This is a genomic window from Micromonospora sp. NPDC049366 (assembly GCF_044466625.1).
In the GTDB taxonomy this organism is placed as follows: Bacteria; Actinomycetota; Actinomycetes; order Mycobacteriales; family Micromonosporaceae; genus Micromonospora.
The window spans coordinates 303,157-359,822 of sequence record NZ_JBITMV010000003.1 but is presented as its reverse complement, the minus strand read 5'-3'; the positions used below and the strand labels follow the sequence as shown (position 1 = coordinate 359,822).

Genomic DNA, 56,666 nt, shown 5'->3' with positions numbered 1-56,666 from the left:
AGGCCCTGGCGGTTCGGCGCGAACTGGCCGGAGATGTTGAGCAGCCGCCGGATGTCCGCCGGGTCGCGGCCCGCCTCCCGGGCCGCCTCGTCAATGATCTTGTTGCCGGTGCGCAGGTCGGCGGGCTCGATCGAACCGAGCGTGGGCAGCCAGCCGTCGGCCTTGGCGCCGACGAGCCGCAGCATCCGCGGCCGGTAGCCGCCGAGCCAGATCGGGATGTGGTGGGCCGGCAGCGGGCCGGGCTGGGCGCCGTCGAGCCGGTGGTGTTCACCGGCGTAGCGCAGCGGCGTGGGGTCGCCGGCGTCGAGCATGGCGCGGATGACGTCGATCGCCTCGTCCAGCGCATCGACCGACTCGCCCGGGCTCAGCCGCCGACCGCCCATCGCCTCGATCGCCGTCCAGAACGCGCCGGCGCCGAGCGCGAGGTCCAGCCGCCCGCCGGAGAGCAGGTCGAGGCTGGCGGCGCTGCGGGCCAGCACCGCCGGGGACCGCAGCGGCACGTTGAGCACGTTCGCGGCGAGGTGGATCCGTTCGGTCTTCCCGGCGACCCAGGACAGCAGAGTCCAGGTGTCCAGGAACGCCGGCTGGTACGGGTGGTCCTGGAAGGTGACCAGGTCGTAGCCGAGTTCCTCGCTGAGTCGGGCGAGCGCCACGGGCACGTCCGGCGTCGCGTTCGTCGGCGTGACGAACGTGCCGAACTCCAGGCGGTGACGGTAGGTACCTGACACGACTCCCCCAAAGGTTGATGCGTCAACCAGTGTACGACCACCTCCCGGAACCGCCACTGTGAGGCCCGTCATCGGCGCCGGGATCTCGCCGAGCCGCCGGCCCGGGGACCGCGAACTACGCTGGTCGGATGGGTGATTCCGGGAACTGGCTCGACGACCGCGAGCAGCAGGTCTGGCGCACCTTCCACCGGCTGCGCAATCAGCTCACGCTGGCCCTCGGGCAGAGCCTCCAACAGGATTCGGGCATCTCCGAGGCCGACTTCGAGGTGCTCGCCGCGCTCGCCGCCGCCCCGGACCAGACGATGCGCGCCCGCACCCTCCGCGCCGAACTCCAGTGGGAGAAGAGCCGCCTCGCGCACCAGATCCGCCGGATGGAACAGCGCGGCCTGGTCGCCCGCGAGGAGTGCGTGGAGGACGGCCGGGCCCCCCTGGTCCGGCTCACCGAGGCCGGTCGGACCACCATCCGGTCCGCGGCGCCCGCGCACGCCGCCCGGGTGCGGGAGCTGTTCTTCGCCGGGCTCACGCCCGCGCAGGTGGAGGCCCTGCACGAGGCCGCCGACGTGGTCCTGTCGCGGCTGCACGGCAACTGCCCGGCGGAGGCGCCGTGACCTCGACCGACATAGACTGCCGCCATGGGGAAGCGGGCGTGACCAGGCACGCGGGGAGTTCGGCGCCGAACGGCCATCTCTGCTGGGTCTACGACGACCCGACGACCTTCGCCAGCGATGCGCGGGACTTCCTGCTCGACGGGCTGCACGCCGGCGAGCGACTCTGGTATGTCTGCGCCGGGCCGTCCGAGCCGGTCCTCGCGCGCCTCTCCGCCGTCCCCGCGCTGCGCGACGCGCTGGCCCGCGGAGCGGCCGAGGTGGTGCCGCTGAACGGGGCGTACCGCTCCGGGGCGGTCGTCGACGGACCGGCCCAGGTGCACGCGTACGCGGAGGCCACCGACGCCGCGCTCGCCGCCGGCTACCGCGGGCTGCGGGTGGTCGCCGAGGCCACCCCGCTGGTCCGCACCCCCGCCCAGTTGGACGCGTTCGCCCGCTACGAACACCTGGTCGACCGCTACATGCGGGCGCGGCCGTTCGCCGCGATGTGCGCCTACGACCGGCGGGAGCTGGACGCCCGGACGATCGCCGAGCTGGCCTGCCTGCACCCGCACACCAACGCGGCCGAGGCACCGTTCCAGCTGTACGCGACCGGGCCGCTGGGCGACCGGGCCGGGCTCGCCGGCGAGCTGGACCCGACGGGCCACGACCTGTTCGCCACCGCGCTGGAGCGGGCCGACCTGCGTCCCGTCGACGGCCGGCTGGTGCTGGACGCACCGCAGCTGCGCTTCGTCGACCACCGCACACTCCTGCTGCTGCGGGACTACGGCCGGCGTCGCGCCGCCACCGTCGCGCTGCGCTCCGCGAACACCGCCGCCGCGCGGCTGGCGACCCTGCTCGGCCTCCCCGGCCTCGAGGTGGAGGCGGCTCGATGAGGACGGGGGCGGCCGCCGGCCACCGGGGCTACTACCACGAGGCGGTCTGCTACGACTCCGACGACGAACTGCTGGCGGTCGCGCTGCCGTTCCTGTGCGGCGGGGTCGAGGCCGGCGAACCCACCTTCGTCGCGCTCGGCGAGCGCACCGCCGGGCTGGTCCGGGCCGCGTTGCCCGCCGGGACCGAGGTGGAGTTCCTGCCGGGCGGGGACGTCTACGCCCGCCCCACCGCCGCGATCCGCTCCTACCGGAAACTGTTGGCCGCTCAGGTCGCCGCCGGGGCCGGCCAGATCCGGATCATCGGTGAGCTGCCGCAGGTCGCGTTCGGGGCGACGTTCGACTGGTGGGCGCGCTACGAGTCGGCGATCAACCACGCGTACGACGACTTCCCACTGTGGAGCATGTGCGCGTACGACGCCCGGACCACGCCGCCGCACCTGCTCGACGAGGTGGGGCGTACGCACCCCCGGTTCGCCACCGCGGACGGCCGCCACGTGCCCAGCCCGACCTACACCGACCCGCCGACGTACCTGCGCGAGCAGCGGCCCGCGCCGCCCGACCCGTTGCAGGCCCGTCCGCCGCTGATCGAGCTGACCGACCCGACGGCGGCGGACGCGCGAGCCGCGGTGCACGCGGCCGACCGGGGCGTCCTGCCCGCGGACGACGTGGACGACCTGGTCGTCGCCGTCAGCGAGACGGTCACCAACGCGCTGCGGCACGGCGTGCCCCCGGTGCGGCTGCGCGTCTGGGCCGGCACCGACCGGATCGTGGTCACCGTGACCGACGGCGGCGACGGCCCGAAGGACCCGTACGCGGGGCTGCTCCCGGCCGGCAACGGCGCGACCGGTGGCCTCGGCCTGTGGATCACCTACCAGTCCTGCAACCACGTGTGCCTGCACCGCCACGCGCACGGCTTCACGTTGCGGCTCACGGCCGGCAACCCGCACTGAGCGCGGCCGCGGGTTGCCGGCCCGCCGGCCGGGCACCGACCGGTCGGGTGACGGCCCCCTTTCACCGCCTCCAACCCGCCCTCCGGCCGCCTTTCCTAGTGACCGGCGGCGGCACGACGGACCAGCCGGCGCGCCTCGTCCGGTGGCACGCCGGTGGCACGCAGCAGGTCGTTGGCCGCGGTCCGCAGCTGGGAGACGACGATGGCCCCGGAGAAGCCCACCTCCTGGCGGCAGGCGGCCCCCGCGTGCCGGACGGCCGCCAGCACCCGCTCCCGGGTGTCCACCGGCTCCTCCGCGGCGAGGAACTCCCGGTGCAGCAACCGGACCGCGTCGCCGAACCGGTCGACGGCCGCCGGCAGGTCGGCGGGCACCGGCTCGTTGTCCCGCAACGTCGTGCCGATCCGGCGAACCATGGTCCGGCTGTTGCGATACGCCCGGTCCAGGTGTTCGGCCCCATGCCGGTAGGCGTCGAGGACCCGGCGGCGGCGCCAGCGGACCGGGGAGAGCCGCACCACCTCGTGGGCGGCGTTGACCGCCTCGCCGAGCCGGTCGAGCTGCGACTCGCCGGCGCGCATCCGGCGCAGCACCTGATCCGCGCGGCTCGCATCGCCCGCGGCCAGCGCCCCCGCCGATTCGGTGAGCTCCCGGGCGAACCGGTCCAACGTCGGATCCGCCACCCGCCGGACCGTCCGCATCGGGTTCAGCGGAGCCAGCACCAGCACCACGAACAGACCCACCACGGCCCCGATCAGCGCGTTGACCGTCCGGGGCAGCTCCAGGTCCGGCGTCGTGGGGGTCAGCGTGGCGACCAGCACCGCCGTACCGCCGGCCTGGGTCATCAACGCGCCGGTGCCCCGGACGGCCGCAGCGGCGGCGATCGCGAGGAAGACGATCGTGCCAGTCTGCCAGGGGCCGGTACCGAGCGCGAGGATGAGCAGGTCACCCACGGTGATTCCGAGGAGCACCCCGATCACCAGCTCGACGGATCGCCGGGCCCGGCCGCCGAGTGCGGCGACGATCACCGTGACCGCGGCGGCCGGGGCGAACGTCGGTTCCGTGTTACCCACCAACCGCCGGGCCACCACCCAGGCCAACGCCGCCGCCATTCCGGCCTGCACCGCCAGGATCAGGTACGTGCGCAGCCGGCGGTAGCTGCCCCGACCGGCATCGGCCACCGGCCCGGGGACCCGCGCCCGCACGCTCTCGCTGGACGGCATGGGCGCGCATACCCGCACCGCACGGCAGGGAACCTAACCCGGCGCCGGGTAGGCCATCGTGCCGGTCAGCGCCACCACGCCGGGCAGCCGGGTGTCCTGGCGGAGGAACTGGGCCACCACCGGCACCGTGGAGCGCAGCAAGCAGCCGTACGGCCGGTCGAGCACGACCGCCTCCGGATCGATCAGGTCGTTGATCCGGACGTGTCGGATCCGCCGGGCGGCGACCGTGATCCGGTACGGCCCGACCGGCTCGGCGTCGCAGTAGTAGAGGTCGAGACTCAGCGCCGCATCCGTGTCGGTGGCGTTGAGCACGCACAGCTGGTCGAAGCTGGTGAGGTCGGGCTCCCGGCCGTTGCTGGGGAACGGGACGTGCCCACCCGGCACGACCCACACCCGCGCACCGATCTCCGGCATCACGCCTCCTCCAGCAGCCGGGCCAGATCGGGGGCGAGGAAGACGCCGTCCGGGTCGAGCCGCCGTCGCAGCTCCTGGAAGTCGTCCCAGCGCGGGTAGAGCGGGCGCAGCTCCCGGGCGGTCAGCCAGTGCTTCTTGCCCCAGTGCGGGCGCCCGCCGTACTGCCGGAAGACCGCCTCCACGTCCCGGAAGTACTCCTCGTACGGCAGGCTGGTGTTCTGGAGGCAGGCGATGGTGACCGTCGGCCGCCCGTACGCGTTGCTCAGCCAGATGTCGTCGGCCGCGATGGTCCGCACCAGCACCCGCCAGCCCGCGACCCTCCGGTGCCGCTCCCGGACGCGGCGCCGGACCTCGGCGAAACAGGCGGCGAACGCCTCCGCCGGAAGCATGTACTCGATCTCCTCGAACCGCAGGTCCCGGGCCTGCGGGATGGTGCGGTGCGTCGGACCCGCCTTGATCTCCCTCGGCGCCCGCCACGGGTCCGACCCCGGCACCCGGCCCATCGACCACGTCCGCTCGCCCGGCGCCTCGTCCGTCCTGTTCATCGTGCGGATCTGGGTGAGGTCGCTGCGCGGATACCAGTAGAAGTCGGCGTTGCGATTGGTGTGCACGAGCTCGGCCAGGTGGTCGAGGGTCCAGTCGACGTGCGCGCACCACGCCCGGCGTCGCAGCTCGTAGCGCGGCTGCACGTCGAGGGTGACCCGGGTGACCACCCCCAGCGCGCCCAGCGAGAGCCGGACCGCCGGCAGCAGCTCCGGGTTCCGCTCGGCCGACACGTCCAGCAGCTCACCCGTTCCGGTGACCAGGCGTACGCCCGTGACCTGCGTGCTCAGGTTGCCGAAGCCGAATCCGGTGCCGTGGGTGCCGGTGGCGGTAGCCCCCGCGATCGACTGGTAGTCGACGTCGCCCAGGTTGTCCATGGCGAGCCCCGCGTCATAGAGCCCCTCGCCCAGGGCGGCCAGCTTCGTGCCGCCCCAGACGGTGGCCCGGTCCCCGCCGTCGGCGATCACGCCGGCCATCCGGTCGAGGCCGAGAAGCACCCCGTCGGTACGGACCAGCGGGCTCGACGAGTGGCCCGAACCGACCGGCCGGATCGTGGTGGCGTCCTCCCGGGCGCGCAGGACCAGCCGCCGCACCTCGTCCTCGTCGCCCGGCTGCGCGTACTCGCCGGGCGTGAACCTGAGGCTTCCGGACCAGTTGACGAACGGCTCCGCCACGACGCTCCCTCCGGCCCGCCGACTACCCGCCGCGGTGCCGGGTAGTCCCGGGTTCGGCCCCGGACACGATGTGCACAGGAGGAGACGTGTCGACCTTCGGCTTCCACGCCTCCCACGAGCAGTTCCCGCCGAGCACGCTGCTTCGCCTGGTGGAGGCGGCGCAGGACGCCGGGTTCACCAGGGCGATGTGCTCGGACCACTTCGCGCCGTTCGCGACCGAGCAGGGGCAGTCCGGCTTCGCCTGGTCCTGGCTCGGTGCGGCGCTGTCCCGCACCGACCTGCCACTCGGCGTCGTCAACGCACCCGGCCAGCGCTACCACCCGGCGATCGTGGCGCAGGCCGCCGCGACCCTGGCCGAGATGTTCCCCGGCCGGTTCTGGCTCGCGGTCGGCAGCGGACAGGCCCTCAACGAGCACATCACCGGTGACCGGTGGCCCACCAAGCCGGAGCGCAACGCCCGGCTGCGCGAGTGCGTCGACGTGATCCGGGCGCTGTTCGCCGGGGAGTGCGTCGACCACCGAGGGCTGGTCACCGTCGACCGGGCGATGCTGTGGTCCCGGCCCGACCCACCGCCGCCGGTGTACGCCGCGGCGGTCACCCCGGAGACCGCGCGCTGGGCGGCGCGCTGGGCGGACGGCATGATCACCATCAACCAGCAGGTCGACGGGGTGCGACGGGTGGTCGAGGCGTACCGCGAGGGTGGCGGCGCGGGGCCGGTGCTGCTCCAGGTGCACCTGTCCTGGGCCGCCGACGAGCAGACCGCCCTCGGCAACGCCTACGACCAGTGGCGGACCGCGATCCTCGGCAGCGACCTCGGCTGGGACCTGGCCACCCCGGCCGACCTCGCGGAGGCCACCGCGTACGTCCGGCCGGAGGACATGCGCGAGCACGTACTGGTCTCCAGTGAACCGGGCCGGCACGCGGACTGGCTGCAGGCGTACGCCGACCTGGGGGTCGACGAGATGTACCTGCACCAGGTCGGGCTCGACCAAGACGGGTTCCTCGACGTGTTCGGCGCCCGGATCCTGCCGGAGTTGACATGACCGAGCCGCCCATCGACTCGTACGCCTTCCTGTCCGACACCCACACGACGGCGCTGGTCGGCCCGGACGGCGCGGTGGAGTGGTTCTGCGCGCCCCACGCGGAGGGTGACGCCGTGTTCGCCCGCCTGCTCGACCGCGGCCGGGGTGGTGCGTTCACCCTCTCCGTGGCCGGCTGCCCGACCCCGGTCCGCCGGTACCTGCCCGACTCGTTGGCGCTGGAGAGCCGGTACACCGCGCCCACCGGCAGAGCTGTGGGCCAGGACTTCCTCGCGGTCCGTGCCGGCGACGCCACCCGGCCGTTCCTCGCCGAGCGGCTGCTGGTCCGCCGGGTCACGGCCGAGCAGGGCCCGGTACGGCTGGCGGTCCGGGTACAGCCGCGCCCCGGCTACGGCGCCGAGGCCACCGGCTGGACGCGGACCGACGGCCACTGGCGGGCGCCGGGCATCCCCCTCGACGTGTGGTCCACCCTGCCGCTCACCGACGACGGCGGCGCCCTGTGCGGCGCGGTCGAGCTGGCCGAGGGCGCGACGGCGACCGTGCTCGTCGGCTACGGGGAGGTGCCCCCGGCAGCACCGGCCGAGGAGCTGCTCGACCGCACGCTGCGCACCTGGCGGGAGTGGTCGGCCCGCAGCGACTACGCCGGCTTCGGGTCGGACGCCGTCCGGCACAGCGCGTTGGTCCTGCGCGGCCTCTCCTACGACGAGACGGGCGCGCTGCTCGCCGCGCCGACCACCTCGCTGCCGGAGGAGCTCGGCGGCGTCCGCAACTGGGACTACCGCTTCACCTGGCACCGGGACGCCGCGCTGCTGCTGCTCGCGCTGTTCCGGTTGGGACACGCCGAGGAGGGGCGGCGCTACCTGCGCTTCCTGCTGGACGTCTGCGCCGGCGCCGGCGAGACGCTGACGCCGCTGGTGGGCATCCACGGTGTGACCAGCGAGGAACGGGAGCTTCCCCACCTGTCCGGGTACGCGGGCTCGACACCGGTGCGGATCGGCAACGAGGCGGCCGAACAGGTGCAGTTCGACACGTACGGGCACGTCCTGGACGCCGCGCTCGCGTACCAGGAGCTGACCGGGGAGCTGACCCTCGACCAGTGGCGGCTGCTGTGCCGCCACGTCGACACCATGGCGGACCGCTGGCGGGAGCCGGACCACGGGGTCTGGGAGATCCGCGGCCCGCGACGGCACTATGTCAACAGCAAGGTGATGACCTGGGTCTGCCTCGACCGAGGCATCCGCCTCGCCGACCTGGTGGCCGACCGGGGCGCGCCGGTCCGGCGGTGGCGGGACGCCCGTGACGCGCTGCACGCCGAGGTCTGCGAGCGGGGCTACGACCCGGAGCAGCGCAGTTTCGTCATGACGTACGGGTCCTCCGACCTGGACGCCTCCCTGCTGCGCATCCCCGTGGTCGGCTTCCTGCCCGGCGACGACCCGAGGGTGGTCGGCACCGTCGACCGGATCCGGGAACGACTCGGCGTCGGACCCGCGCTGGTACGCCGCTACGCCACGGACGACGGGCTGCCGGGTGAGGAGGGCGCGTTCCTGCTGTGCTGCTTCGAGCTGGTGTCCGCGCTGGTCCTCGGCGGCCGGCGGGACGAGGCGCGGCGGATCTTCGATCGGCTCCGCGGTCACGCCGGCCCGCTCGGGCTCTATTCCGAGCAGGTCGCCGCCGACGGCACCGCCCTCGGCAACCATCCGCAGGCGTTCACCCATCTGGCGCTGATCGAGGCGGCGCTCAACCTGGACGCCGCGTCGGACCGGGACGCCCTGCACGCCTGGGCCGCCCGACAGGCCCGGCCGCTCGCCGCCGAAGCCGGGTAGCCGTCAACAGCGCGTCAAGATTGCCGGGGCCGCCGTCAAATCGCCGTATCGGCACGGGCTCCACCGCCACCGGCTCGCCACGATGGCGACATGACGTCACGACGGTTGCGGCCGCGGGATCGCGAGCCGGTTCCGGCGGACGCCGGGCGGCGGTCCGCCCGACGCCCGGCTGGTCCGGTCGGCCCGTCGGCCGTGTCCCCGACCCTGTCCGACGAACCGGAGCGGCGGCACGAGGCGCTGGTCGGCGTCCGGTTGACCGCCGCCACGCCCGGCAGCCACCTCCTGGACTACCTGCGGACCGAGCCCTGCGCCGTGGAGGCGTGGTGGATCGCCGCCGACATCGACGCCGTGGTCCGCCTCTCCGCGACCAGCCTGAGCGTGCTGCACCGCGCCGTGGAGGACCTGCGACGGCGGGGCGGCGCGGAGGTCGTCGCCACGCACAGCATCCTCCGCCCGCTGGACCTCCCGGCCCCCACCGACACCCCGGCCGCCACCGTCCCGGTGCGCGTGCCGGCACGGGCATGAGCCGCCCCACCACCGCCGGCCGGATCGTGGTCGGGGTGGACCGCTCGTACGCCGGGCTGGCCGCACTGCGCGCGGCGGTGCGGCTGGCCCGCCGTGCCGGCGCCCCGCTCTACGCGGTGCGGGCGTGGACGTTCGTGCCGCTCTGGCGCCCCGGGACCATGCCGTGGCTCTGGCAGGAGGAGTTCGCCCGGGCGGCCCGCGCATACGTGCGGGACGCCTTCGAGACGGGCCTCGGCGGCCAGCCGCGGGACGTGACCGTGCGCGTCGTCGCCGAGCAGGGCTACGCCGGCCAGGTGCTGGTCGACGAGGCCTGGCGGGAGACGGACGTGCTGGTGGTCGGCAGTCCCCGCCGGGGCCGCTTCGGGTCGAAGGGCGGGCACGTCACCCGCTACTGCGTGAGCCGGGCGAGCGTGCCGGTGGTGACGGTTCCCGCGCCGGACTGGGCGCGGGCCGAGGCGATCCGCCGCTTCGGCCGTGATCTCGAACGATTTCCCCGCTGACCGGGCGCGCCCGCCGGTCGGTAAGCCGAAGTGAGAAGGAAGGCAACACGATGGACGAGGTTCCGGATACCTGGGCCGTCCCGGTGCGTACCGTGCCCGGACGGCAGGCGCTGGCGGTGCGTACCGCCCGGCTTCCGCAGGGAGAGCGGGTGGGTCTGGCCTTCAGCAGCCCGGAGCGGCTCGCCAGCGCCATGGGCGCGGACCAGCCGTGGACCCCGCTCTGCGAGTCGGCGCTGCGGAGCATGTTGAGGCCGTTGGGCGTCCACCGCATCCAGCTGGACCCGCTGCTGGTCGCGCCGCCGGTCGCGCCCGACGAGGCGCGTGTCGGCACGGTGCCGCAGCAGACCGGTCCGACTCGCGCCACTACCGTGCCGCAGCAGGCCGCGCCGGCCCGTCCCGTCGCCGCGCTCGCCGGCACCCGTCCGGTTTGAGCTGACCCGTCCAGTCTGCGTCAACCGTCCGATCTGAGTCGACGCGTCCGGTCTGCGCCCGCTACCGGCCTCAGGGCCGGTAGCGGTAGCCCATCCCCGGCTCGGTGATCAGATGCCGGGGACGGGCCGGGTCGTCCTCCAACTTGCGGCGCAACTGAGCGAGATACTGCCGCAGGTAATTGCTCTCGTTCTGGTACTCCGGCCCCCACACGTCGTGCAGCAGCTGTCGCTGGCTGACCAGCTTGCCGGGGTTGCGCAGCAGCTTCTCCAGCACCGCCCACTGGATGGGGGTCAGCTTCACCTCGGTGCCGTCGTCGTGGGTGACCGTACGGTCGGCGAGGTCGACGGTGTGCCGGCCCACCCGCAGGGTGGCGGTGGCGTCGGTCGGTGCGCCGAGCCGCCGGGCGACCGCCCGGATGCGCGCCAGCAGCTCCTCCACGCCGAACGGCTTGGTCACGTAGTCGTCCGCGCCCGCGTCCAACGCCTCGACCTTGTCCTCGCTGCCGGCCCGGCCGGAGAGCACGATGATCGGCACGGTGGTCCAGCCCCGCAGGCCCCGGATCACGTCGATGCCGTCCATGTCCGGCAGGCCCAGGTCGAGGACCACCAGGTCGGGCGGGTGACCGGCGGCCGCCTTGAGCGCCCCGGCGCCGGTGTCGGCGACCTCGACGTCGTACCGGCGGGCGCGCAGGTTGATCCGCAGGGCGCGCAGGATCTGCGGCTCGTCGTCGACGACCAGGATGCGGGTCATTCCTGTGGTCCCTCCGCCAGGCTGTGAGTCACGGCGGGCAGCCGCAGCACCATGGTCAGTCCACCACCCGGAGTGGTCTCCGGGGTCAGGCTCCCCCCCATCGCCTCGGCGAGACCCCGGGAGAGCGCGAGGCCGAGGCCCACGCCGGTCTGGTTGTCCCGGTCGCCGAGGCGCTGGAACGGCAGGAACACGTGCTCCCACATGTCCTCGGGGATGCCCGGCCCGGTGTCGATGACCCGCAGCTCGACCTGACCGGCGTGCGCGCTGGCGGTGATCGTGGGCGGCTGGCCGGGCGGACTGTAGCGCAGGGCGTTGGCGATGATGTTGACCAGGACCCGCTCCAGCAGCCCGGGGTCGGCGGTGGCGGCGGGCAGGTCGGCCGGGATGTCGGTGGTGACGTCGGCGGCCGGGGGGCCGAGCTCGTCCAGGGCCAGGGGCACCGCGTCCTCCAGGCCGATGGTGGTCGGGGTGAGACCGAGCACGCCGGCCTGGAGCCGGCTCATGTCGAGCAGGTTGGCGACCAGCCGGGCGAGCCGGTCCAGCGACTCCTCGGCGGTGGCGAGCAGCTCCGCCCGGTCCTCCTCGTCGAAGTCGATGTCGGGGCTGCGCAGGCTGGTCACCGCCGCCTTCGCGGACGCCAGCGGCGTACGCAGGTCGTGGCTGACCGCGGCGAGCAGCGCGGTCCGCATCCGGTCGGCCGCGGCGAGCGGTCGGGCGGTGGCGGCCTCCTCGGCCAGCCGCTCCTGGCGCAGTGCGACGGCCGCCTGGGCGGCGAACGCCTCGACGAGGCGCCGGTCGGCGGCCTCCAGCCGGCGACCGCAGAGGACCACGGTGATCCGGTCGTCGACCGGCACGGTCGTCTCGCCGCTGTCGGGCGTGGTGGCGGCGTGGTCGCCGACGCTGGCCACCACGCACCAGGCCTGCTCGTCCCGGGCCCGGCTCGGGCGGCTGGTGGCATCCTCGGCGAGTTCCAGCACGCTGACCGCGCGCAGCCCGAACGTCTCCCGGAGCTGGTCCAGCAGCGCGATCAGGGGCCGCCCGCCACGCAGCACCCCGCCGGCGACGGCCGCGAGGGTCTGCGCGTCGGCGGCGGCGCGGGCCGCCTCCCGGGTGCGCCGGGCGGCGACGTCCACGATCCAGCTGACCGCGAGCGCCACCCCGACGAAGACGACCAGGGCGAGCAGGTTGTCCGGCTCGGCGATGGTCAGCGTGTGGAAGGGTGGGGTGAAGTACCAGTTGATCATCAACGTCCCGCCGAGCGCGGCGACCAGCGCGGGCCAGAGCCCGCCGACCAGCGCGACCGCCACGACACCGGCGAGGAACAGCAGGATGTCGCTGGCCAGGGTCAGGTCCGGCAGCACCGTCAGCACCAGGGTCAGCAGCGGCATGCCGATCGCGGCGAGGCCGAAGCCGAGCAGCCGTCGGCGCCGGGACAGCGCGGCGGGCAGGGCGACCGTCGGCCGGCCACGGCCCGCCTCGGTGTGGGTCACCAGGTGCACGTCGATGGCGTCGGAGTGCGCGATGGTGGTCACGCCGACACCGCGGGAGAGGATCTGGGCGAACCGGCCCCGACGGCTCGCCCCGAGCACCAGCTGGGTGGCGTTGACCCCGCGCGCGAAGTCGAGCAGCGCGTCCGGCACGTCGGCGCCCAGGACCTGGTGGTAGGTGCCGCCGAGGCTCTCCACCAGCACCCGCTGTCGGGCCAGCTGCGCCGGGTCGGCCCCGGCCAGGCCGTCGCTGCGGGCCACGTGCACGGCGAGCAGGTCGGCGCCCTTGCTGCGGGCGGCGATGCGGGCGGCCCGGCGGATCAGGGTCTCGCCCTCAGGCCCACCGGTGAGCGCGACGACCACCCGCTCGCGCGCCTCCCAGGTCTCGGCGATGCCCTGCTGGCTGCGGTAGTGGCCGAGCTGCTCGTCGACCTTGTCGGCGAGCCACAGCAGGGCCAGCTCGCGCAGCGCGGTGAGGTTGCCGACCCGGAAGTAGTTGCCCAGCGCCGCGTCGATCTTGTCGGGTCGGTAGATGTTGCCGTGGGCCATCCGCCGGCGCAGCGCCTCCGGCGTCATGTCGACCAGCTCGACCTGCTCGGCCGCGCGGACCACCTCGTCCGGCACGGTCTCCCGCTGGACGGTGCCGGTGATCTGCGTGACCACGTCGTTGATCGATTCGAGGTGCTGCACGTTCACCGTGGTGAGCACGTCGATGCCGGCGTCGAGCAGCTCCTGCACGTCCTGCCAGCGCTTGCCGTTGCGAGAGCCGGGCACGTTGGTGTGCGCGAGCTCGTCGACGACGGCGACCTCGGGCCGGCGGTCGAGGACGGCGTCGAGGTCCATCTCGGTGAAGTCCGCGCCGCGGTACGTCAGGCTGCGGCGGGGCACCTGCTCCAGGTCGCCGATCATCGCCGCGGTGTGCTTACGGCCGTGCGTCTCGACCAGGCCGATCACCACGTCGGTGCCCCGCTCGGCGCGCCGGTGGGCCTCCTCCAGCATCGCGTACGTCTTCCCGACGCCGGGTGCGGCGCCCAGGTAGATGCGGAGTTCTCCTCGTGGCACGGGTCCATCCTCTCCGGTGCCGCCCCGGGGCGGGGCGGGGTGGCGGTTCCGCCCGGCCCACGGGCCGGCGTCCCCGTCGGTGGGCGGTGACGGCGCGGGGCGAGACCACCCGGTCAGGTGGCCTCGCCCCGCGCGTTCGGTGGGTCAGCGGGCCGGGAACTCCCGGTCCAGGGCCAGGTTGAGCTCCAGGACGTTCACCCCGGGCTCCCCCATGAACCCGAGGGACCGCCCGGTGGTGTTCGCCTCGACCAGGCGACGGACCGCCGCCGGGTCGGCACCGCGCTCGCGCGCGACCCGGTTGACCTGCAGCTCGGCGTACGCCGGGCTGATGTGCGGGTCGAGGCCGCTGCCGCTGGCGGTGACCGCGTCGGCGGGCACCGCCGGCTCGGCGGGTGCGTCGCCGCGGATCGGGGTGATGATCCCGCCCTCGGCCACGTAGTCCTGCCCCGGCTGGGCCAGCTCCACGGTCACGCCCTGGTAGCTGCTGACGAACGGGGTCGCCGGGGCGGTCTGGTTGACGCTGACCACCCGGGTCACCGGGCCGGTGAGGCCGTCGGCCCGGAACACGGCGAGCACCGCGCCGACCCCCTCCGGGGTGCAGTACGGCCGGCTGCCGTCCACGCCGTTGAGCTCGCCGACCGCCTTGCTGCGCTCGCAGACCTGGGTGAGCAGGCTCTGCGAGGACTCCTCGGGGTCGGTGGCGATGGTGTCCACCACGCTCTCCGGGCCGAGGTTGCTGGCCGAGGTGCTGGTGGGGTCGTAACCGTCGCCGGCGGCGGACGGGCGGCTCTGGAAGTAGCGCGTGACCGGGTTGCCGTCACCGTCGGTGAAGGACTGGCCGATCAGGCTGCTGCCCACGGTCCGACCATCGACCGTGATCATCGAGCCGTCCGCCTTGTGGGCGAGGCCGGGGATCTGACCGACGGCGACCAGGGCGAGCGGGTAGGCCAGGCCGAGCAGGACGGTGAAGACGAGCAGGGCCCGTAGGGCAGCGAGGTGCTGGGCGAGCCAGGTGGGTAGGCGCATCACGAGATCCCTGGGATGAACTGGATGAGCAGGTCGATGAGCTTGATGCCGACGAACGGCACGACGAGGCCGCCGAGGCCGTACAGCCAGAGGTTGCGGCTGAGCAGCTTCGACGCGCTCGCCGGCCGGTACCGCACGCCGCGCAGGGCGAGCGGGATCAGCGCGATGATGATGATCGCGTTGAAGATGACCGCGGAGAGGATCGCCGACTCCGGGCTGGCGAGCCGCATGATGTTCAGCGCGTCCAGGCTCGGGTAGAGGCCGGCGAACATGGCCGGGATGATCGCGAAGTACTTCGCGACGTCGTTGGCGATCGAGAAGGTGGTCAGCGAGCCGCGGGTGATCAGCAACTGCTTGCCGATCTCCACGATCTCGATGAGCTTGGTCGGGTCGGAGTCGAGGTCGACCATGTTGCCGGCCTCCTTGGCGGCCGACGTGCCGGTGTTCATGGCCACGCCGACGTCGGCCTGCGCGAGGGCCGGCGCGTCGTTGGTGCCGTCACCGGTCATCGCGACCAGCCGGCCGCCCTCCTGCTCCTTCTTGATCAGGGCGAGCTTGTCCTCCGGCGTGGCCTCGGCGAGGAAGTCGTCGACGCCGGCCTCCTCCGCGATGGCCTTCGCCGTACGCGGGTTGTCACCGGTGATCATCACGGTTCGGATGCCCATCCGGCGCATCTCGTCGAACCGCTCGCGCATGCCGGACTTGACGACGTCCTTCAGGTGGATGACACCGAGCGCGCGCGCCGGCTCACCGTCAACGTGCTCAGCCACCACCAGCGGGGTGCCGCCGGTGCCGCTGATCGCGTCGACCAGGCCGCCGACCTGGGCGGTGGGGTGGCCGCCGTTCTCCCGGACCCACTTCATCACCGCCGCGGCGGCGCCCTTGCGGATCCGTCGTACGCCCCCGTCGACGCCCTCCGCGCCGAGGTCGACGCCGCTCATCCGGGTCTCGGCGGTGAACGGCACGAACGTGGCGTTCGGCATGACGCCGGCCTCGCGCTCACGCAGCCCGTACTCGTTCTTGGCGAGCACCACCACCGAGCGTCCCTCCGGGGTCTCGTCGGCGAGGCTGGAGAGCTGGGCGGCGTCGGCCATCTCCGCGTCCGACACCCCGTCGATCGGGATGAACTCGGAGGCCTGCCGGTTGCCCAGGGTGATCGTGCCGGTCTTGTCCAGCAGCAGCGTGTTCACGTCGCCGGCCGCCTCGACGGCCCGACCGCTCACCGCGAGGACGTTGCGCTGCACGAGGCGGTCCATGCCGGCGATGCCGATGGCCGACAGCAGCGCCCCGATGGTGGTGGGGATCAGGCAGACCAGCAGGGACACCAGCACGATGCCGCTGACACCGGCGTCGGTGATCGCGCCGCTGTCCGCCGCGGCCGCCTGGTAGCCCTTCGAGAAGATCGCCAGCGGCTGGAGGGTGACCACCGCGAGCAGGAAGATGATCGTGAGCGCGGCGAGCAGGATGTTCAGCGCGATCTCGTTCGGCGTCTTCTGCCGGTTGGCGCCCTCGACCAGGGCGATCATCCGGTCGATGAAGCTCTCTCCCGGCTTCTGAGTGATCTTGACGACGATCCGGTCGGAGAGCACCTTGGTGCCGCCGGTGACCGCGCTGCGGTCACCGCCGGACTCCCGGATCACCGGGGCGGACTCGCCGGTGATCGCCGACTCGTCAACGCTGGCGATGCCCTCGACGACGTCGCCGTCGCCCGGGATGGTGCCGCCGGCCTCGACCAGGACGATGTCGCCCTGCTTCAACTCCGGGGCGGGCACCGCCTCGTCCCGGTACCGGTTCGCCGGCGTGCCCGGCGCCCAGCCGATCAGGCGGGTGGCGATGGTGTCCCGCTTCGCCTGGCGCAGGCTGGCCGCCTGGGCCTTGCCCCGGCCCTCCGCGACGGCCTCGGCCAGGTTGGCGAAGAGGACGGTGAGCCAGAGCCAGACGGTGATGGCCCAGGCGAACACGGACGGCTCGGTGATCGCGAGCACGGTGGTGAAGACGGCGCCGATCTCGACGATCAGCATCACCGGGTTGCGCCACAACGTACGCGGGTCGAGCTTGCGCAGCGCGTCCGGCAGGGACCGGAACAGCTGCTTCGGGTCGAGCAGGCCCCCACCGACCCGGTTGCCCTGGGTGGCCGGGGTGCCCGCGGTCGGCTGCTCGCCGGCCCCGGATGTCACCGACGTGACGGACATGGTCTCGTTCCTCATGGAGTTCACAGCCCCTCAGCCAGGGGGCCGAGCGCGAGTGCGGGCAGGAAGGTGAGCGCGACGACGATCACCGTGACGCCGACGACCATCCCGATGAACAGGGGACGGTGGGTCGGCAGGGTGCCTTCCGACGCGGGGGTGGGCTGCTGCCGGGCCAGCGAGCCGGCCAGGGCGAGCACGAAGATGATCGGCAGGAACCGGCCGAGCAGCATGCACAGGCCGAGTGCCGTGTCCCACCAGGTGGTGTTCACCGTGATGCCGGCGAACGCCGAACCGTTGTTGTTGCTGGCCGAGGTGAACGCGTACAGCACCTCGGAGAGCCCGTGCGGGCCCACGTTCAACGCGGTCGCGTTGTTGCCGGTGGCGAAGGCCGCGGCCGTACCGATCAGCACCAGCGCCGGGGTGATCAGGAAGTACATCGAGGCGAACTTGATCTCCCGCGCCCCGATCTTCTTGCCCAGGTACTCCGGCGTGCGGCCGACCATCAGACCGGCCACGAACACCGTGATCACGGCGAGGATCAGCAGGCCGTAGAGGCCCGCGCCGACACCACCGGGCGCGACCTCGCCGAGCATCATGTTGACGATCGGCATCATGCCGCCGAGCGGCGTGAACGAGTCGTGGAAGGAGTTGACCGCGCCGGTCGAGGTCAACGTGGTGGCCGCGGCGAAGGTCGCCGAGTTCGACACGTCGAAGCGGACCTCCTTGCCCTCCAGCGCCGCGCCGACCGCCTGCGGCACGGTGCCGTGCCCGGCCAGCTCGAAGACGTTGGTCAGGGTGATGCTCGCCAGCGCGAGGATGGCCATCACGGCCGCGATCGCGTAGCCCTGCCGGTTCTGCCCGACCATGCGACCGAAGACGCGCGGCAGGCTGAACGGGATCACGAAGATCAGGAAGATCTCGAGCCAGTTGGTCCACGCCGTCGGGTTCTCGAAGGGGTGGGCGCTGTTGGCGTTGTAGAAGCCGCCACCGTTCGTGCCCAGCTCCTTGATGACCTCCTGGCTGGCCACCGGCCCGCCGGTCAGCGTCTGGCTCCCGCCAGTCAACGTGGTGACGTCGGTGCCGGCCGAGAGGTTCTGCACCACGCCGCCGATCATCAGCGCGAGCGCGCCGAGCACCGCGACGGGCAGCAGGATACGCAGGGTGATCCGGGTCAGGTCGACCCAGAAGTTGCCCAGCTGCTGCGTACGGCTGCGGGCGAAGCCCCGCACCAGGGCGACCGCGATCGCGATGCCGACCGACGCGGACACGAAGTTCTGCACCGCGAGACCGGCCATCTGCACCAGATGGCCCATGGTCGACTCACCCGAGTACGACTGCCAGTTCGTGTTCGTCACGAACGACACGGCGGTGTTCCAGGCGCCGTGCGGCACGACCGGGTCGAAGCCCAGCGACAGCCACAGCTTGTCCTGCACGCGCTGGAACAGGTAAAGGAAGAGGACCGAGACCGCCGAGAAGGCCAGCACGCTACGGGCGTACACGCCCCACGTCTGCTCGCCGGCCGGGTTGACCCCGACCAGCCGGTAGATCCCGCGCTCGACCCGGGAGTGCCGGGCCTGGGACACCACCCGGTACATGTAGTCGCCGAACGGCTTGTAGACGGCGACCAGCGCCGCCACCAGCGACAGGATGAAGATGACGCCGGCTGTTGTCATGGTCATCAGAAGCGCTCCGGGAAGAGCAGGGCGACGACCAGGAAGATCCCCAGGCCGATCGCCAGCACCAGACCGACGGCATTGACCGCGCTCACAGCTTCTCCACCGCCCGCACCACCAGGGCGAGCGCCGCGAACAGCGCCACCGTCAAGACCACGAACACCACGTCAGACACGCTGACTCCTCGTACGGAAAAGGTTCGTCGCGACCGCCTGCCGGTCGCGCGGGGCAATCAAAGCGCCGAGGAATGGGCCGCGACAGGGGCAATAACGCGACCATGACGGCGGCTTCCGCTTTCTTGACGCGCTTTTCACAGCGGGCCGCTGAGCGGGTGAAACGGCACACAGAAGTGAACCGGCCGGGCGTCGCCGCCCGGCCGGTCGAGGTCGCCGTCGTCGCCCGTCAGGCGGCCCGACGCCGGCCCGGCTCCCCGTCCGGCGGGGTGACCGTCGACGGGAGCGGCCGGGCCGGCGCGACCGAGGCCGGCGCGGTCCGTGCCGGGGCGGGTGACGGGCCGCCGGGGGCCGTCGCGTACGTCCGGAGGCGCCGATGGCCCGCCCCGACGCCGGCGGCGAAGCCGAACCCGGCCGTGTACGCCCAGGTGGCGGCCGGCGCGCCGACGAGTTCACCGAACTCGTTCGCCAGGAACCCGACGAAGGTCATCGCGCCCAGCACGGTCACCGCGCCGACCGCCCGCAGGTCGGGCACGAAGCGGGCGTACCCAGCGAGCGCGACCGCCACGACGAGCGCCCGGCCGGGCAGTCGGGTCGGCGGGAAGAGCAGGGCCGCCAGCAGCGCCGCACCGATCACCAGCACCGCGCCGACCGCGACGCTGATCCCGGTCGGGGTCCGGTCGTCCCGCGTCCCGGCTCCCCGATGCTGGTCGACACCCACGGCAGGCCTCCCCCGAACGTGAGCCCGCCCACCGGGCCCGTCCGTCGCCATACCACCCCCGCCGCCCCGCCGCGGTCGACGCCTTTCACGCACCCATCACGGCGCGACGCCCATTCTTGACGCGGGCATAACGCGCCACCCGGGCCCGCCGTGGTTCAGTGCGCCGACCGTGCACCTCCTGCCCGACATTCCGGCGCAAGCTCCTGAATCGACGGCCGAACATGCACGATCGACGGGGGTCCGGAGGCGGGCGCTCGGCGGGCTGTTGACTCGCCGGTAACCGGCGGAGATCGTGGTGGCCATGGCGACCCCCGACCGCTCCCCCTCACCCTGGCGCGAGCCCGAGCACGACGCCCTGGCCGACCTCGCCCGCACCTTCTTCACCAAGGAGGTGCTCCCGCACGCCGACCGGCTGGCCGCCCAGGGGCACCCGGACCGTGCGCACTACCGCCGCGCCGGCGAACTGGGCCTGCTCGGCCTATCCGTGCCCGAGCAGTACGGCGGCGGGGGCGGCGGCTTCACCCACGAGACGGTGGTGCTCCAGGAGCAGGCGTACGCCGGTGAGACCAGCCTCGGCCTGGCCGTGCACAGCGGCATCGTCACCGGCTACCTGGTCGCGTACGGCAGCGAGGAGCAGAAGCGGCGCTGGCTGCCCGGGCTGTGCAGCGGCGAACTGGTCGGCGCGATCGCGATGACCGAGCCGGACGGCGGCTCCGACCTCCAGGCGATGCGCACCCGGGCGGTGCGCGACGGCGACGACTACGTGGTCACCGGCGCCAAGACCTTCATCAGCAACGGCGGCCTGGCCGACCTGGTCATCGTGGCCGTCAAGACCGATCCGGAGCAGCGGGCGGCCGGCATCTCCCTGCTGGTCTGCGAGGTCGGCGGCGACCCGGAGGGCTTCCGTCGCGGGCGGCTGCTCGCCAAGATCGGGCTGCACGCCAACGACACCGCCGAGCTGTTCTTCGACGGGCTGCGGGTGCCGGCGGCCAATCTGCTCGGCGACGCCGAGGGGCTCGGCTTCGTCCAGCTCATGCGGCAGCTGCCCCAGGAGCGGCTGGTGCTCGGGGTGGGCGCGGTCGCCGCGATGGAACGGGCCGTCGACCTGACCGTGGCGTACGCGAAGGAGCGCACCGCCTTCGGCAAGCCGCTGCTCGGCCACCAGAACACCCGGATGGTGCTCGCCGAGTGCGCGACCCGCGCCCGCACCGGGCGGGTCTTCCTGGACGACTGCATCGTTCGGCACACGCGCGGCGAGTTGGACGTGGCGACCGCCGCGATGGCGAAGTACTGGCTGACCGAGGGGCAGTGCGAGGTCGTCGACCGGTGCCTGCAGCTCTTCGGCGGCTACGGCTACACGACCGAGTACCCGATCGCGCGGATGTATGCCGACGCCCGGGCCCAGAAGATCTACGGTGGCACCAACGAGATCATGAAGGAGCTGATCGCCCGTGCCCTCTGACGACGGGTCGCGGGGCGGCGCGGACGGGCCGGCTCCGGAGCCGGCGCGGGCCGGCGGCGGGCCGCTGGCCGGGGTGCGGGTGGTCGAGCTGGCCAGCCTCGCGCCCGCCCCGTTCGGCTGCATGGTCCTCGCCGACCTGGGCGCCGAGGTGGTGCGGGTCGACCGGCCCGACGGCCCCGGCGCCGGCCGGCTCGCCGCGCCGCCGGGCGGCCCCCTGCAGCGTGGCCGGCGGGTCACCGCGCTGGACCTGAAGTCGCCCGAGGGGGTGGCGGACCTGCTGCGCCTGGTCGACCGGGCGGACGTGCTGGTCGAGGCGTACCGGCCGGGGGTCGCGGAGCGGCTGGGCTTCGGGCCGGAGACCTGCGCGGCCCGCAACCCCCGCCTGGTGTACGCCCGGATGACCGGCTGGGGGCAGGACGGCCCCCTCGCCGCCCGGGCCGGGCACGACATCGACTACATCGCGGTGGCCGGCGCCCTGGAGCCGCTGGGCCGGGCCGGGGAGCGTCCGCACGCGCCGGGAAACCTGATCGGTGACTTCGCGGGCGGCGGGATGCTGCTCGCCGTCGGGGTGCTCGCCGCGCTGCTGGAGCGGGAGCGTTCCGGCGTGGGGCAGGTGGTGGACGCGGCGATGGTCGACGGGTCCGCGCTGCTCACCGCGTTCCTGCACGGAATGATCGGCACCGGTCTGTGGTCGGCGCCGCGCGGGCGCAACCTGCTCGACGGCGGGGCGCCGTTCTACGACACGTACGGCACGGCGGATGGTGGGTTCGTGGCGGTCGGCGCGTTGGAGCCGGCCTTCTACGCCGCCCTTCTCACCGGTCTCGGGTTGGCCGACGACCCCGACCTGCCGGCCCAGTACGACCCGACGGGCTGGCCCGAACTGCGCCGCCGGTTCACGGACCGGTTCGCCGAGCGGACGCGGGACGAGTGGACGGCCGTCTTCGCCGAGCTGGACGCGTGCGTGGCGCCGGTGCTCACCCCCACCGAGGCGCACCGGCACCCGCACAACGCCGCCCGGGGCACGTTCGTCGAGGTGGCCGGCGAGATCCAGCCCGCCCCAGCCCCCCGCTTCACCCGCACCCCACCGACACCGCCCACCCCACCGGGCGACCCGGAGCCGATAGCGGACATCCTCGCGAGCTGGTCGTAGCGGAGATCCCGGTGGGAAAGCGCCCGCTGGGGGCGGTTTCCCACCGGGATCCGCGGGCGAGCCCGCGCGCTTCGCGACTCAGGCGCGCGCCGGGGTGCGGTCCGGCTCCGGCTCGGTCGGGACGGCGGCTGCCTCCCTCTCCTCCGGGCCGTCGTGGTCGTCGAGCATGGTGGCCTCGTCGAACGGCGCCTGGCCGGAGAGCACGGCCTGGGCCTGCTCCCGGTCGAACTCGCCGGTCCAACGGCCGATCAGGACGGTGGCGACGGCGTTGCCGGCGAAGTTGGTCAGCGCCCGGGCCTCCGACATGAACCGGTCGATGCCGACGATCAACCCGACACCGTCCACCAGGTCCGGCCGGTGCGACTGGAGGCCGCCGGCCAGGGTGGCGAGGCCGGCGCCGGTGATGCCGGCGGCGCCCTTCGACGCGATGATCATGAACACGAGCAGCGAGATCTGCTCGCCGACCGACAGCGGGTTGCCCATCGCCGAGGCGATGAAGAGCGAGGCCATGGTCAGGTAGATGGCGGTGCCGTCGAGGTTGAAGGAGTACCCGGTCGGGACGGTGATGCCGACGACCGGCTTGCTGACGCCGAAGTGCTCCATCTTGGCGATCAACCGGGGCAGCGCCGACTCCGACGACGAGGTCGACACGATCAGCAGGAACTCCCGGCCGAGGTACCGCAGCAGCGAAAAGATCGAGATACGGGCGACCAGCCAGAGCAGCGCGCCGAGCACCACCAGCACGAAGATCAGGCAGGTGGCGTAGAAGCCGAGCATGATCTGCGCCAGGCTCTTCAGGGCGTCCACGCCGGTCGCGCCGACCACGGCGGCCATCGCGCCGAACGCGCCGATCGGCGCCAGCCACATGATCATGGCGAGGACCTTGAAGACCAGCCGCTGAATGGTGCCGATCGCCCGCAGCACCGGCTCGCCCCGGCTGCCCATGCTCTGCACGGCGAAGCCGACCAGCAGTGCGACCAGCAGGGTCTGGAGCACCTCACCACCGGTCAGCGCGGAGAGCAGCGAGGTCGGGATGATGCCGAGCAGGAAGTCGACCGTCCCCTCGCTCTCCGCACCGGCGGCCTTCTGGCCGGCCTCGGCCAGCTCGTTGCTCAACTGCAGGCCGCTGCCGGGGTGGATGATGTTGCCGACCACCAGGCCGATGGCCAGCGCCACGGTCGACATGACCAGGAAGTAGCCGAGCGCGAGGCCGCCGACCTTGCCGACCTTGGCGGCCTGGCGTACGGAGCCGACGCCGAGCACGATGGTGCAGAAGATGACCGGGCTGATCATCATCTTGATCAGCGCGACGAAGCCGGTCCCCAGGGGCTTGAGCTCCTGCGCCGCGTCCGGGGCGACGAAGCCGAGCACGATGCCCGCGACGACGGCGACGATCACCGCGAGGTAGAGGAAGTGGGTGCGGTCCCGGCGGGGCCGCGTTGTCGGTGTGCTGGTGGTGGGGGTCTGCATGGCTGAGACTGTGGCCCAGGTCTCAACCGGAATCAGCCTTGCGTTCATTCTGTTCACCGACCTGAAGTGCCGGCGAAACAGGACCAGCCCCCGTCGCGACGAGGAGACATGACCGGACGGAAGTGGAGCATCGCCGGACAGCTGTTCGCGCTCCAGGTCGTGGTGGTGACGCTGCTCGTGGCGGCCGCCACCGCCGGCGTGGCGCTGGTCGCCCGCGCCGACGCCCGGGACGCGGCCCGCAAGGAGGTGCTCGCCGTCGCCGAGACGGTCGCCCGGTCACCCCAGGTGGTCGCCGCGCTGGCCACCCCGCGCCCGGCCACCACCCTCCAGCCGTACGCCGAGTCCATCCGCGTCGCCACGAAGACCGACTTCGTGGTGGTGATGGCCCCGGACCGGACCCGCTACTCGCACGCCGACCCGGCCCAGATCGGCCGGCCGTTCATCGGCGAGATCGGGCCGGCGCTCGCCGGGCAGCCCTTCACCGTGGTGAACACCGGCACCCTGGGTGAGTCGGTCCGGGCGGTCGTCCCCGTACGCGACACCGACGGCCGGGTGATCGGCCTGGTGTCGGTCGGCATCACCACCGAGGCGATCAACCGGGAGCTGATCGGCCGGTCACCGATCCTGCTCATCGCCACCGCCGCCGCGCTGGCCCTGGCCGGCGCCGGCTCCTGGCTGCTGAGCCGGCGGCTGCGCCGGCTGACCCACGGCCTCGGCCCGGCCCAGATGACCCGCATGTACGAGTACTACGACGCGGTGCTGCACTCGGTCGGCGAGGGTCTGGTGGTGATCGGGCCGGACCGCCGCATCGGGCTGGTCAACGACGAGGGCCGACGTCTGCTCGGGCTGCCCCTCGACGCGCCGGTCGTGGACCGGCCGGTGACCGAGGTCGACCTGCCGCCCGCGCTGACCGAGCTGATCATGTCCGGTCAGACGGCCCGGGACGAGCTGATCCTCACCGCCGACCGCGCGCTGGTGGCCAACCTCCGGCCGACCGGCACCGGCGGACCGGCCCTCGGCACCGTGCTGACCCTGCGCGACCACACCGACCTGCGCGCGCTGACCAGCGAGCTCGACTCGGTACGCGGGCTCACCGAGGCGCTCCGGTCGCAGGCGCACGAGGCCGCGAACCGGCTGCACACCGTGCTCACCCTGGTCGAGCTGGGGCGCACCGAGGAGGCGGTCCGGCTGGCCACCGAGGAGTTGGCGCTGGCCCAGCAGCTCACCGACCGGGTCGTCGGCGCGATCACCGAGCCGGCGCTGGCCGCGCTGCTGCTGGGCAAGTCGGCCCAGGCCGCCGAGCGGGGGGTGGAGCTGACCGTCGACCCGGCGTCCCGCCTCGACGTCGGCACCCTGCCCGCCGGTGACCTGCTCACCGTCGTCGGCAACCTGGTCGACAACGCGTTGGAGGCCGTCGCCGCCGGGGAGCCGCCCCGCCGGGTCCGGGTGTACGTGGCCGAGTCGCCCGGCGAGGTGCTGGTCGAGGTGACCGACAGCGGCGCCGGGCTCCCGGCCGAGCGGGTGGCCGACGCGTTCCGCCGCGGCTGGTCCACCAAGTCCAGCGGCCGGGGTCTCGGGCTCGCCCTGGTCGGCCAGGTGCTGGCCCGCCACGACGGCCGGTACGAGGTGGCCGCCGGACCGGAGGGCGGGACGGTGTTCCGGGTCCGGCTGCCGGTGCCCGTGGAGCTGCCGACATGAGCGAACGTGGCGAGGAAACCGTCCTCGGCGACATCCGGGTGCTCGTCGTCGAGGACGAGGAGCTGATCGCGGAGGCGCACCGCGCGTACACCGAGCGGGTGCCGGGTTTCCGGGTGGTCGGGGTGGCGCACGACGCCCGGGAGGCCATGCGGGTGCTGCGCCGCACCGGGGCGGACGCCGTCGACCTGGTGCTGCTCGACTTCCACCTGCCCGACGTGCACGGGCTGGACGTCTGCCGCTCGATGCGGGCCGCCGGCAGCGCCGCCGACGTGCTCGCCGTGACCTCGGCCCGGGACCTCGCGGTCGTCCGCGCGGCGGTGGCGCTCGGGGTGACCCACTACCTGCTGAAGCCGTTCACCTTCGCGGCCTTCCGGGACAAGCTGGAGCGCTACGCCGAATACCGGCGGCAGACGTCGGCGGGCGGGGCGGTCGCCGCCCAGCACGAGGTCGACCGGATGTTCGCCACGCTGCGGGGCACCGCGCCGGACACCCTGCCCAAGGGGCTCGGCGCACAGACCCTCGATCTCGTGCTCGACGTGCTGCGTCGGCGGCCGGGACTCTCCGCGTCGGAGGTGGCCGAGCACACCGGGACGTCCCGGGTCACCGCCCGCCGCTACCTGGAGCACCTGGTCGAGACCGGCCGGGTCACCCGCACGCCCCGTTACGGCACGCCGGGCCGACCGGAGGTCGAGTACCGCCCGACCTGACGGGACGACCGGAAACATCCCCGTTCCCGGGCACGACGCCCCGGAACGGCATGATCATGGCTGGTGGCGGCATCGGACCCGCCGAAGAGCGAGGAGGGGCGTACCCGTGCCGGACGCCGAGGAACTCATCACCGACGCGGTGGCGGCGTCCCGTGGTCACGACGTACGCCTGGCGGAGCGGCAGCTGGACCGGCTCGTGGTCGGCACCGGCGCCGCGGACGGCGCGGCGGCGGTGGACGCGGCGCTGCTGCGTCGCCTGGCCGCCGCCGTCGGGCGACTCTGGCCCCGGGGCTGGCAGCCGGTCGACCTGGACCGCATCGCGGCCCGGCGGCTCGGCCCCCGTGCCGCCCGGCTGCTGCGCGACGCGGTGGCCGCCCAGCGGCGCGGCCAGCCGGACCCGGTCCCGGCCTGGTGGGACGACCAGCTGCGCGACCTGGACACGCGGGTCTGGTGGGACGACGACGCCGGCCACCTCACCGCCTGGGCCACCCGCGAGGGGACCGACCGGATCGCCGCCCTGCGCGACGCGGTCGAAGCGCTGGCGCTGGCGGAGTCCCTGCCCCCGATCGCCGTGCTCCGCCCGCCACCCGGATCTGCCCAGAACGCCGCGAGCGGACCGGCCGGCCGCAGCGGGTCGCGGATCCTGGACCGGGTGCGGGCGCTGCTCGCCAAGGCCGAGTCGACGACCTTCCCGGCGGAGGCCGAGGCGCTCACCGGCAAGGCGCAGGAGCTGATCGCCCGGCACAGCGTCGACGCGGCGCTGCTCGCGGCCGACACGCCCCGCGCCGACCTGCCCGGCGGGGTGCGGCTCGGCACCGACCAGCCGTACGCGGGCGCAAAGGCACTGCTGGTGCAGGAGGTCGCCGGGGCCAACGGCTGCGAGGCGGTCTGGTCCGACGACCTCGGCTTCGCCACCGTGCTCGGCTGGCCGGCCGACCTGGAGGCCGTCGAGCTGCTCTACACCTCGCTGCTCGTGCAGGCCACCGGCGCGATGCTGCGCGGCCGCAACGAGCGCCGGGCGACGTCCGGCGGGCGGCGCACCAAGGGGTACGACGAGGCGTTCCTGCACGCGTTCGCGCTGCGCATCGGGGAGCGGCTGCGGGCGGCCCGCGCGGCGGTGAACGCGCAGGCGGCGCAGGAGGCGGGCGCGGAGCGGCTGCTGCCGGTGCTCGCCGCCCGGGGCGAGGCCGTCAAGGAACGGCTGGACACCCTGTTCCCGGGGGTGACCCGGGCGCGACTGAGCGTCCGGGACGCGGAGGGCTGGGCGTCGGGCACGTCGGCCGCCGACCGGGCGTCACTGGACGTCGGCGGCGCCCGGCAGAACCGGCAGGTCCGCGGCGGCGGGCGCCGCCCACGCTGACCCGCCCGGCGTGGGCGCCATACTTCCGGGATTTCGTTCGGTTTGGATGTAGGGAACGGGGTGTCGGCTCCGACCCCTCGGTGACGCCGCGCCGAGGACCGGCGCGGCCAGGACGCGAGGAGCAGGTCGTGAAGTACATGCTGTTGATCTGGAACCGGCCCGGTTTCGTCGAGGAGCTGTCCGAGCAGGACCGGGTGGCCTTCTTCGGTGAGATCGACCAGATCATGAAGGAGCTGTCCGAGTCCGGCGAGCTGGTGGGCGGGCAGGCGCTGGCCGACCCGTCCCAGACGCGTACGGTTCGGCTCGCCGGCGGGCACCCGGAGGTCGTCGACGGGCCGTTCATGGAGAGCAAGGAGCAGTTCGCCGGCTACCTGGCCGTGGACTGTGACAGCCCGGAGCGGGCCGCCGAGATCGCGGCGCGCTGGCCCGACGTGCGGTACGGCGGCGTCATGGAGGTCCGCCCGATCATGGACGAGGCCGGGACGGAGATGTGACCAGCGGGTCGGGTCGGGTCGAGGAGCTGCTGCGCACCCTGGCGCCGCAGGTCCTCGGCCTGCTCGTCCGCCGGCACGGCCAGTTCGACCGGTGCGAGGACGCGGTCCAGGAGGCGCTGCTCGCGGCCGCTCTCCAGTGGCCGGAGCAGGGCGTGCCGGAGAACCCCCGCGCCTGGCTGCTGACGGTCGCCACCCGCCGGCTCACCGACGAGTGGCGCAGCGAGCGCGCCCGCCGGGACCGCGAGGTCGCGGTGGCCGTCCGCGAGCCGGCGTACGCCACGGTCGCCCCGCCGGCCGACGCGGAGCCGCCGGCCGGCGACGACACTCTGCGCCTGCTCTTCCTCTGCTGCCACCCGGCGCTGCCCCGGTCGGGGCAGGTGGCGCTGACCCTGCGCGCGGTCGGCGGCCTCAGCACCGCGCAGATCGCCCGGGCCCACCTGGTGCCGGAGGCGACGATGAGCCAGCGCATCCGCCGGGCCAAGCAGCGGATCGAGGCGACCGGGGCGCGGTTCACGATGCCGTCGGCCGCCGAGCGGGACGACCGGCTGGGCGCGGTGCTCCAGGTGCTGTACCTGATCTTCAACGAGGGGTACACGGCGTCGAGCGGGCCGGACCTGCACCGGGCCGAGCTGACCGGCGAGGCGATCCGGCTGGCCCGGATGCTGCACGGGCTGCTGCCCGACGAGGGCGAGGTGACCGGCCTGCTCGCGCTGATGCTGCTCACCGACGCACACCGGGCCGCCCGGGTCGGCCCGGCCGGCGAGCTGGTGCCGCTGGCCGAGCAGGACCGGAACCGGTGGGACCGGGCCGCCATCGCCGAGGGGATAGCCCTGATCACCGAGGCGCTGACCTGGTCACCGCCCGGGCCGTACCAGTTGCAGGCGGCGATCGCGGCCGTGCACGCCGAGGCGCCGACCGCCGGCGAGACCGACTGGCCGCAGATCGTCGCGCTCTACCGGCTGCTCGCCCGGATCGCGCCGAACCCGATGGTCACCCTGAACCAGGCGGTCGCCGTGGCCATGGTGGACGGCCCGCGCGCCGGGCTCGCCCTGCTCGCTCCGCTGGCCGAGGACGAGCGCGTCGCGGGACACCATCGGGTCGACGCCGTCCGCGCCCACCTGCTGGAGCTGGCCGGCGAACCGGGTCCGGCACGGGAGGCGTATCTGGCCGCGGCCCGCGCCACCACCAGCCTCCCCGAACGCCGCTACCTGGAGACCCGAGCCACCCGCCTCACCCCCTGATCCCGGCGATCATGCAGTCGTGGTGCCTGATGGTTCGGACATGTCGCTCATGTTCACCACCACAACTGCATGATCGACGCGCCGCGCGCGGTCAGGGGCGGCAGTCGCGCATGAGGGTGGTGGGGATCTGGGTGTACGTGTCGGCGAGCCAGCTGCTCGGGCGTTTCGCGCGGGAGCCGGCGTCGATGCGGTCGGCGGTCTCCGCGACCAGCGCCTCGATGCCGGGGTCCTCGGCCCGGCCGGCCTGGGCGCGCACCTGGTCGGCCAGCTCGGCGAGGTCGGCCCGGAGCTCCTCGGCGATCTGCTCGCTGGTCAACTCGCGTTCGGTGGCCTTGGCCGAGTCGGCGGCGATCTCCTTGCTGGTGGCGATGATGAGCCGGTCGACGGCCTGACAGACGGCCACGGTGTTGGCGGCGGTGAACGGCGACGGGCTGGCGCTGGTCGGCGACGGGGTGGGCGCGGCGCCGGCGGGAGCGGTCGTGGTCGCCGGGTCGTCCGGCGCGCCGGCGCCCGCTCCGGGCGACTGACAGCCGGCGAGCAGCGCCGCCAGGACGACGACGCCGACGGCTCGCCGGCCGGTCACGGTGGGCTGGAACATCGTCCTCTCCCGTTCCAGGTCGGCCGTCCATGGGGGACGGTCGTGGTGGCGGCACACGGACGGGGACACCTCGTCCCGGTCAACGATCCGGCGCGAGGCGGGGACACGCGTACGCGCGCCGGGCCGGTCACCGGTCCGGCGCGCGTACGCGACGGGTCAGCTCTTGAACGCGTCCTTGACCTTCTCGCCGGCCTGCTTGAGGTTGGCCTTGGTCTGGTCGTTGCGACCCTCGGCCTCCAGACGCTCGTCGTCGGTGGCCCTGCCGGCGTGCTCCTTCACCTTGCCCGCCGCGTCCTCGGTCGCGTTGCTGATCTTGTCGTCCATGCCCATGACGTCCTCCACTCCGAAGCGTCGTTACGCCGCTCCAATACCCCACCCCCCACCGCATCAACCGCACCCCGAACCGCCCCGCCGACCAACCGGCGCGATCTTGCACCTTCGGCCCCCAACTCGGACGAGATGTCCGATATGCCGGGGCGCACGGTGCAAGATCGCGGGGCGGGCAGCGGGGCGTGGGGCACCGCCGGGCAGGGGTCAGGAGATTGGGCGGAAGCGGCGGAGACGGAGGCTGTTGGCCACCACGAAGACCGAGGACAGGGCCATCGTGGCACCGGCGATCATCGGGTTGAGCAGCCCGGCGGCGGCCAGCGGCAGGGCCGCCACGTTGTAGCCGAAGGCCCAGACCAGATTGCCCCGGATGGTGCCGAGCGTGCGCCGGGCGAGTCGGATGGCGTCGACGGCGGCGGTCAGGTCGTCCCGGACGAGCGTCAGGTCGGACGCCTCGATCGCCACGTCGGTGCCGGTGCCCATGGCCAACCCCAGGTCGGCCCGGGCGAGCGCGGCCGCGTCGTTGACCCCGTCGCCGACCATGGCGACCGTCCGCCCCTCGGCCTGGAGCCGCGCCACCACGTCGACCTTGTCGGCCGGCAGCACCTCGGCGATCACCTCGGTGATGCCGACCTCGGCGGCCACCGCCCGGGCGACCGTGGCGTTGTCGCCGGTCAGCAGCACCGGCCGCAGCCCGAGGTCGCGCAGCCGGGCCACGGCGGCCCGACTGGTGGGCTTGACCACGTCGGCGACCGCGAGGACGCCCCGGGCCTGCCCGCCCCAGCCGGCGAGCACCGCCGTCCGGCCGGCGGCCTCCGCGTCGGTCGCCGCCCGTTCCACTTCCGGGGGTACGACGAGTCCCCGCTCGCGCAGCAGCCGGAGCCGGCCGACGAGCACCTCGCGCCCCTCCACGACGCCGCTCACACCGAGCCCCTCGACGTTGGCGAAGCCGGTGACGGGCGGCAGGGCGCCGGCCTCGGCGGCGCCGGTGGCCACCGCGCGGGCGATCGGGTGTTCGGACGCGGCCTCCAGCGCTCCGGCCACCCGCAGCAGCTCTTCGGCGTCGGTGCCCGCGTCGGGCAGCACGTCCACCAGCGTCATCCGGCCGGTCGTGACGGTGCCGGTCTTGTCGAGCACGACGGTGTCGACGCGACGGGTGTTCTCCAGCGCCTCCGGCCCCTTGATCAGCACGCCGAGTTGGGCGCCCCGGCCGGTGCCGACCAGCAGGGCGGTCGGCGTGGCCAGCCCGAGCGCGCAGGGGCAGGCGATGATCAGCACGGCGACGGCGGCGGTGAACGCGGCGGTCGGGCCGGCGCCGGCCCCGAGCCACCAGCCGAGGGTACCGACGGCCAGCGCGATCACGATCGGGACGAAGACGCCGGAGATCCGGTCGGCGAGCCGTTGCACGGCCGCTTTGCCGCTCTGCGCCTCCTCCACCAGCCGAGCCATCCGGGCCAGCTGGGTGTCGGCGCCGACCCGGGTCGCGGTGACCACGAGGCGGCCGCCCGCGTTGACCGTCGCGCCGACCACGGTGTCGCCGGGCCGGACCTCGACCGGGACGGATTCCCCGGTGAGCATGCTCGCGTCGACCGCCGAGGTGCCCTCATCGATCACGCCGTCGGTCGCGATCTTCTCGCCGGGCCGCACCACGAACCGGTCCCCGACGGCCAGTTGGTCCGCCGGGATGCGGGTCTCGACCCCGGCGCGGAGCACCGCGACGTCGCGGGCGCCGAGTTCGAGCAGAGCCCGCAGCGCCGCGCCGGCGGTGCGCTTCGAGCGGGCCTCGAAGTAGCGGCCGGCGAGGATGAACACGGTCACCCCGGCCGCGGCTTCCAGGTAGATGTTGCCGGCGCCGTCGGAGCGGGTGATGTCGAACCGGAACGGGTGCGTCATCCCGGGCATCCCGGCGTCGCCGAGGAAGAGCGCCCAGAGCGACCAGCCGAACGCGGCGATGGTGCCGACCGAGACGAGGGTATCCATGGTCGCCGCGCCGTGCCGCAGGTTGATCAGCGCGGCCCGGTGGAACGGCAGGCCGCCCCAGACGACGACCGGGGCGGCCAGGGCCAGCGACAGCCACTGCCAGTAGTCGAACTGCCACGCCGGCACCATGGCCAGCAGGATCACCGGCACGCTCAGCGCCACGGACACCCACAGCCGCGTACGCAGCCCGCGCAGCTCGTCCACCGGCGCGGCCGGGGCGGGTGCGCCGGCCGGGCCGGGCGGGGGCGGCAACTCGGCCGTGTAGCCGGTCTTCTGCACGGTGGCGATCAGGTCGTCGGGCGTGACGTCGTCGGCGTACCGGACGGTGGCCTTCTCGGTCGCGTAGTTGACCGTGGCCGTCACGCCCTCCATCCGGTTCAACTTCTTCTCGATGCGGGCGGCGCAGGAGGCGCAGGTCATCCCGGAGATGGCGAGCTCGATCTGGTTCGGCGCGGTCGGCAGCGGCGTGCTGCTGGTGGTGGTCATCGAGGGTCCCGTCAGTCGTGCCCGTGGCCCGGCTCGCCGTGCTCGGCGGCGCCGGTCGGGGCGGGTGCGTTCGGGGTCGGCGCGGGGCTGCCCGTCGGGGCGGTGGCGGCGTCGGCCAGCACGGTGAACTCCGCCGTGCGCACCACGCCACCGTGCTTGAAGTCGAGGTAGAGCCGGTAGGCGCCGGCGGACGGCACCTCGGCGCGGAACGTCACCGCGGGGCCGGGCGGCGTCCGCCCGTCGCCGGGCGCGCCGTCCGGGTGCACGTGCAGGTACGCGAGGTCGCCCTGGCGCAGGGCCACCAGGTGGCCGTACGCGCCGAGGTAGGGCTCCAGGTCGGTGACCGGCGCGCCGTCGCGGCTGACAGTCAGCGTGAGCTGGGCGGTGCGGCCGGGCTGCGGGCTGCCCGCCAGGGTGACGGTGTAGCCGTCGACCGTGGTGCTGGTGGCGGGCGGTGGCAGCGGCCGGTCGGTGAGCGCACCGGGCACGGTGACGTCGACACCGAGCGTCAGCGGCTCGCCGCCGGTGGGGGTGAAGTCGGCGAAGGCCCGCCACACGCCGGGCCCGCCGAACGGGGCGGCCACCCGCCAGGTGCCGTCCGGATCCTGCTCGGGGTGCACGTGTCGGAAGCCGGAGAGGTCCCGGCGCGCCACGATGAGGTGCATGCGCCTGTCGTGTGCCACGTCGTACGCGGTGACAGGGCCGCCGTCGGGGCCGGCGATCCGGAAGGCGAACTCGCCGGATGGGGCGGTCACCGGCACGAGCGTGTAGCCCCGGTCGGAGACGAGCAGGCCACCGGGGAGGCGCCCGGAGGCGCCCGCCTCGGTGCCGTGCCCGGTGTCACCGTGCCCGGCCATGGTGTCGTCGTGGCGGGATTCGGCGGCGGGGGTGACGGGGCCGGCCACCTGACCGACCCCGTAGGCCGCGCCGAACACCGCCGCGAGCCCGAGCGCGAACCCGCTCAGCTTCATCGCGGTGTTCATCCTGGCGGCTCCGATCCCGATCAGGCGTCGACGAGTTCGTAGCCGGCCTCGTCGACGGCCGCCCGCACGGACGCGACGTCCAGCGGGGTCTCGCTGTCGACGGTGACCTGCCCGCTCGACAGCTCGACCCGCACGTCCCGGACGCCCGGGATCGCGCCGACCTCGGCGCTGACCGCGCTCACGCAGTGTCCGCAGGTCATGCCCTGCACCTGGTATGTCGTGGTGACCATCCGACCGCTCCTTCCGCCGCCTCGAACAATACCCCCCAGGGGTAATACGAGGACGGACTCCCGCCCCCGAGGCTTACCTGTACCGGGTGGGGGTATCCGGCACGATAGGACCGTACCATACCCCCGGGGGGTAGGCTATCCTTGTCCGCATGACCGCACCCACGCCCATCCGCGGATACACCGCCAGCAAGGATCAGCTGCTCGCGCGGCTCCGCCGCGTGGAGGGACAGGTCCGCGGCGTCGAGAAGATGGTCGACGAGGACCGCTACTGCATCGACGTGCTCACCCAGATCTCCGCGATCCAGGCCGCCCTGGACAAGGTCGCGCTCGGCCTGCTCGACGGACACGCCCGGCACTGTATGCACGAGGGCGCCGCCGAGGGCCGCGCCGACGAGATGGCCACCGAGATGATGGCCGCCGTCGGCCGCCTCATGAAGCGCGGCTGACCTCAGCGGCCGGCTCCAGGCGCACCCGCCGCAGCAGCTGCGCGTTCAGCGCGACCACGATGGTCGACGCGGACATCAGCACCGCCGCGACCGGAGGGCTCAGGGTCACACCCACCGGGGCGAGCACCCCGGCCGCCAGCGGCAGCGCGACCACGTTGTAACCCGCGGCCCAGCCGAGGTTCTGAAGCATCTTCCGGTACGACGCCCGGGAGAGCCGCACCACCGCGGCGACCCCCCGCGGGTCCGACGAGGCGAGCACCACCCCGGCCGACTCGATCGCCACGTCCGTGCCGGCGCCGATGGCGATGCCCACGTCGGCCCGGGCCAGCGCCGGGGCGTCGTTCACACCGTCGCCGACCATCGCCACCGTCAGCCCGCGCCGACGCAGCGCGGTGACCCGCCCGTCCTTCTCCTCCGGCAGCACCTCGGCGAAGACCTCGTCGCCGGGGCGGAAGCCGAGGTCGGCGGCGACCGCGTCGGCCACGGCCCGGGAGTCGCCGGTGATCATCGCGATCGTACGCACGCCCTGGTCACGCAGCTCGGCGATCGCCTGGCGCGCCTCCGGGCGCACCTCGTCGCTCAACGCGAGCGCGCCCAGCACGGTCGCCGGTAGCCGGACCAGGTACAGCACTCCGGCGCCCCGGGCGCTCCACCGGTCGACCGCCGGGGTCAGCTCGTCGGGAGGACGCGCCGCCAACTCGCGCAGCAGAGCGGGACCACCCACCGCGTACTCCGTACCGTCGACGGTCGCCTGCACGCCGCGGCCCGGCAGCGACCGGAAACCGCTCGCCCGCGCGGCGCCGCCCGGCCCCGCCGCCGCCACGACGGCCCGGGCCAGCGGGTGTTCGCTGTCGGACTCCACACCGGCGGTCAGCCGCAGCAGCTCGTCCCGGTCGACGCCGGACGCCGGGGCCAGCTCGGTGACCACGTGCCCGCCCCGGGTCAACGTCCCGGTCTTGTCGAACAGGACGGCGTCGACGGTCCGCATCCGCTCAAGCGCCAGCCGGTCCTTCACCAGGATCCCGGAGCGCCCGGCGAGCGCCGTGCTCAGCGCGATCACCAGGGGGATGGCCAGCCCGAGTGCGTGCGGGCAGGCGATGACCAGGACCGTCACGGCACGGACCACCGCCTCGTCGACCCGGCCGAGCAGCGTCCAGACCAGCACCGTGGCCACGGCGGTGCCCGTGGCCACGTAGAAGAGCGCGGCCGCGAACCGGTCGGCGAGCAGCTGGGCGCGCCCGCTGGACCGTTGCGCCTCGGCGACCATCCGCTGGATGCCGGCGAGCGTCGTGCCCGAACCCACCGCCTCGACCCGGACCCGGAGCGCGGAGTCGGTGGCCACGGTGCCGGCGACGACCCGGTCCCCGGCCGACCGGGGCACCGGACGGGACTCCCCGGTGATCATCGATTCGTCGAGCTCGGCCGCGCCGTCGGTCACCCGGCCGTCGGCGGGCACCCGGCCGCCCGGGCGGACCAGCACCACGTCCCCGATCCGCAGTTCGGCAACCGGGACCGGCTCCGGCCGACCATCCCCGCCGACCCGCTCGGCCCGGTCGGGCAGGAGCGCGGCGAGCGCCGCCAACGCCCCCCGGGCCTGCCCGATCGCCCGCATCTCCTGCCAGTGACCGAGGAGCATGATGGTGACCAGCGCGGCCAACTCCCACCAGAAGTCCAGGTCGAAGGCGCCGATGCCGGTGGCCAGCGATGCCACGTACGCGACGGTGATCGCCATCGTGACCAGCAGCATCATGCCGGGCGTGCGGTCGCGCAGCTCGCGGAGCGCGCCGGCCAGGAACGGCCAGCCACCCCACCAGAACACCACCGACCCGAGCACCGGACCGACCCAGGACCGGCCGGGGAACGCCAGCTCGTAGCCGAACCAGGCCATCACCATGTGGCTGGTGACCACGACCGGCACGGTGAGCACCAGGCAGAGCCAGAACCGCCGCCGGAACATCTCCGGGTCGTGCCCGGCGTGCCGGTCGTGCCCGCGATGCCCGCCGCCGTGCCCGGGTTCGCCGCCGTCCTCCCCGCCGTGCCCGCGACCGCCACCGCGCCCCTCGTGGCCGGAGCGGCCCGAGTGGTCGGGGTGGCCGAGCGGTGGGTCGGGGTCGTGCGGGTGCATGGACATGACTCCACCATGCCCGCCGGCGGTGCCCGGGGGGTGCCGTCCCGCCGACGCGACCCTCCGACACCGAGCGCAGGACAGGCATCGGCGCGCGAGCCTGGTTAGCATTCCGAACGATGGCTCTCCCGACTCGGCACCGCCCGGCCCGGCCCTACCGCCGGTTGCCGTCCGCCCCCGGCGGCCGGCCGGGCAACCCGGTCACGGTCCGCGATCACTCCGCCATCACAGGTCACCGCCCCGCGCCGGCCCGGACGATCGTCCGGCGCCGCTGAACCGATCGCCCCGCCGGTACGTACCCCGCCCCGGATTCGTTGGGAGACTCGCATTGGGTGCCGACCACAGCCGTCCCGCACCGTCCACCCCGCCGCGGGTGCGACGGATCCTCGTCGCGACGGTGGTCCCGCTCGTCCTCGCCACGGTGGTCGCCGCACTGCTGCTCTGGCCGTGGAACGCGCCGGAGCCGGCGGACGGCTCCGACGTGCCGAGGTACCACGGCACGGTCACCCGGGTCGTCTCGGAGCCGTGTCCGCCCGCCCCGCCCACCCCGGAGGGCACACCGGGGACGGGCTCACCCGGCGTGTGCGGCACGGTCGGGGTGAAGGTGGAGGACGGCCCGGCGGCGGGTCGACAGGTGGAGGCCCCGATCCCGGACGGCCCGGGCGCGCCGACCGTGGCGGTCGGCGACGAGATCATCCTGGTCGAGCTGACCGACCCGGCCGACCCGTCGGCGAGCAGCTGGAACATCGCCGAGCACCAGCGCGGCAAGCCGCTGCTGTGGCTGGCCGTCGTCTTCGCCGCCGCGATCGTCGCCTTCGGGCGGTGGCGGGGCGTGGCCGCGCTCGCCGGCCTGGCCGCGAGCTTCGCCATCCTGCTCGGCTTCGTGCTCCCCGGCATCAGCGCCGGCAGCCCGCCCCTGCTGGTCGCGGTGGTCGGCGCCGCGCTGATCATGTTCGTGGTGCTGTACCTGACGCACGGGGTCACGGCCCAGACCTCGGTGGCGGTGCTCGGCACGCTGGGCAGCTTGGTGCTGACCGGAGTGCTCGGCACCATCGCCACCGCGGCCACCCACCTGACCGGCTTCGGCAGCGAGGACGCCACCACCCTGTCAATGTTCCAGGCCGACGTCGACCTGCACGGCCTCCTGCTCGCCGGCATCATCATCGGCTCACTGGGCGTGCTCGACGACGTCACCGTCACCCAGGCGGCCACGGTCACCGAGTTGGCGCACGCCAACCCGGGGCTGTCCCGGCTCCAGCTGTACCGCGCGGCGACCCGGGTCGGCCGCGCGCACATCGCGTCGACGGTGAACACGATCGTGCTGGCGTACGCCGGCGCCTCGCTGCCGCTGCTGCTCCTGCTGACCGCCGACTCACGCGGGGCGGCCCAGATCCTCACCAGCGAGTTCCTGGCCCAGGAGATCGTACGCAGCGCGGTCGCCACGCTCGGCCTGATCGCCGCCGTCCCGCTGACCACCGCACTGGCGGCCCTGGTGACCACGGCCGGTCGTCACGGCGCGGCGGACCGTGACGCGGGCCCGCCCGCACCGACGCCACCACCTCCGGCCGCCCGGCCGGCACCGGACCGGGCCGAGGCGCTGGAGGCACTGAGCGCCGGCCGGCACGGCCGGACGCTCGACCCGGACCCACCCCTCGCCGCCCGCCCGGGGCGGCCCGAACCGGACAGGAGAACGGACAGCGCATGGTGACACTCCGCAGCGTGACGGCGCGGGTGGGGCGAGCTGACGACCCGGTCACTGATCACACAGCGCAATGCCGAAATGACGCTTTTAGTCGGCATCCGGACGTAGATCCCCCGGAGGACTCTCGGGTAACCTCGCTGCCGGTCACCGATGAAGGCGCGCAGCGGCGCGTGCGGTGCCACCGCCCAATCGCCACCCGGCGAACCGGGAACCCAGGTACCCGGGGTGAATCCGCGCGAGCGGTAGGGGCCACTTCCGCCCCGAACCCGTCAGCTAACCCGGTCGGCGGTCGACGGAAGGGAACACTGTGACGGCACCCCTACGCCGCTGGTTGACGCCTGTGGCGGCCGTGTTGGCCGCGTTGGCCGTGCTCGCCGGGCCCCTCCCGGCATCGGCCGCGCCGAACCCCTCCACCCCCTCGGGGCACGAGGAGGACGCCGAGCCCAAGCTCCTCACCGACGTGATCGAGCAGACCAACCGGAACTACACGGCGGCCAAGGCGAAGCTGGAGAAGTCCAAGACGCGCCAGGCGGAGCTGGCCCTCGAGGTGAAGCGCGCCCAGGACGAGCTGGACGCGCTGGCCCCGCAGGTCAGCGAGATCGCCGCTCAGTCCTACCGGACCGGGCGCATCGGCGCGATGGCCATGCTCCTGGAGAGCAACAGCCCCGACTCCTTCGTGCAGCGGGCCACCGGGCTGGACGAGCTCAACCTGGTCAACTCCCAGAAGTTGGCCGAGGTCAACGCGGTGAAGAGGCGCGCTGAGCTGGCCAAGCTCGCCATCGACGCGGAGGTCGGCGAGCAGCAGAAGCAGACCGCCATCATGGCCAAGCAGAAGCGCGACGCGGACAAGGCGCTGGCCCTGGTCGGCGGGAAGGGCTTCACCGGTGGCCTGGTCTCGGCCACCTCACCCGTCGCCCGGGTCGCCCCCGGCCGGGACGCGGACGGTGACTGGAAGCCCGAGTCCTGCAGCGAGAACGACCCGACGACCTCGGGGTGCATCACCCCGCGCACGCTCCACGCGTACAAGGAGGTCAAGCGAGCCGGCTTCAACCGGTTCGTCGGCTGCTACCGCTCCGGTGGGCCGTGGGAGCACCCGAAGGGCCGGGCCTGTGACTGGTCGTTGCAGAAGAGCGGCTTCGCGCCGTGGCACAACGACGACACCCGCATGTACGGCAACAACCTCGCCGCGTTCCTGATTCGCAACGCCGACCGACTCGGCATCTACTACGTGATCTGGAACAGGCAGATCTGGTTCCCGGCGACCGGCTGGAAGTCGTACAGCGGACCGTCGAACCACACCGACCACGTACACATGTCGCTGCTGTAGCGACGACAGGTGGCATGCGAAGGGGCCGCTCCGCGCGTCGCGGGGCGGCCCCTTCGTCGTACGTCCAGGAGGGCCGGGTCAGGCGGCGGCGCGTGCCGTGCCGGCCGGCACGGAGGCGACCTCGCGTACCTCGCCGGCCGCCAGCCGGTAGGACATGCCGACCACCGCGCACCGCCCGGCGGCCACCTCGGCGGCGAGCACCGGCGAGTTGCCGAGCAGGGCCTCGACGGTCTGCGCGATGTGGATGTCGACGATGCCGTTGATGTCGTCCACCCCGGCGGCCGCGGCCCGGCGCAGGCTGGGCACGACGGCGTCGACCACGGCTGCCAGGTGCCCCGGCGGCGTCGAGTCGGTGGCGACCGAGTCCCGGGCGGCCTGCACCGCTCCGCAGGAGTCGTGCCCGAGCACCACCACCAGCGGCGCGCCCAGCACGGTGACCGCGTATTCGACGCTGCCCAGCACCTCGGGCCCCGTCGTGTGGCCGGCGGTGCGGACCACGAAGAGGTCCCCGAGCCCCCGGTCGAAGATGATCTCGGCGGCGAGCCGGGAGTCGGCGCACCCGACGATCACCGCGAACGGGTGCTGCTCGGAAGCGACGGCGGCCCGGCGGCCGGCGTCCTGATTCGGATGGTGCGGGACACCGGTGACGAACCGCTGGTTGCCCGCCCGCAGCTCGGCCAACGCCTGCTCCGGATCGAGCACCGACGCCTCCGGCGTGCCGGGCGTGCGCTGTGCCCCGGGTGCTCCGGCTGCGCTCATTCCGATACCTCGACTCCCACGCGACGGGCCTGGTCACCCTCGGCCGCGGGCGGACGCGGGCTGTGCTCAACGGTCACACCGGGCGCAAGATACGTCAAGGGATACGTGATTTGCATATCAGGTGTTCGTCGCGCGGCGGCGGTCGACCGGTCCTCGCAGCACCCCGGCGACCTCGCGAACGGCGGAAACCGGGCCCGGGTCATACCATGGCGGCCATGGCGACGAGCGCGAGCGGATACGGGGGCACCCGGAACTGGACGTTCCTCACCAACCACGGGCACGTGCTGCTCGCCATCGCCCGGAACCCGACAGCCCGACTACGCGACGTCGCCGACGAGGTGGGGGTCACCGAGCGCGCCGCCCAGGCGATCGTCGCCGACCTGGAAGCCGGTGGTTACCTCGTACGCACCCGGGTGGGCCGGCGCAACGAGTACACGCTCAATCCGACCGGCCGGTTCCGCCACCCCGCCGAGGCGGACCGGGAGGTGGGCGCCCTGCTGGCCCTGTTCACCGAAGAACCCGCCCCCGACGCGAGTTGAGCCGGCGCTCCCCCGGCCCGCCATCCACACCCACCGTTGCGTCACCCCGCCCGGCGGCCTCCCGTCACCGCACGACCGGCCCGGCGGCGGTAGTCTTCCGACGTGCGTGTGAGCAGGCGGCCGGTCGGTGACGCGGGCACCCGTCGCGCCGGACGGGGCATCCGGATGGTCCTCTGTGGAGCACTGACCGTCCTTCTCGGACCCGTGCTGGTCCCGCCCACGCCCGCGCTGGCCGCGCCGACCTGCGGCCCGGCCGGCGTCGCGCCGCCCACCGAGACATCCTGGGCCCTGCGGCGCCTGGAGCCGTCCTCCGCCTGGCGGCTCTCCCGGGGCGCCGGCGTGACCGTTGCCGTGATCGACTCCGGCGTCTCGGCGATCCACCCCGTGCTGAAGGGCCAGGTGCGCGAGGGCCGCGACTTCAACGGGCTGCCGGCCCGGCAGGGCCAGTGCGACGAGGCGGGGCACGGCACCATCGTGGCCGGCATCATCGCCGGTCGGGACGGCACCGGCGCGCCGTTCTCCGGCATCGCCCCGGACGCCCGCATTCTGCCGATCCGGGTGCTGCCCGACGCGGAGACCCGACAGGACGAGGGCCTGCCCAGGCAGATCGCCGACGCGATCCGGTGGGCGGTCGACCACGGCGCCGACGTGATCAACCTGTCCCTCGTGACGCTGCACCGGCCTGAGCTCGCCTCCGCCGTCGACTACGCGCTGCGCAAGCAGGTCGTCCTCGTCGCCGCCGCGGGCAACCGGCGCGAGCAGCGGCCGGACCAACCCGCCTACCCGGCACGCTATCCCGGTGTCATCGCGGTCGCCGGCATGGACGAGGAGGGCGGGCACGTCGACAGCTCGGTCAGCGGCGACTACGTCGACATCGCCGCCCCCGGGCTCAACATCGTCGGGCCCGCCCCGGGCGGGTCGGGCTACCTCAACATGGAGGCCGGCGGCACGAGCTTCGCGGCAGCGTACGTCTCCGGGGTGGTCGCGCTGATCCGCGCGGCACATCCCGACCTCACGCCCGAGCAGGTGGCGGAGCGGTTGACCCGGACGGCCGACAATCCGCCGGAGGGCCACAACGCCGAGATCGGCTACGGCATGGTCAACCCGTACCGCGCCGTGGCGACCCTGCTCGGCACACGGAAGGACCCGCCGCCGGCGGCGATCGCCGCACCCGCGCCACGGCAGGACCCACTCGGCTGGCAGCGCACGGTGGCCGTCTGGGTGGCGGTCGTGGGCGCGCTGCTCGCGGCGGTGCTGCTGGCGGTCAAGCCGATCCTGACCCGGGGCCGCCGACGCGCTTGGCGCCCGGGCCGTCGACCCTCTGAAATGGACCTTCCCGCCGCCGGCTGACGACGCGTCACCCCCGCCGACCGACCGGTGCGGTGACCCGTCGAGCGGCGCCGACGGGCTCGGGTTCGGGAAGCGCGGTCCACGGTTCAGCCAGATGCGGAGGCGCCGCCCGACCCGTGGTCGAGCGGCGCCCCTTCCGTCAGCGGATCAGCGCAGGATGCCGGGCGCGCCGTCGCCGTCCGCGCCCCACACGTCCTCGTCCTCCTCCAGCCAGGTGTTGCGGGCCGACTCCTCCTCGCCGTAGCCGGCGCCGCCCGCGCCGCCCATACCGGCCATCCCCGGGCCGCGGGCACCCGCGCCCCGAAGGCCGGCAGCACCGGCCTTGCCGCCGCCGCCCTTGCCGGCGGCGCCCCCACCGGCCATGCCGCCCATACCGGGCATGCCACCGGCCCCGAGCTTGCCCCCGCCGAGCCGACCACCACCACCGCGGCCCGCACCGGCCGCGCCGCCGCCCATCATCGGGGGCATGCCGGGGCTGACCGCGCGGCCCAGGGCTCCGCCGCCCGGGATCATCCCGGTGCCGGCCCCGCCGCTGAGGCCACCGCCTCCGCCGAGTCCACCGCCGCTCGCCCCGAGCCCGGTGCCACCGGAGCCGAAGCCCGACCCGAGACCCGGAGCGGTCGCCGTGCCACCGCCGGCGCCGGCCAGGCCGGTGCCGTAGTCGTCGGGAATCCCGCCGGTGCCCGGGTAGCCACCGCCGGTGGTGGTGTCGGGGTAGGCGTTGGACAGCTCCGGGTGGGCGCCGGAGCCGATGCCCGGCTTGCCGGTCTCCGGCAAGCCGTCCAGCTTCGCCGTCGACACGTCGCCGATCCCGCCGGTCTTCGCCTTCCCGCCGATGTCCGGAACCGAGCCGATGGTCTTGCCGTGATCGCCGGTGTCGAGGTTCGGCACGTCGGAGTCGTAGGTGTCCGTATCGACCGGCCGGGCGGTGGGCGTCTCCATCACCCGGGCGCGGTAGTCCGCGTTGACCTGGTCGTAGACCTTCCGGGCCTCGCCCTCCTGGTCGGAGAACCAGCCGGTCACCCAGTCGGTGAGCTTGCCGACCTGCTCCGCGGGCCAGCTGCCCAGGAGGTCGGCCTTGACCTTGGCCTCGAACATGCCGACGCCCAGGGTGATCTCACCGTTGCGGGCCGCCAGCACGTCACCGACGCAGGCCGCCGGGATCGGCATGGCGTTCTGTGCCGTCTCCAGGTTCTTGGCGGCCGTATCCAGCGTGGTCACGATGCTGACCCGGCCCCGGCCCGGGCTGTTGATGTCGTCCTGGAGGTCACCGGCCTGCTTGGCGAGGCCCTCGATGTGCGTCTTGAACGCCTCGTACGCCGGGCCCTTCCAGACCACGCCGAGGTCCTTGACGTTCTTCTCGAGGCTCTCCTTGACCTCGCCGATGTTCTTGACCAGCTCCTTCCAGCCCAGCGCGGCGCTGGCGATGCGGTCCGGTCGGCCCGCCACGAGCACTTCGCGGGCCATCTGCTCCCAGCTCTTGTCGCCCATCTCCCCGTACCCCCGCTCTAGTGGTCGCCGCTCGCGGCCTTGGCGAACGCCTCCTGCATCTGCTGCGCCGTCATGGCGTTGGCGCCCTCGGCGTCCTCGTACTTCCGCTTGACCTCGCGCAGCGCGTCCGCCGCGTTGTAGAGGGTCTCCGAGAGGTTGCGCAGCCCGGTCTCGGTGCCGGTGTAGAGCTCGGCGTGCCGCTGGGCGAGCTGGGTCGCGTACTGGAAGCCGCCCAGCGGGCTCTCGCCCGGCACGGCCTGGTCACCACCGAGATTGTCCTTGATCTCGATCATGTCGTAGGAGAGCCGGTGGAGGTATTCGGCGTGCGACTCCAGCCAGGTGATGGCGGAGTCGAGGCTGCCGGCGTCCCACTCGGTACGCACACCCTGCTCGCCCTCGCCGGCCACCAGGCCACTCGGGGTCTTCGCCTGGTCCACGCCGACCCGGTCCCAGCCCATGCCCCGGATGTCGCCCGCGAACGGCAGCGTCGGGTTGATCGGCATGTGGATCGGGGTCCGTACCTCGATCCGGTCGTTCTCGTCGCTCATTGCTGTCCTCCCCTGGCGCGGCTTAACGGTCTGGTCACTGGCCCGGCTGCGGACCCCGAGGCGATGCGCCCGGTGCGCCGGAGCGCGGCGGCGAACCGGCCTGCGGCGGCGGCCCGTAGTGCGGCCCGGCCTGCGGCGGCGGCCCGTAGGGCGGCCCGGCCGGTGGATAGGACGGCGGCGGACCGTATCCGGCGGGTGCCGGCGGATACGGCTGGTGCGTGCCCGGCGGCGGATGGCCGCCGGCAACCGGGTAGGCGCCCGGCGCGGGGCCGCCAGCGGGCGGATAGCCACCCGGCGGCGGATAACCACCCGGCGGGGGGTAGCCGGCCGGTCCGGTACCGGCGACGGCGCGGCGGCGGGCCCGGCGGTTCACCACCACGAGGATCACGATGACGGCCACCGCCACCAGCACCGCGAGCAGGCAGAGCACGAGCTGGAAGCCGGCACCGTCGGCGAGCCCGACGGACACGGCGGGCCCGTCGTCGCCGTCCTTCTCGTCCCCGCCGGCCGACGCGCCCGGCGCGGGCGACCCGGCGGCGGACGTGAGCAGCGGGTTCGCGTCGACGGCCGGCACGGACCGGGTGAGCGCCGCGAGCACGTCGATCGAGCCGAAGCCGAAGTCGGCGTCCCGGCCCTTGGGCCCGCGGTCCTTCGCGGTGCTGATCAGGCGGTTGACGACGTTCGCGGCGTCCAGGTCCGGATAGCGGGAGCGGACCAGCGCGGCAACGCCGGAGACGATGGCGGACGCGCTGCTGGTGCCATCGGAGACGAGGTAGCCGTTCGGGGACGCGCCGGGCGGGGCCGGCGCGATGATGCGCTCACCGGGGGCGGAGAGGACCATCTCCGGGCCGGTCACGGTCTCGCTCCAGAGCCCGCCGGATCGGGTCGCCCCACCGACCGCGATCACCCCGGGAATGGCCGCCGGCTCCGGGATCTTCGGGTAGCCGCTGTCCGAGTTGCCGGAGGACGCGACCACCACCACGTTCTTGCTCAGCGCGTAGCGGACCGCCTCGGTGGTCTCCGGGTCGGCGACGTGCTTACCGAAGGACATGTTGATCACGTCGGCGCCCTGGTCGACGGCCCAGCGAATGGCGGGACCCGACTCCCAGCTGCGGGCGTCCGTGGATCCGAGACCGACCGGCAGGATCTTCGCCTCGGGCGCGATGCCGAGCGCGTGCATGGCGCCACCGCCCCGACCGGCGATGATGCCGGCCATGGCCGTGCCGTGCCCCTCCTTCGCGTCCGGGTCGGTCCGGCCGTCGGCGGCCACTCCCGCACCGAAGCCCCGCCCGGGCAGCACCTGCCCCTTCAGATCGGCGTGGGCGGCGTGGACGCCGGTGTCGACCACGGCGACCACGACTCCGCGCCCCTTGGACAGCCGGTGCGCCTCCGGGATCTTGAGCGCGTCGAGGTGCCACTGGAGGCCGCGTACGGTGTCCGCCCGCGCCGGGGCCGGTGCCGCCATCGGAGCGACCCCGGCGGCGGCGAACAGTGTGAGCACGGCGATGGCCGTCCGGGTGACCGGTCGGCGCCGCTTCCGGGCAGGCATGGCTCTCCCCCAAGGGCCGGTGTGGGCTCGTAACGCACCGCGGCTCCGGCCCGGTCGAACCGGACCGGAGCCGCACAGGCGATTGGTCAGCTGCTCCAGACCTTGGAGTTGCTCATCTCGGTGCTGACGTAGTTCTCGCGGGCGATGCCGACCGCGCCACCGATGTCGTTCAGGATCTTGTTGATGTCCCGGACGGCGGCGTCCCACTGAGCCTGGTGCTGCTCGTAGGCGGCCCGGTCCTCGCCCTCCCACTGGAGCTTGGACAGCATCTGGCGGAGCGTGTCCAGCTTCTCGTCGATGGTCCGGGAGATGGCCAGCATCTGCTGGTTGCTGCTCTCGAGGACCGCGTAGTCAACCTTGATCGTCACGACTTCCTCCTCTGCTCCTGACGGCGGATCACGGGTTGAGGGCAGAGTGGAACTTGTCCAGCATCTGCTGCTGCTCTTCGTCGTTGACCTGGTGCGTCGTACCCGACTTGTCGAGCAGGTCGGCGATGTTGTCCATCGCCGTCAGCAACTTCGCGGTGTCCTCGTTCCAGCGCTGCATGAGCGACTGGAAGCCGGTGGACGCCTGACCCTTCCACGCGATGGCCAGATCGTCGACCACGTTCCAGAGCTTCTTCAGCTCGCCGTCGACCTCGCTGCGCGTGGACCGCACGTCACTCGCGGCGGTATGTAGAGTCGCAGCTTCGACCTCGAACGCCATGCTTCACACCCTTCCGTCATGTAGTGGCGGCGGATCTGCCGCGCCCTCCCCCGCGGCAAGGCCGAACACCCCACCGACGGACACTCCTGTGAAGAACCGTAGCGGACCGGGACCAGCGCGCGCAGCCCTGGCCCCGATGCCGATCGATGGACCACAGTGGAACAGGCTGTGACATCCAGGACGTACCCGGCCAGGTCGGCAAACCGACCGGGCGCCCCTGCCGTCAGGCCGGCTCCGACCAGGCGGTCTGGATCAACTGCTGGCCGTCGCGCCGACGCACCAGCGTGCCCCGGCCCGGCGGCTGCGGACTGGGTCGCAGCGTGCCGAAGACCGCGCCTTCCTCCCGGTTGCCCGACATCAGCAGACCCGGGCTGTCGAGCTCGCGCAGGCGTTGCAGCACCGGCTCGTAGAGGGCCCGGGCCACGCCACCAACCCGACGGGTGATGATCAGGTGCAGCCCGATGTCCCTGGCCTGCGGCAACAGCTCGTGCAGGGCGCTGAGCGGGTTGCTGCCGCCGGAGGCCACCAGGTCGTAGTCGTCGACCAGGATGTAGAGGTCCGGCCCCTTCCACCAGCTGCGGTCGCGCAGCTGGGCGGTCGTGACGTCCGGGCCCGGGAGCCGGTTGGACAGCGCGCTGCGGATCGACGCCAGGCCCTGCGCGAACACCTGGTTGGACGGCGCGTAGTCGAGCAGGTGGTCGCCCTCCACCGCGCCGAGCAACCCCCGCCGGTAGTCCGCGATCACCAGCCGGGCCTGCGCCGGCGTGTAGCGGTCGGTGATGCCGCGGGCGATCAACCGCAGCAGGTTGGTCTTGCCGCACTCGGCGTCGCCGAAGACCGTCAGGTGCGGCTCGTTGGCCAGGTCGAGGTAGACCGGGGCCAGCGCCGACTCGTTGACACCGATCGGCAGGCCGGGCGCCGAACGGTCGATGATCCGGGCGAGCTCGTGCACCGGCAGCCGGCGCGGCAGCAACCGCACCTTCGGCGCCGGACGGCCCGGCCAGTTCTCCGCCACGTGCCGGGCCAGCGCCGCCGACGCCTCGCTCAGGTCGTCCACGTCCCGCCGCCCGTCGATCCGCGAGACCGCCGAGAGGAAGTGCAGCTTCTCGCGGGTGAGACCACGGCCGGGCGAGCCGACCGGTACGTTCTGCGCGGCCCGCCGGTCGATCTCCGACTCGGCCGCGTCGCCGAGCCGCAGCTCCAACTTCGTGCCGAGCAGGTCCCGCATGTTGATCCGGATCTCCGCCCAGCGCACCGCCGTGATCACCACGTGTACGCCGAAACCCAGCCCCCGGTTGGCCAGGTTGGTGATGGTCTGCTCCAGCTCCTCGTACTCCTGGCGGAGCGTGTTCCAGCCGTCGACCACCAGGAACACGTCACCGAACGGGTCGTCCGCGAACTCGCCCGCGGCGCGCCGCCGGCGGTAGCTCGCCACCGAGTCGATGCCGTGGTGGGCGAAGCGGGCCTCCCGGTCGTCCAGGACGGCCACCACCTCCGCCACCGTGCGGCGGACCGCCTCGGTGTCCCGCCGGCCGGCCACCCCGGACATGTGCGGCAGCCCCTCCAGGCTGCGCAGCGCACCGCCGCCGAAGTCAAGGCAGAAGAACTGCGCCTCGCGCGGGGTGTGGGTGAGCGCGAGCGAGGCCAGCAGGGACCGCAGCATGGTGCTCTTGCCGCTCAGCGAGGCGCCGACGATGACCACGTTGCCGCCCGCGCCCGCCAGGTCCACCATCATCGGGTCGCGCCGCTGCTCGTACGGACGGTCGACGACACCGACCGGCACGGCGAGCCGACCCCGGCCGGCCCAGTTGGCGGTGCAGAGGCCGAAGCTCGGGTGCACGGCCAGCTGCGGCAGCAGCTCCCCCAGCCCCGGCGGCTCGGCCAGCGGCGGCAACCAGACCTGGTGCGCGGGACGGCCCTGGCTCTTGAGCCGGTCGATGAGGACGTCGAGCATCGCCACGGCCTTGCCGTCGGCCGGCTGCTCCGGCTCCGGCGTGGTCTCCACCGGCAGTTGGGGCGTCCGCACCGGCACGAAGTCCACGCCGTAGGGCACGATCCGCCGCTGCACCAGCGCCTGCGAGCGGGACACCTGCTGCCCCGGCGCCCGGTACGGTCCGGAGACGTACGCCGCCCGGAACCGCAGCATCGTGCTGGTGTCCGTCTTCAGGTAGCCGTGCCCCGGCGCGCTGGGCAGCTCGTACGCGTCGGGCACACCGAGGACGATCCGGCTCTCGACCGCGGAGAAGGTCCGCAGGCCGATCCGGTACGACAGGTGCGTGTCCAGACCGCGCAGCTTCCCCTCCTCCAGCCGTTGGCTGGCCAGAAGCAGGTGCACGCCGAGCGACCGGCCCAGCCGGCCGATCATCACGAAGAGGTCGATGAAGTCGGGCTTCGCGGCCAGCAGTTCGCTGAACTCGTCGCAGATGATGAGCAGGCTGGGCATGGGCTCCAGCCGCTCGCCGCCGGCCCGGGCCTTCTCGTACTCGTAGCGGGAGACGTAGTTGCCGGCCGCCCGCAGCACCTCCTGGCGGCGGTTCATCTCACCGGCCAGCGCGTCCCGCATGCGGTCGACCAGCGGCAGCTCGTCGGCCAGGTTGGTGATCACCGCGCTGGTGTGCGGCAGCGCCTCCAGCGAGGCGAACGTCGCGCCACCCTTGAAGTCGACGAGGACGAAGTTGAGCTCCTCCGAGGAGTGGGTGACCGCCAGCGCGGCGACCACCGTACGGAGCAGCTCGCTCTTGCCGGAGCCGGTCGCGCCGATGACCAGGCCGTGCGGGCCCATGCCCTCGTGCGCGGACTCCTTGAAGTCCAGCTCGACCACGTTGCCGTCCGGGCCCACGCCGAGCGGGATCCGCAGTCGGTCGCGGTGGCTGCGGGGCCGCCAGGTCTGCTGCACGTCCACGGTGGCGGCGTCACCGACACCGAGCAGGTCGGGCAGCTCCATGCTGCGGGCCAGCGGCTCCTCGGAGGTGGTCTGCTGCTGCGAGAGCCGGTACGGGGCGATCTGCCGGGCCAGCCCCTCGGCGGCGGCGACGCTCAACCGGTCCGGCCGGCCGAGCCGGGACGTGGAGGCCCCGCGCACCAGCTCCAGGTTGGAGCCATCGCCGGCGTCCAGGCAGAGCAGCCAGCGGCCGGCGTCCCGGGGAACGGTGCCGGAGAGGTCGATGATGGTGGCGCCGAGCAGGCCCGGGCCCATCAGCTGGCAGGTCGGCGAGACCTCGCCGCCGTCGAGCACCACCACCAGGTGCGGTGCGGTGGTCAGCGGCTTCGCCTCCGGCGCGAACCGGGGGCGCCCGGCCAGCTCGTCGGCGAGCGCCTCCTCCGCCTCGGACAGGCTCGCGAAGACGAGGCGGCGGGCGCCGGCGGCGTCGGTGCGCCCGGAGTGGTGGGCGTGCGGCAGCCACTTCACCCAGTTCCAGGTGTGCTGCCGGTCGGGCGCCGCCACCACCGCGATCACCAGGTCGTCCGGGGCGTGGAAGGTGGCGAGCTGCCCGAGGGCGGCCCGGGCGAGGTCGAGCACCGGCTCCCGGTCACCGCGCAGGACGACCCGGCTGAACGCGCGTACGGACAGGGCGGTGGGCAGGTCGGGCACGGTGGAGTGGGCGCGGACGAACCGACGTAGCGCGATGGCGCTCATCGGCTCCAGGTCCTCCACCGGCTTGGTCTCCGGCGGCACGATCTCCACGGCCAGCCGCTGCGGGCCGAGGGCGATCCGGGTCTCACCGAAGTCGTCCTCGGTGATCCGCCGCTCCCACAGCCGGCGGGACGCGGCGATCGACCAGAGCGCGTCCGGCTCGGGGTGGCGCCACGCCATCGCCGCGCGCTGCTGCTCCGCCGCGCGACGGGTGCGCTTGCGCATCTGCGCGAGGTAGCGCATGTAGTCGCGGCGGTCGGCGTTCAGCTCCGCCTTGTCGTTGCCGCCGTTGCTCAGCGAACCGAGCGCCATCCCCAGCATCGAGACGCCGAAGAGCCCACCGGCGATGTACGTCATCGTGCTGCCGCCGCGGCCGGCGTAGAGGAACGCCATCGCACCGACACCGCAGAACATCGGCAGGATCATCAGCAGCTGACCCATGCCCCGGGGCGTCGGTTCGGGCAGCTCGGGCGGGGACTCCAGCAGCACCTCGCCACGTGGTAACGCCGGCCCCGGCTGACGCGGCAGCCGGCGGAACACCACCGTGCTCACGCTGTCTCCTCCCCAGAAGCTGCGCTGTCGAAGCTCCACGACGGGTCGGAACTCGTCGGGTGGGCATCGTATGTGGCTGCCATCGTAGGTAATCTCCCGTGGGCGTCGCGGACCCGCAGGGGCGACGTTCCCGGCCGGTGATCGTTCCAGAGCGCGAGGAGGCCACAGTGGCGACGAAGACGGCGACCGGCGGCCTGAGTCGGATCACCATCGTGGCACCCCGCACCCGGATGGACCTCGCGCTGCCGTCCGACGTACCCCTCGCCGACCTGCTGCCGACGCTGCTGCGCTACGCCGGGGAGGACCTGGCCGACGAGGGCGTACGCCACGGCGGATGGAGCCTCGCCCGGCTCGGCGGTCAGCCGCTCGACGGCGGGCGTACGGTCGCGCAGCTCGGCGTCCGCGACGGCGAGGTCCTCTACTTCAACCCGCGCGCGGCGGCCGCACCCGAGGTCGTCTTCGACGACGTGGTGGACGCCGTCGCGACCGCCACCAACCAGCGGCCCGGCGCGTGGCAGCTCGGCACCACCCGGTCGTTCGCGGTGCTGTTCGCGGCGGCGGCGCTCGGCGCCGGCGCGGTGGCCGCGCTCTTCGCCGGGCCGCCGCAGCTGCCCGGCGCGCTGGCTGCCCTCCTCGTCGCGGTGGCGCTCCTGGTCAGCGCGGCGGTGCTGTCCCGCGCCGCGGGCGACAGCCGGACCGGCGCGGTGCTGGCCACGGTCGGTCTCGGCTACGCGGCGGTCGGCGGCCTGCTGCTCCTCGCCGGTGACCGGGGGCTGACCGAGCTGGCCAGCCCGCACGTGCTGATCGCCGCGACCGCGGTGGTGCTCTTCGCGGCGGTGGCGGCGCTCGCCGTCGGCGACCGGCTGCCGCTCTTCTTCGGCGCGGTCGCGGTCGGTGTGGTGACCGGCCTCGGCGCCGTGCTGTGCCTGGCCTTCGGCATCAGCGCCACCGCCGCCGCCGCGGTCGTGGCGGCGGTGGCGTTCGGCGCGGTGCCGGCGCTGCCGATGGCCGCGTACCGCCTGGCGCGGCTGCCCGTCCCGTCCATCCCGACCGGACCGGACGACCTGAAGACCGACAGCGAGTCGGTGGACGGCCGCCGCGTCCTGCAGCTCAGCGAACGCGCCGACGAGTTCCTCACCGGTCTGCTGTGGACGGTGTCGCTGGTGGTGCTGGGCGCGCAGGTCCTGCTGGCCCTCAACGGCCGGCTGCCGTCGGTGCTGCTCTGCCTGGCGCTGGCCCTGCTGTCGCTGCTGCGGGCCCGGCCGTTCCTCGGCCGCGGTCAGCGGACGCCGGTGCTCCTCACCGGGACCGTCGGTGTCGGCCTGACCGCGGCGGCCACCTTCGCCGACGGCGGGATGCCGGTGCGGCTCGGGGTGATCGTGGGCGGCCTGGTGCTGGCCGCCGTGGTCAGCCTGATCTACGGCCTGACCGTGGCCGGCAAGCACATCTCGCCGGTCTGGGGCCGGCTGCTGGACATCGCGGAGATCCTGCTGATCGTCGCGCTGGTGCCGCTGGCGGTGTGGGTGCTCGGCCTCTACGGCTGGATCGTCAACCTGCGGCCCTGACCGGCCCCTCCCCGGCCAGCGGCGCCGCGGCCGGGGTGGCCGCCCACACGCCCGGGCCGTGCTGACCGTCGAGCGGACGCCCGGGCGTGCCGCACCGGCGTGCGACGTCCCGGACCACCTTCTCCAGCGCCTCCACGTGGTTGTCCATCGCGGCCACCCGCAGCAGCGGGGCCGCCGGACGACCGCCGGGCAGGACGGTCACCGCGACCGTGTGCGAGGGCGCCGACGTGGCGGTGACCGCGTCCACGAGGGTGCCGAGCGGCGCCTCCGGCCGCGCCCGCAGGGTCAGGCAGCGGTGCGTCCAGCCACCTCCGCGCAGACCGGTCCAGATCTCCGCGGGCGGGTCCGGAGTGAGGTCCAGGCCCGCCGCCGAGACCACCGCGGCGCGCAACTCGTCGCGGCCCAGCGCCCGGTACGGCAGCCCGGCGGCGTTCAGCGCCTTGCCGAGCCGGCCCACGCCCGCAGCGAGTGTGCGATGCACGCCGGCCATCCCACCGCCGCGCGCCACCGTCTCCGTCCGGGCGTCCCGCACCGACAGCCGCAGCGCCACCCAGACCGTACGGTGCGCCGCGGGCGGGGACCCCGGCGCCGGGTACCAGACCATGGTGTGCGAGACCACCTGCGCGCGGGTCACCGGCCCGTTGAACTCGGTGAGCACCCGCACCGCCCGGTCCACGGAGGCGGACTCCACCGAGCCGGCCGGAGCGCCGGAGCGGCCGTACAGGGCCACCGCCGCGAACCAGCCGTGGTCGTCCTGGCCGATGCCGAGGCGGGTGCCCCGGTCGGTCAGCTCGATGATGGACAGCTCGGGGGCGAGCGACGCCAGCCGGGGTTCGCTCCCGCCGCCGGCGGCGAGGGTGGCCCGGGCACGCTCCCGGCGCTCGCGCAGCCGGCGGCGCAGGAACAGGTCCTCGTACCACCAGCGCCCTCCGCGGCGGGCGAACGCGGCGAGCAGGACGACCAGCGTCACCGCGCCGACCGCGCCGACCACCCAGGCCGGCCCGCCCAGCGCGGCCCAGACGGCGACCGCACAGAGCTCCACGAGAACGAGCTGACCGACCACGAGCGGACCGACCCGGCCACGTCGGCGTCGGACGGGCGCCGCGACCGGGCGGCCCGTCGTCCCGGACGGATCCGTGGCCGTACGCGTGGGTGGCGCCTGAACCTGCGTCATGGGTGACTGTCCCTCCTGCACGGTGCGGCTTCCCGCCACGTCGGTACGCTGCCGGTCGCGGGCGCGGGCCCGACGATCCACCGACGGCCCCTTATCGTAGGGAAGCCCGCGACAGGAGCCGGACCTGATCGTCGCGGATCCACCCCGCCGGAGGTAAGTCATGCGGACCCGCCGCGATCAGGTGCAGGCGTACCGCTTCGTCACCCGCCGCATCGTCTCGGCGCTGCTCTCGGGTGACCCGGAGACCAGCAGCCTGCCGATGCGACGCCTCGGCATGGCGGTCGTCGGCAGCGTCATCGCCGCCGCCGTTGTGCTCGGCGGCGCCGGCGCGTACGGGCAGTTCACCGGCAACACCGCCCCGCTGGAGCCGGACACGCTGGTGATCGAGCGGGAGACCGGCGCGACGTACGTCTTCGTCGACGGCCAGCTCTACCCGACGCTCAACTACGCGTCCGCCCGGCTCGCGCTGGACAAGGCCGACCCCGAGGTCCGGACGATGTCGCAGGCCTCGATCCGGGAGCGCCCGCGCGGCCGCACCATCGGCATCGTCGGCGCCCCCGACGCCCTGCCCGACCGCAAGTCGCTCGCCGGGCTGCCGTGGTCGGTCTGCGACGTGCCCGACCCGGCCGATCCGCGCCGGACGAGCACCCGTCTGGTGATCGACCGCCCGCTGCCCGGCGGCACCCCGCTGGGCGACCGGGCCGTGCTGGTCACCGTCGACGGTCAGCGCCACCTGCTCACCGGCGACGCCCGTCTGCAACTGGTCGGCGACAACCGGGCGGCCGCGCTGCGAATGGCGAACGCTCCCCTGCTCACGGTCGGTCAGCAGTTGCTCAACGCGGTGCCCGCCGGTCCGGCCCTGCGCGAGCCGGCGCTTCCGGGGATGAACGAGGCGAGCCCGGTGGCGGTCGCCGGCCGGGCGGGCCGGGTCGGCCAGGTCTACCGGGCCGCCGGTCAGCACTACGTGCTGACCCGGGAGGGGCTGGCCTCGATCGGGGAGGTCAGCGCGCTGCTGCTGTTGCGCGAGGGCGGCGACGTCACCGACATCACGCCGGACCAGGCCGGGCAGGTCCTCACCGATCAGCGGGTGGACACCGGGATGCCGCGGGCGCTGCCCGAGCTCTACCCGGTGCGCGAGGGCCAGACGGTGCTCTGCGCGACCTACCGGGCAAGCGCGGGGGGCGGCCCGCCGATCACCACCATCGAGGTGTTCGACCGGGCTCCGGCCGAGCTGAGCGGGGACCGTTCCGGACCGCTGCCGGTCCGGCAGACCGCGCGCGACGCCGTACGCACGGCCGAGCAGGTGCTGCTCCCCGGCGGCAAGGGCGTGCTGGTCCAGGCCGCCCCGGGCTCCGGCGAGAGCGGCGCGGGCGCGGCCGGCACCACCGTCTACCTGATCAGCGCCCAGGGCATCCGTTATCCGCTCGGCACCCGCTCGGGGGATGCGCGGGCCGCGCTGGGCTACGGCGGGGTCCCGCCGCTCGCCGTGCCGGGGTCGCTGCTCGCCCTCGTGCCCACCGGGCCCACTCTGGAACGCGCCGACGCGTTCGCGGTCTTCGAGCCGAACGTGCCGGTCTCCGCGCCGCCGCCGGTGGCGCCACCCCCGGTGTCGCCCAGCGGCTCGCCGTCGTCCAGCGGCACGCCGAGCAGCCCGTCGGGCTCCACGGGCCCGGCGTCGGGGGCACCGGAGGCCGGTCAGACGTCGTCGGGCACGTCCTCGGAGGGCTGAGTCGGGCCCCGGACGGCGGGTCGCCCAGGTCGCTGCCGTCGACTAACCTGAAAGCGGCCAACGGTTGTCGATTACCACCACGGGGATGTTGCCATGACCGGGCGCACGGAAGTCGATCTGTTGTCCCTTGAGGACTTCCAATCGCGGTTGGCCGACCGGCTGACCCAGGCCGAGTCGGTGTTGCGCAAGCTCAACACCGAGATGCAGTGCAGCCCTCCGGCGTTGGGTTCGTTCCACGACGCGACCAGCAACGCCCGCCGCTACTCGGAGATCCACCAGTCCTACGCGGATCAGGCGGAGCGGCTGCGGCAGGCCGTCACGGCGGCGCAGAAGGCCACCAGCACGATCCTCGCCAACTACCGCACCGCCGAGGCACGCAACGCCGCCAGCGCGGCCGACATCGTGGCAGCGCTCAACGGTGTCGACGAGGCGCTGAAGCCGGAGGAGGGGCGGCGTGTCTGAATACACCCAGCGCTACGAGGGTTCGAGCCACCAGGAGCTCTACGACGCCGTGATGGCCGGCAGCCCGGAGCAGATCGAAGGCGTGGCCGCCCAGTGGTCGTCGGTCAAGGGCATCCTCGACGGCCTCGGCCGCGACCTGGCAAGCGACCTGGAGAAGCTCGCCAACACCTGGACGGGCTCGGCCGGGCAGGAGTTCCAGCGCCGCGTGACGCTGGTCGTCGACTACGCGGGCACCCTCGGCGAGGGCACGGCCGACATCACGCAGGCCCTCACCATGATGGCGGGCCAGCTGCGCACCGCGCAGAAGCAGGCGGAGAGCCCGGAGGAGACCGACGACCACGACAAGGCATTCTCCGGCGCGGTGAAGGGCTCCGTCTTCGGCCTGCCGGGCGCCGTGGTCGGCGGTCTGATGGGCCACCAGCAGGACAAGGAAGAGCAGGAGAAGGCACACCAGCGCATGGTCAACGTGGTGGCCGAGCTGGCCGCCGGTTACGACCTGTCCGCCTACGACCGGGTCGTCCCGCCCCCGCCGCCGCCCCCCGACACCCCAGGCACCGTCGACGACGGCCGGGTGACCACCCGCGGTGGGCCGCACTCCACCACGCCGGGAGCCATCCCCGGCAGCAGTGGCCTCGGCCCGCACACGGGCGGTGCCACGGTGGTGACCCCGGACCGGGTCGCCCAGGGACCGGGCGGCGGCCGTGCCGTGACCGACCTGACCGGCCACGGCCCCACCGGGACGACCCCCGGCACCGAGTTCACCGACCCTGGCGCCGGCACCTCGCTCTCCGGGGCCGACCCGCTCACCGGCGGTGCGGTGCCGTCGGGCACCGGTCAGAGCGGGCTCGGGCTCACCGGGGCCGCGAGTGCCGGGTCGGGCGCGGGGTTGCTTCTCGGCGCGGCCGGTGGCACGGCCGCCGGCGGCCTGCTGGGCACCGGCGCCCTGGCCGGCTCCGCGGGCAGCTCCTCGGCTCCCACCGTCCGCCCGACCGGTGGTGTCGCCGCGGAGGCGCGGTCCGCCACCGGTGTGGGGCGGAGCATGGACGGGCGACGCGCCGACGGCGGCGACCGGGCGGCAGCGACCTCTCGGGGCCGGGGTGCCGGGACGAACAGGCCGGGAGTGCTCGGCGGGCGCGGTGGCCAGCACGACGACGAGAACGACGAGCGCCTCACCTGGCTCACCGAGGACGAGATGGTCTGGCAGGACGGCCGGGCGGCCCCGCCGCCGGTGCTTGGCACCGGCGACTGACCCCGCCCGCCGCACCGGAGCATCCGGCCCCGCGGCCCCTGTGTCGATCGGCGACGGGCCCCCCCCCGGGGGGGGGGGGGGGGGCGGGGGGGGGGGCCCGAACGCAGACCCCGCCGGGCGCCCGTGCCACACCGGACACAACGGCTTTGGGTGTGGTGGGTGACGGA

Annotated in this window: 50 protein-coding genes and 1 riboswitch (1 of these 51 running past the window's edge); of the genes, 24 read left to right on the top strand and 26 right to left on the bottom strand. The window is 73.9% G+C overall.

The window, feature by feature from the left end:
* On the bottom strand, window positions 1-728 hold the 5' portion of the coding sequence (locus ACIBTV_RS07665) for an LLM class flavin-dependent oxidoreductase (RefSeq protein WP_396703206.1). Its footprint begins 1,573 nt before the window's first position; the window shows 728 of its 2,301 coding nt (coding positions 1-728); the start codon lies at window positions 726-728; its stop codon lies off the left edge, out of view.
* Between the two features lie 128 nt (window positions 729-856).
* Between ACIBTV_RS07665 and ACIBTV_RS07660 the strand changes: the two genes are divergently transcribed.
* Genes ACIBTV_RS07660 through ACIBTV_RS07650 form a run of 3 tightly spaced genes read left to right on the top strand, consistent with a single transcriptional unit; the run spans window position 857 to window position 3,158 of the window.
* Entirely contained in the window at window positions 857-1,336 is a 480-nt protein-coding gene (locus ACIBTV_RS07660) for a MarR family winged helix-turn-helix transcriptional regulator (protein WP_396703205.1), read from the top strand.
* A 38-nt stretch (window positions 1,337-1,374) separates the two neighbouring features.
* The gene (locus ACIBTV_RS07655) at window positions 1,375-2,208 is read left to right on the top strand and encodes an MEDS domain-containing protein (protein WP_396703204.1); all 834 of its coding nucleotides are present in this window, start codon (window positions 1,375-1,377) and stop codon (window positions 2,206-2,208) included.
* The gene (locus ACIBTV_RS07650; RefSeq protein WP_396703203.1) at window positions 2,205-3,158 is read left to right on the top strand and encodes an anti-sigma factor RsbA family regulatory protein; all 954 of its coding nucleotides are present in this window, start codon (window positions 2,205-2,207) and stop codon (window positions 3,156-3,158) included. Before ACIBTV_RS07655 ends, ACIBTV_RS07650 begins: the two co-directional genes overlap by 4 nt.
* Window positions 3,159-3,253: 95 nt before the next feature.
* Here the strand turns inward: ACIBTV_RS07650 and ACIBTV_RS07645 are convergent, their stop codons facing one another.
* The 3 genes from ACIBTV_RS07645 to ACIBTV_RS07635 are packed head-to-tail and all read right to left on the bottom strand — an operon-like array spanning window position 3,254 to window position 6,006.
* Window positions 3,254-4,375, bottom strand: a complete 1,122-nt coding sequence (locus ACIBTV_RS07645; RefSeq protein WP_396703202.1) for an aromatic acid exporter family protein — start codon at window positions 4,373-4,375, stop codon at window positions 3,254-3,256.
* A 33-nt stretch (window positions 4,376-4,408) separates the two neighbouring features.
* Window positions 4,409-4,789, bottom strand: coding sequence for a sensory rhodopsin transducer (locus ACIBTV_RS07640; RefSeq protein ID WP_396703201.1), 381 nt, complete (start codon window positions 4,787-4,789; stop codon window positions 4,409-4,411).
* On the bottom strand, window positions 4,789-6,006 hold the full coding sequence (locus ACIBTV_RS07635; protein ID WP_396703200.1) for a D-arabinono-1,4-lactone oxidase: 1,218 nt from the start codon (window positions 6,004-6,006) through the stop codon (window positions 4,789-4,791). The genes ACIBTV_RS07640 and ACIBTV_RS07635 overlap by 1 nt, the downstream gene beginning before the upstream one ends.
* A gap of 86 nt (window positions 6,007-6,092) precedes the next feature.
* Between ACIBTV_RS07635 and ACIBTV_RS07630 the strand changes: the two genes are divergently transcribed.
* The 5 genes from ACIBTV_RS07630 (at window position 6,093) to ACIBTV_RS07610 (ending at window position 10,325) form a co-directional block, all read left to right on the top strand.
* Window positions 6,093-7,049 (top strand): TIGR03885 family FMN-dependent LLM class oxidoreductase, encoded by a 957-nt coding sequence (locus ACIBTV_RS07630; RefSeq protein WP_396703199.1) that lies wholly within the window; start codon window positions 6,093-6,095, stop codon window positions 7,047-7,049.
* The gene (locus ACIBTV_RS07625) at window positions 7,046-8,869 is read left to right on the top strand and encodes a glycoside hydrolase family 15 protein (protein WP_396703198.1); all 1,824 of its coding nucleotides are present in this window, start codon (window positions 7,046-7,048) and stop codon (window positions 8,867-8,869) included. The genes ACIBTV_RS07630 and ACIBTV_RS07625 overlap by 4 nt, the downstream gene beginning before the upstream one ends.
* A 90-nt stretch (window positions 8,870-8,959) precedes the next feature.
* Window positions 8,960-9,394 carry a hypothetical protein gene (locus tag ACIBTV_RS07620; protein WP_396703197.1) on the top strand — a complete coding sequence of 145 codons (435 nt, stop codon included), beginning with the start codon at window positions 8,960-8,962 and terminating at the stop codon, window positions 9,392-9,394.
* On the top strand, window positions 9,391-9,894 hold the full coding sequence (locus ACIBTV_RS07615; protein WP_396703196.1) for a universal stress protein: 504 nt from the start codon (window positions 9,391-9,393) through the stop codon (window positions 9,892-9,894). Before ACIBTV_RS07620 ends, ACIBTV_RS07615 begins: the two co-directional genes overlap by 4 nt.
* 50 nt (window positions 9,895-9,944) lie before the next feature.
* Window positions 9,945-10,325, top strand: a complete 381-nt coding sequence (locus ACIBTV_RS07610) for an SAV_915 family protein (protein ID WP_396703195.1) — start codon at window positions 9,945-9,947, stop codon at window positions 10,323-10,325.
* 70 nt (window positions 10,326-10,395) lie between these two features.
* On the opposite strand, the gene ACIBTV_RS07605 is transcribed toward ACIBTV_RS07610, so the two are convergent.
* The 7 genes from ACIBTV_RS07605 to ACIBTV_RS07575 form a co-directional block, all read right to left on the bottom strand.
* On the bottom strand, window positions 10,396-11,076 hold the full coding sequence (locus ACIBTV_RS07605) for a response regulator (RefSeq protein WP_396703194.1): 681 nt from the start codon (window positions 11,074-11,076) through the stop codon (window positions 10,396-10,398).
* Entirely contained in the window at window positions 11,073-13,625 is a 2,553-nt protein-coding gene (locus ACIBTV_RS07600) for a DUF4118 domain-containing protein (RefSeq protein ID WP_396703193.1), read from the bottom strand. The genes ACIBTV_RS07605 and ACIBTV_RS07600 overlap by 4 nt, the downstream gene beginning before the upstream one ends.
* A 144-nt stretch (window positions 13,626-13,769) precedes the next feature.
* Window positions 13,770-14,651 (bottom strand): potassium-transporting ATPase subunit C, encoded by an 882-nt coding sequence (locus ACIBTV_RS07595; RefSeq protein ID WP_396703192.1) that lies wholly within the window; start codon window positions 14,649-14,651, stop codon window positions 13,770-13,772.
* The gene (gene kdpB / locus ACIBTV_RS07590) at window positions 14,651-16,843 is read right to left on the bottom strand and encodes a potassium-transporting ATPase subunit KdpB (protein ID WP_396703191.1); all 2,193 of its coding nucleotides are present in this window, start codon (window positions 16,841-16,843) and stop codon (window positions 14,651-14,653) included. Before kdpB ends, ACIBTV_RS07595 begins: the two co-directional genes overlap by 1 nt.
* A 20-nt stretch (window positions 16,844-16,863) precedes the next feature.
* On the bottom strand, window positions 16,864-18,519 hold the full coding sequence (gene kdpA, locus ACIBTV_RS07585; RefSeq protein ID WP_396703190.1) for a potassium-transporting ATPase subunit KdpA: 1,656 nt from the start codon (window positions 18,517-18,519) through the stop codon (window positions 16,864-16,866).
* A complete protein-coding gene (gene kdpF, locus ACIBTV_RS07580; RefSeq protein WP_091592907.1) occupies window positions 18,519-18,608 on the bottom strand; it encodes a K(+)-transporting ATPase subunit F in 90 nt (29 codons plus the stop codon). The genes kdpA and kdpF overlap by 1 nt, the downstream gene beginning before the upstream one ends.
* Before the next feature lie 307 nt (window positions 18,609-18,915).
* Window positions 18,916-19,407, bottom strand: a complete 492-nt coding sequence (locus ACIBTV_RS07575; protein WP_396703189.1) for a hypothetical protein — start codon at window positions 19,405-19,407, stop codon at window positions 18,916-18,918.
* A 301-nt stretch (window positions 19,408-19,708) separates the two neighbouring features.
* On the opposite strand from ACIBTV_RS07575, the gene ACIBTV_RS07570 reads away from it, so the two are divergent.
* Together ACIBTV_RS07570 and ACIBTV_RS07565 are read left to right on the top strand one after the other, a co-directional pair.
* On the top strand, window positions 19,709-20,869 hold the full coding sequence (locus ACIBTV_RS07570; RefSeq protein WP_396703188.1) for an acyl-CoA dehydrogenase family protein: 1,161 nt from the start codon (window positions 19,709-19,711) through the stop codon (window positions 20,867-20,869).
* 64 nt (window positions 20,870-20,933) lie between these two features.
* Complete coding sequence (locus ACIBTV_RS07565; protein ID WP_396703234.1) at window positions 20,934-22,019, top strand: CaiB/BaiF CoA transferase family protein; 1,086 nt, start codon at window positions 20,934-20,936, stop codon at window positions 22,017-22,019.
* A gap of 78 nt (window positions 22,020-22,097) precedes the next feature.
* Here the strand turns inward: ACIBTV_RS07565 and ACIBTV_RS07560 are convergent, their stop codons facing one another.
* A complete protein-coding gene (locus ACIBTV_RS07560; RefSeq protein WP_396703187.1) occupies window positions 22,098-23,489 on the bottom strand; it encodes a cation:dicarboxylate symporter family transporter in 1,392 nt (463 codons plus the stop codon).
* 108 nt (window positions 23,490-23,597) lie between these two features.
* On the opposite strand from ACIBTV_RS07560, the gene ACIBTV_RS07555 reads away from it, so the two are divergent.
* From ACIBTV_RS07555 to ACIBTV_RS07535, 5 genes are all read left to right on the top strand, one after another.
* A complete protein-coding gene (locus ACIBTV_RS07555; protein ID WP_396703186.1) occupies window positions 23,598-25,187 on the top strand; it encodes an ATP-binding protein in 1,590 nt (529 codons plus the stop codon).
* Window positions 25,184-25,894, top strand: coding sequence for a response regulator (locus tag ACIBTV_RS07550; RefSeq protein ID WP_396703185.1), 711 nt, complete (start codon window positions 25,184-25,186; stop codon window positions 25,892-25,894). Before ACIBTV_RS07555 ends, ACIBTV_RS07550 begins: the two co-directional genes overlap by 4 nt.
* Window positions 25,895-26,000: 106 nt before the next feature.
* Entirely contained in the window at window positions 26,001-27,254 is a 1,254-nt protein-coding gene (locus ACIBTV_RS07545) for a DUF2786 domain-containing protein (RefSeq protein ID WP_396703184.1), read from the top strand.
* A gap of 137 nt (window positions 27,255-27,391) precedes the next feature.
* Window positions 27,392-27,748, top strand: a complete 357-nt coding sequence (locus ACIBTV_RS07540) for a YciI family protein (protein ID WP_396703233.1) — start codon at window positions 27,392-27,394, stop codon at window positions 27,746-27,748.
* Entirely contained in the window at window positions 27,745-28,989 is a 1,245-nt protein-coding gene (locus tag ACIBTV_RS07535) for an RNA polymerase sigma factor (protein WP_396703182.1), read from the top strand. Before ACIBTV_RS07540 ends, ACIBTV_RS07535 begins: the two co-directional genes overlap by 4 nt.
* A 91-nt stretch (window positions 28,990-29,080) precedes the next feature.
* Here the strand turns inward: ACIBTV_RS07535 and ACIBTV_RS07530 are convergent, their stop codons facing one another.
* The 5 genes from ACIBTV_RS07530 to ACIBTV_RS07510 form a co-directional block, all read right to left on the bottom strand.
* A complete protein-coding gene (locus tag ACIBTV_RS07530) occupies window positions 29,081-29,587 on the bottom strand; it encodes a hypothetical protein (RefSeq protein WP_396703181.1) in 507 nt (168 codons plus the stop codon).
* A gap of 156 nt (window positions 29,588-29,743) precedes the next feature.
* Window positions 29,744-29,917: a CsbD family protein gene (locus ACIBTV_RS07525; RefSeq protein ID WP_091592926.1), complete on the bottom strand. Its 174-nt coding sequence runs from the start codon at window positions 29,915-29,917 to the stop codon at window positions 29,744-29,746.
* Window positions 29,918-30,121: 204 nt separating this feature from the next.
* Window positions 30,122-32,380, bottom strand: a complete 2,259-nt coding sequence (locus tag ACIBTV_RS07520) for a heavy metal translocating P-type ATPase (RefSeq protein ID WP_396703180.1) — start codon at window positions 32,378-32,380, stop codon at window positions 30,122-30,124.
* 11 nt (window positions 32,381-32,391) lie between these two features.
* Window positions 32,392-33,363 carry a hypothetical protein gene (locus ACIBTV_RS07515; RefSeq protein ID WP_396703179.1) on the bottom strand — a complete coding sequence of 324 codons (972 nt, stop codon included), beginning with the start codon at window positions 33,361-33,363 and terminating at the stop codon, window positions 32,392-32,394.
* A gap of 20 nt (window positions 33,364-33,383) precedes the next feature.
* The gene (locus ACIBTV_RS07510; protein WP_396703178.1) at window positions 33,384-33,593 is read right to left on the bottom strand and encodes a heavy-metal-associated domain-containing protein; all 210 of its coding nucleotides are present in this window, start codon (window positions 33,591-33,593) and stop codon (window positions 33,384-33,386) included.
* Between the two features lie 149 nt (window positions 33,594-33,742).
* Between ACIBTV_RS07510 and ACIBTV_RS07505 the strand changes: the two genes are divergently transcribed.
* The gene (locus ACIBTV_RS07505) at window positions 33,743-34,039 is read left to right on the top strand and encodes a metal-sensitive transcriptional regulator (RefSeq protein ID WP_396703177.1); all 297 of its coding nucleotides are present in this window, start codon (window positions 33,743-33,745) and stop codon (window positions 34,037-34,039) included.
* On the opposite strand, the gene ACIBTV_RS07500 is transcribed toward ACIBTV_RS07505, so the two are convergent.
* Window positions 34,023-36,170: a heavy metal translocating P-type ATPase gene (locus ACIBTV_RS07500; protein ID WP_396703176.1), complete on the bottom strand. Its 2,148-nt coding sequence runs from the start codon at window positions 36,168-36,170 to the stop codon at window positions 34,023-34,025. The genes ACIBTV_RS07505 and ACIBTV_RS07500 overlap by 17 nt on opposite strands.
* Window positions 36,171-36,492: 322 nt before the next feature.
* On the opposite strand from ACIBTV_RS07500, the gene ACIBTV_RS07495 reads away from it, so the two are divergent.
* Together ACIBTV_RS07495 and ACIBTV_RS07490 are read left to right on the top strand one after the other, a co-directional pair.
* A complete protein-coding gene (locus tag ACIBTV_RS07495) occupies window positions 36,493-37,872 on the top strand; it encodes a YibE/F family protein (protein WP_396703175.1) in 1,380 nt (459 codons plus the stop codon).
* 166 nt (window positions 37,873-38,038) lie between these two features.
* Window positions 38,039-38,169: riboswitch (cyclic di-AMP (ydaO/yuaA leader) on the top strand.
* Between the two features lie 4 nt (window positions 38,170-38,173).
* Window positions 38,174-39,193, top strand: coding sequence for a coiled-coil domain-containing protein (locus ACIBTV_RS07490; RefSeq protein WP_396703174.1), 1,020 nt, complete (start codon window positions 38,174-38,176; stop codon window positions 39,191-39,193).
* 78 nt (window positions 39,194-39,271) lie between these two features.
* Here ACIBTV_RS07490 and ACIBTV_RS07485 read toward each other — a convergent pair whose 3' ends face one another.
* Window positions 39,272-39,952: a carbonic anhydrase gene (locus tag ACIBTV_RS07485; protein WP_396703173.1), complete on the bottom strand. Its 681-nt coding sequence runs from the start codon at window positions 39,950-39,952 to the stop codon at window positions 39,272-39,274.
* Between the two features lie 206 nt (window positions 39,953-40,158).
* On the opposite strand from ACIBTV_RS07485, the gene ACIBTV_RS07480 reads away from it, so the two are divergent.
* Together ACIBTV_RS07480 and mycP are read left to right on the top strand one after the other, a co-directional pair.
* Window positions 40,159-40,491 carry a helix-turn-helix transcriptional regulator gene (locus ACIBTV_RS07480; protein ID WP_396703172.1) on the top strand — a complete coding sequence of 111 codons (333 nt, stop codon included), beginning with the start codon at window positions 40,159-40,161 and terminating at the stop codon, window positions 40,489-40,491.
* A gap of 102 nt (window positions 40,492-40,593) precedes the next feature.
* The gene (mycP, locus tag ACIBTV_RS07475) at window positions 40,594-41,841 is read left to right on the top strand and encodes a type VII secretion-associated serine protease mycosin (RefSeq protein ID WP_396703171.1); all 1,248 of its coding nucleotides are present in this window, start codon (window positions 40,594-40,596) and stop codon (window positions 41,839-41,841) included.
* A 147-nt stretch (window positions 41,842-41,988) separates the two neighbouring features.
* On the opposite strand, the gene ACIBTV_RS07470 is transcribed toward mycP, so the two are convergent.
* The 6 genes from ACIBTV_RS07470 to eccCa form a co-directional block, all read right to left on the bottom strand.
* Window positions 41,989-43,332 (bottom strand): WXG100 family type VII secretion target, encoded by a 1,344-nt coding sequence (locus ACIBTV_RS07470; protein ID WP_396703170.1) that lies wholly within the window; start codon window positions 43,330-43,332, stop codon window positions 41,989-41,991.
* Window positions 43,333-43,349: 17 nt separating this feature from the next.
* Entirely contained in the window at window positions 43,350-43,880 is a 531-nt protein-coding gene (locus tag ACIBTV_RS07465; RefSeq protein ID WP_396703169.1) for a hypothetical protein, read from the bottom strand.
* Between the two features lie 34 nt (window positions 43,881-43,914).
* Window positions 43,915-45,429: a S8 family serine peptidase gene (locus ACIBTV_RS07460; protein ID WP_396703168.1), complete on the bottom strand. Its 1,515-nt coding sequence runs from the start codon at window positions 45,427-45,429 to the stop codon at window positions 43,915-43,917.
* 86 nt (window positions 45,430-45,515) lie between these two features.
* Window positions 45,516-45,797, bottom strand: coding sequence for a WXG100 family type VII secretion target (locus ACIBTV_RS07455; protein WP_396703167.1), 282 nt, complete (start codon window positions 45,795-45,797; stop codon window positions 45,516-45,518).
* 28 nt (window positions 45,798-45,825) lie between these two features.
* Window positions 45,826-46,134 carry a WXG100 family type VII secretion target gene (locus ACIBTV_RS07450; RefSeq protein ID WP_091592956.1) on the bottom strand — a complete coding sequence of 103 codons (309 nt, stop codon included), beginning with the start codon at window positions 46,132-46,134 and terminating at the stop codon, window positions 45,826-45,828.
* 223 nt (window positions 46,135-46,357) lie between these two features.
* The gene (gene eccCa, locus ACIBTV_RS07445) at window positions 46,358-50,320 is read right to left on the bottom strand and encodes a type VII secretion protein EccCa (protein ID WP_396703166.1); all 3,963 of its coding nucleotides are present in this window, start codon (window positions 50,318-50,320) and stop codon (window positions 46,358-46,360) included.
* A gap of 167 nt (window positions 50,321-50,487) precedes the next feature.
* Between eccCa and eccD the strand changes: the two genes are divergently transcribed.
* Window positions 50,488-51,885, top strand: a complete 1,398-nt coding sequence (gene eccD / locus ACIBTV_RS07440) for a type VII secretion integral membrane protein EccD (protein WP_396703165.1) — start codon at window positions 50,488-50,490, stop codon at window positions 51,883-51,885.
* Here the strand turns inward: eccD and ACIBTV_RS07435 are convergent.
* Window positions 51,869-53,059: a type VII secretion protein EccE gene (locus ACIBTV_RS07435; protein ID WP_396703164.1), complete on the bottom strand. Its 1,191-nt coding sequence runs from the start codon at window positions 53,057-53,059 to the stop codon at window positions 51,869-51,871. The genes eccD and ACIBTV_RS07435 overlap by 17 nt on opposite strands.
* A gap of 160 nt (window positions 53,060-53,219) precedes the next feature.
* Between ACIBTV_RS07435 and eccB the strand changes: the two genes are divergently transcribed.
* The 3 genes from eccB to ACIBTV_RS07420 all read left to right on the top strand — a co-directional run bounded on the left by eccB (window position 53,220) and on the right by ACIBTV_RS07420 (window position 56,499).
* A complete protein-coding gene (eccB, locus tag ACIBTV_RS07430) occupies window positions 53,220-54,788 on the top strand; it encodes a type VII secretion protein EccB (RefSeq protein WP_396703163.1) in 1,569 nt (522 codons plus the stop codon).
* Between the two features lie 93 nt (window positions 54,789-54,881).
* Window positions 54,882-55,250 carry a hypothetical protein gene (locus ACIBTV_RS07425; RefSeq protein ID WP_396703162.1) on the top strand — a complete coding sequence of 123 codons (369 nt, stop codon included), beginning with the start codon at window positions 54,882-54,884 and terminating at the stop codon, window positions 55,248-55,250.
* A complete protein-coding gene (locus ACIBTV_RS07420) occupies window positions 55,243-56,499 on the top strand; it encodes a WXG100 family type VII secretion target (RefSeq protein ID WP_396703161.1) in 1,257 nt (418 codons plus the stop codon). Before ACIBTV_RS07425 ends, ACIBTV_RS07420 begins: the two co-directional genes overlap by 8 nt.
* Window positions 56,500-56,666 lie beyond the last annotated feature (167 nt).

Bases quoted from the DNA above. Each gene is read 5' to 3' on its own strand.
- ACIBTV_RS07660 (WP_396703205.1), top strand. From the start codon at position 857: ATGGGTGATTCCGGGAACTGGCTCGACGACCGCGAGCAGCAGGTCTGG.
- ACIBTV_RS07650 (WP_396703203.1), top strand. From the start codon at position 2,205: ATGAGGACGGGGGCGGCCGCCGGCCACCGGGGCTACTACCACGAGGCG.
- ACIBTV_RS07645 (WP_396703202.1), bottom strand. From the start codon at position 4,375: ATGCCGTCCAGCGAGAGCGTGCGGGCGCGGGTCCCCGGGCCGGTGGCC.
- ACIBTV_RS07640 (WP_396703201.1), bottom strand. From the start codon at position 4,789: ATGCCGGAGATCGGTGCGCGGGTGTGGGTCGTGCCGGGTGGGCACGTC.
- ACIBTV_RS07625 (WP_396703198.1), top strand. From the start codon at position 7,046: ATGACCGAGCCGCCCATCGACTCGTACGCCTTCCTGTCCGACACCCAC.
- ACIBTV_RS07620 (WP_396703197.1), top strand. From the start codon at position 8,960: ATGACGTCACGACGGTTGCGGCCGCGGGATCGCGAGCCGGTTCCGGCG.
- ACIBTV_RS07615 (WP_396703196.1), top strand. From the start codon at position 9,391: ATGAGCCGCCCCACCACCGCCGGCCGGATCGTGGTCGGGGTGGACCGC.
- ACIBTV_RS07610 (WP_396703195.1), top strand. From the start codon at position 9,945: ATGGACGAGGTTCCGGATACCTGGGCCGTCCCGGTGCGTACCGTGCCC.
- ACIBTV_RS07605 (WP_396703194.1), bottom strand. From the start codon at position 11,076: ATGACCCGCATCCTGGTCGTCGACGACGAGCCGCAGATCCTGCGCGCC.
- ACIBTV_RS07595 (WP_396703192.1), bottom strand. From the start codon at position 14,651: ATGCGCCTACCCACCTGGCTCGCCCAGCACCTCGCTGCCCTACGGGCC.
- kdpB (WP_396703191.1), bottom strand. From the start codon at position 16,843: ATGTCCGTCACGTCGGTGACATCCGGGGCCGGCGAGCAGCCGACCGCG.
- kdpA (WP_396703190.1), bottom strand. From the start codon at position 18,519: ATGACCATGACAACAGCCGGCGTCATCTTCATCCTGTCGCTGGTGGCG.
- ACIBTV_RS07570 (WP_396703188.1), top strand. From the start codon at position 19,709: ATGGCGACCCCCGACCGCTCCCCCTCACCCTGGCGCGAGCCCGAGCAC.
- ACIBTV_RS07560 (WP_396703187.1), bottom strand. From the start codon at position 23,489: ATGCAGACCCCCACCACCAGCACACCGACAACGCGGCCCCGCCGGGAC.
- ACIBTV_RS07555 (WP_396703186.1), top strand. From the start codon at position 23,598: ATGACCGGACGGAAGTGGAGCATCGCCGGACAGCTGTTCGCGCTCCAG.
- ACIBTV_RS07550 (WP_396703185.1), top strand. From the start codon at position 25,184: ATGAGCGAACGTGGCGAGGAAACCGTCCTCGGCGACATCCGGGTGCTC.
- ACIBTV_RS07540 (WP_396703233.1), top strand. From the start codon at position 27,392: ATGCTGTTGATCTGGAACCGGCCCGGTTTCGTCGAGGAGCTGTCCGAG.
- ACIBTV_RS07530 (WP_396703181.1), bottom strand. From the start codon at position 29,587: ATGTTCCAGCCCACCGTGACCGGCCGGCGAGCCGTCGGCGTCGTCGTC.
- ACIBTV_RS07525 (WP_091592926.1), bottom strand. From the start codon at position 29,917: ATGGGCATGGACGACAAGATCAGCAACGCGACCGAGGACGCGGCGGGC.
- ACIBTV_RS07520 (WP_396703180.1), bottom strand. From the start codon at position 32,380: ATGACCACCACCAGCAGCACGCCGCTGCCGACCGCGCCGAACCAGATC.
- ACIBTV_RS07515 (WP_396703179.1), bottom strand. From the start codon at position 33,363: ATGAACACCGCGATGAAGCTGAGCGGGTTCGCGCTCGGGCTCGCGGCG.
- ACIBTV_RS07510 (WP_396703178.1), bottom strand. From the start codon at position 33,593: ATGGTCACCACGACATACCAGGTGCAGGGCATGACCTGCGGACACTGC.
- ACIBTV_RS07505 (WP_396703177.1), top strand. From the start codon at position 33,743: ATGACCGCACCCACGCCCATCCGCGGATACACCGCCAGCAAGGATCAG.
- ACIBTV_RS07500 (WP_396703176.1), bottom strand. From the start codon at position 36,170: ATGTCCATGCACCCGCACGACCCCGACCCACCGCTCGGCCACCCCGAC.
- ACIBTV_RS07485 (WP_396703173.1), bottom strand. From the start codon at position 39,952: ATGAGCGCAGCCGGAGCACCCGGGGCACAGCGCACGCCCGGCACGCCG.
- ACIBTV_RS07480 (WP_396703172.1), top strand. From the start codon at position 40,159: ATGGCGGCCATGGCGACGAGCGCGAGCGGATACGGGGGCACCCGGAAC.
- ACIBTV_RS07470 (WP_396703170.1), bottom strand. From the start codon at position 43,332: ATGGGCGACAAGAGCTGGGAGCAGATGGCCCGCGAAGTGCTCGTGGCG.
- ACIBTV_RS07465 (WP_396703169.1), bottom strand. From the start codon at position 43,880: ATGAGCGACGAGAACGACCGGATCGAGGTACGGACCCCGATCCACATG.
- ACIBTV_RS07460 (WP_396703168.1), bottom strand. From the start codon at position 45,429: ATGCCTGCCCGGAAGCGGCGCCGACCGGTCACCCGGACGGCCATCGCC.
- ACIBTV_RS07450 (WP_091592956.1), bottom strand. From the start codon at position 46,134: ATGGCGTTCGAGGTCGAAGCTGCGACTCTACATACCGCCGCGAGTGAC.
- ACIBTV_RS07435 (WP_396703164.1), bottom strand. From the start codon at position 53,059: ATGACGCAGGTTCAGGCGCCACCCACGCGTACGGCCACGGATCCGTCC.
- eccB (WP_396703163.1), top strand. From the start codon at position 53,220: ATGCGGACCCGCCGCGATCAGGTGCAGGCGTACCGCTTCGTCACCCGC.
- ACIBTV_RS07425 (WP_396703162.1), top strand. From the start codon at position 54,882: ATGACCGGGCGCACGGAAGTCGATCTGTTGTCCCTTGAGGACTTCCAA.